Origin of the sequence: Glycomyces paridis, from assembly GCF_004912155.1 — a bacterium.
GTDB lineage: Bacteria > Actinomycetota > Actinomycetes > Mycobacteriales > Micromonosporaceae > Glycomyces > Glycomyces paridis.
This window is the reverse complement of the sequence record NZ_STGX01000017.1, coordinates 72997-128416: the sequence shown is the minus strand read 5'-3', so window position 1 is coordinate 128416 and position 55420 is coordinate 72997. Positions and strand designations below refer to the sequence as shown.

At 72.0% G+C, this 55420-nt stretch carries 35 protein-coding genes and 1 tRNA gene (1 of these 36 cut by a window edge); 23 read left to right on the top strand and 13 right to left on the bottom strand.

Features of this window, described 5'->3' with window-relative positions; genetic code table 11:
* The first annotated feature begins 11 nt into the window (after window positions 1-11).
* Both E9998_RS20725 and E9998_RS20720 read left to right on the top strand, forming a co-directional pair.
* Entirely contained in the window at window positions 12-920 is a 909-nt protein-coding gene (locus tag E9998_RS20725; RefSeq protein WP_136531606.1) for a carbohydrate ABC transporter permease, read from the top strand.
* Entirely contained in the window at window positions 910-1767 is an 858-nt protein-coding gene (locus E9998_RS20720) for a carbohydrate ABC transporter permease (protein WP_136531594.1), read from the top strand. Before E9998_RS20725 ends, E9998_RS20720 begins: the two co-directional genes overlap by 11 nt.
* Window positions 1768-1771: 4 nt before the next feature.
* Here the strand turns inward: E9998_RS20720 and E9998_RS20715 are convergent, their stop codons facing one another.
* Complete coding sequence (locus E9998_RS20715; protein WP_136531593.1) at window positions 1772-2059, bottom strand: LuxR C-terminal-related transcriptional regulator; 288 nt, start codon at window positions 2057-2059, stop codon at window positions 1772-1774.
* Between the two features lie 525 nt (window positions 2060-2584).
* Between E9998_RS20715 and E9998_RS20710 the strand changes: the two genes are divergently transcribed.
* The 16 genes from E9998_RS20710 to E9998_RS20630 all read left to right on the top strand — a co-directional run bounded on the left by E9998_RS20710 (window position 2585) and on the right by E9998_RS20630 (window position 36998).
* Entirely contained in the window at window positions 2585-5881 is a 3297-nt protein-coding gene (locus E9998_RS20710; RefSeq protein WP_158299911.1) for an AfsR/SARP family transcriptional regulator, read from the top strand.
* Window positions 5882-6365: 484 nt separating this feature from the next.
* Window positions 6366-22115 (top strand): non-ribosomal peptide synthetase/type I polyketide synthase, encoded by a 15750-nt coding sequence (locus E9998_RS20705; RefSeq protein WP_136531591.1) that lies wholly within the window; start codon window positions 6366-6368, stop codon window positions 22113-22115.
* On the top strand, window positions 22112-23953 hold the full coding sequence (locus E9998_RS20700) for a polyketide synthase (protein WP_158299910.1): 1842 nt from the start codon (window positions 22112-22114) through the stop codon (window positions 23951-23953). Before E9998_RS20705 ends, E9998_RS20700 begins: the two co-directional genes overlap by 4 nt.
* Window positions 23954-23965: 12 nt before the next feature.
* Window positions 23966-24205, top strand: coding sequence for an acyl carrier protein (locus tag E9998_RS20695; RefSeq protein WP_136531589.1), 240 nt, complete (start codon window positions 23966-23968; stop codon window positions 24203-24205).
* A gap of 201 nt (window positions 24206-24406) precedes the next feature.
* On the top strand, window positions 24407-25738 hold the full coding sequence (locus tag E9998_RS20690) for an aspartate aminotransferase family protein (RefSeq protein WP_136531588.1): 1332 nt from the start codon (window positions 24407-24409) through the stop codon (window positions 25736-25738).
* Window positions 25739-25755: 17 nt separating this feature from the next.
* Window positions 25756-26742, top strand: a complete 987-nt coding sequence (locus E9998_RS25535) for a hypothetical protein (RefSeq protein ID WP_158299909.1) — start codon at window positions 25756-25758, stop codon at window positions 26740-26742.
* Complete coding sequence (locus E9998_RS20675; RefSeq protein WP_204745573.1) at window positions 26739-27494, top strand: thioesterase II family protein; 756 nt, start codon at window positions 26739-26741, stop codon at window positions 27492-27494. The genes E9998_RS25535 and E9998_RS20675 overlap by 4 nt, the downstream gene beginning before the upstream one ends.
* Window positions 27482-28840, top strand: coding sequence for an MFS transporter (locus E9998_RS20670; protein WP_136531587.1), 1359 nt, complete (start codon window positions 27482-27484; stop codon window positions 28838-28840). Before E9998_RS20675 ends, E9998_RS20670 begins: the two co-directional genes overlap by 13 nt.
* Window positions 28841-29329, top strand: a complete 489-nt coding sequence (locus E9998_RS20665) for a DUF6790 family protein (protein ID WP_136531586.1) — start codon at window positions 28841-28843, stop codon at window positions 29327-29329.
* A 162-nt stretch (window positions 29330-29491) separates the two neighbouring features.
* Window positions 29492-31888 carry an ABC transporter permease gene (locus tag E9998_RS20660; protein WP_136531603.1) on the top strand — a complete coding sequence of 799 codons (2397 nt, stop codon included), beginning with the start codon at window positions 29492-29494 and terminating at the stop codon, window positions 31886-31888.
* Between the two features lie 14 nt (window positions 31889-31902).
* Window positions 31903-32670, top strand: coding sequence for an ABC transporter ATP-binding protein (locus E9998_RS20655; protein WP_136531585.1), 768 nt, complete (start codon window positions 31903-31905; stop codon window positions 32668-32670).
* Between the two features lie 22 nt (window positions 32671-32692).
* Entirely contained in the window at window positions 32693-32929 is a 237-nt protein-coding gene (locus E9998_RS20650) for an acyl carrier protein (RefSeq protein ID WP_136531584.1), read from the top strand.
* Window positions 32930-33071: 142 nt separating this feature from the next.
* A complete protein-coding gene (locus E9998_RS20645; protein ID WP_136531583.1) occupies window positions 33072-34286 on the top strand; it encodes a beta-ketoacyl-[acyl-carrier-protein] synthase family protein in 1215 nt (404 codons plus the stop codon).
* Window positions 34283-34984, top strand: coding sequence for a 4'-phosphopantetheinyl transferase family protein (locus tag E9998_RS20640; RefSeq protein WP_136531582.1), 702 nt, complete (start codon window positions 34283-34285; stop codon window positions 34982-34984). Before E9998_RS20645 ends, E9998_RS20640 begins: the two co-directional genes overlap by 4 nt.
* A 210-nt stretch (window positions 34985-35194) precedes the next feature.
* Window positions 35195-35548, top strand: a complete 354-nt coding sequence (locus tag E9998_RS20635) for a histone-like nucleoid-structuring protein Lsr2 (RefSeq protein ID WP_136531581.1) — start codon at window positions 35195-35197, stop codon at window positions 35546-35548.
* A 202-nt stretch (window positions 35549-35750) separates the two neighbouring features.
* A complete protein-coding gene (locus tag E9998_RS20630; RefSeq protein ID WP_136531580.1) occupies window positions 35751-36998 on the top strand; it encodes a M20 metallopeptidase family protein in 1248 nt (415 codons plus the stop codon).
* Window positions 36999-37064: 66 nt separating this feature from the next.
* On the opposite strand, the gene E9998_RS20625 is transcribed toward E9998_RS20630, so the two are convergent.
* On the bottom strand, window positions 37065-37706 hold the full coding sequence (locus E9998_RS20625) for a response regulator transcription factor (RefSeq protein WP_136531579.1): 642 nt from the start codon (window positions 37704-37706) through the stop codon (window positions 37065-37067).
* Window positions 37703-38872 (bottom strand): sensor histidine kinase, encoded by a 1170-nt coding sequence (locus E9998_RS20620; RefSeq protein WP_158299908.1) that lies wholly within the window; start codon window positions 38870-38872, stop codon window positions 37703-37705. Before E9998_RS20620 ends, E9998_RS20625 begins: the two co-directional genes overlap by 4 nt.
* A 127-nt stretch (window positions 38873-38999) precedes the next feature.
* Here E9998_RS20620 and E9998_RS20615 point away from each other — a divergent pair, with 127 nt between their 5' ends.
* Entirely contained in the window at window positions 39000-40070 is a 1071-nt protein-coding gene (locus E9998_RS20615) for a hypothetical protein (RefSeq protein ID WP_136531577.1), read from the top strand.
* A 117-nt stretch (window positions 40071-40187) separates the two neighbouring features.
* On the opposite strand, the gene E9998_RS20610 is transcribed toward E9998_RS20615, so the two are convergent.
* Window positions 40188-40264: transfer RNA gene (locus E9998_RS20610), tRNA-Pro, on the bottom strand.
* A 402-nt stretch (window positions 40265-40666) separates the two neighbouring features.
* Here E9998_RS20610 and E9998_RS20605 point away from each other — a divergent pair.
* Together E9998_RS20605 and E9998_RS20600 are read left to right on the top strand one after the other, a co-directional pair.
* Window positions 40667-41317, top strand: coding sequence for a TetR/AcrR family transcriptional regulator C-terminal domain-containing protein (locus E9998_RS20605; protein ID WP_136531576.1), 651 nt, complete (start codon window positions 40667-40669; stop codon window positions 41315-41317).
* Between the two features lie 97 nt (window positions 41318-41414).
* The gene (locus E9998_RS20600) at window positions 41415-42407 is read left to right on the top strand and encodes an NAD(P)-dependent alcohol dehydrogenase (protein WP_136531575.1); all 993 of its coding nucleotides are present in this window, start codon (window positions 41415-41417) and stop codon (window positions 42405-42407) included.
* A gap of 6 nt (window positions 42408-42413) precedes the next feature.
* Here E9998_RS20600 and E9998_RS26865 read toward each other — a convergent pair whose 3' ends face one another.
* A complete protein-coding gene (locus tag E9998_RS26865) occupies window positions 42414-43304 on the bottom strand; it encodes a LysR family transcriptional regulator (RefSeq protein ID WP_136531574.1) in 891 nt (296 codons plus the stop codon).
* Between the two features lie 95 nt (window positions 43305-43399).
* Between E9998_RS26865 and E9998_RS20590 the strand changes: the two genes are divergently transcribed.
* Window positions 43400-43747 carry a DoxX family protein gene (locus E9998_RS20590; protein ID WP_136531573.1) on the top strand — a complete coding sequence of 116 codons (348 nt, stop codon included), beginning with the start codon at window positions 43400-43402 and terminating at the stop codon, window positions 43745-43747.
* Window positions 43748-43815: 68 nt separating this feature from the next.
* Here E9998_RS20590 and E9998_RS20585 read toward each other — a convergent pair whose 3' ends face one another.
* The 5 genes from E9998_RS20585 to glnA form a co-directional block, all read right to left on the bottom strand.
* Window positions 43816-45273 carry a glycosyl hydrolase family 18 protein gene (locus tag E9998_RS20585; protein WP_136531572.1) on the bottom strand — a complete coding sequence of 486 codons (1458 nt, stop codon included), beginning with the start codon at window positions 45271-45273 and terminating at the stop codon, window positions 43816-43818.
* Between the two features lie 303 nt (window positions 45274-45576).
* Window positions 45577-46545 (bottom strand): magnesium and cobalt transport protein CorA, encoded by a 969-nt coding sequence (locus E9998_RS20580; protein ID WP_136531571.1) that lies wholly within the window; start codon window positions 46543-46545, stop codon window positions 45577-45579.
* Between the two features lie 61 nt (window positions 46546-46606).
* Window positions 46607-49216, bottom strand: coding sequence for a bifunctional [glutamine synthetase] adenylyltransferase/[glutamine synthetase]-adenylyl-L-tyrosine phosphorylase (locus E9998_RS20575; protein WP_136531570.1), 2610 nt, complete (start codon window positions 49214-49216; stop codon window positions 46607-46609).
* Window positions 49217-49921, bottom strand: a complete 705-nt coding sequence (locus E9998_RS20570; RefSeq protein WP_136531569.1) for a type 1 glutamine amidotransferase — start codon at window positions 49919-49921, stop codon at window positions 49217-49219.
* 17 nt (window positions 49922-49938) lie between these two features.
* A complete protein-coding gene (gene glnA / locus E9998_RS20565; RefSeq protein ID WP_136531568.1) occupies window positions 49939-51291 on the bottom strand; it encodes a type I glutamate--ammonia ligase in 1353 nt (450 codons plus the stop codon).
* Window positions 51292-51396: 105 nt separating this feature from the next.
* On the opposite strand from glnA, the gene E9998_RS20560 reads away from it, so the two are divergent.
* Window positions 51397-52101, top strand: a complete 705-nt coding sequence (locus E9998_RS20560; RefSeq protein ID WP_136531567.1) for an MOSC domain-containing protein — start codon at window positions 51397-51399, stop codon at window positions 52099-52101.
* 133 nt (window positions 52102-52234) lie between these two features.
* Here the strand turns inward: E9998_RS20560 and E9998_RS20555 are convergent, their stop codons facing one another.
* The 3 genes from E9998_RS20555 to E9998_RS20545 all read right to left on the bottom strand — a co-directional run.
* Window positions 52235-52915, bottom strand: coding sequence for an HAD family hydrolase (locus E9998_RS20555; protein ID WP_158299906.1), 681 nt, complete (start codon window positions 52913-52915; stop codon window positions 52235-52237).
* Window positions 52916-53022: 107 nt separating this feature from the next.
* The gene (panB, locus tag E9998_RS20550; RefSeq protein ID WP_136531565.1) at window positions 53023-53949 is read right to left on the bottom strand and encodes a 3-methyl-2-oxobutanoate hydroxymethyltransferase; all 927 of its coding nucleotides are present in this window, start codon (window positions 53947-53949) and stop codon (window positions 53023-53025) included.
* A 191-nt stretch (window positions 53950-54140) separates the two neighbouring features.
* Window positions 54141-55420, bottom strand: the 3' portion of a protein-coding gene (locus E9998_RS20545; RefSeq protein WP_136531564.1) for an NAD+ synthase. It continues 472 nt past the right edge of the window; 1280 of the gene's 1752 nt are visible here — the last part of the coding sequence; its start codon lies beyond the right edge, outside the window — the gene reads right to left on this strand; the stop codon is at window positions 54141-54143.

Sequence of the window (55420 nt, the reverse complement as noted above, 5' to 3'; positions counted from 1 at the left end):
CTGCAGCCCCTCTGACAAGTCAAAGACCGGGCCGAAGCAGCGCACCCAGTCCGGCGCGAGGCGATCTTTCTTGCTGCTCGGGGCTGAGGCCGCCCGGTCGCAAACGCGGTCTGGCACCATCCACTCAGCTCGCTGTCGCTGCCTCGCTCTACCTGTCGTTCACCGACTACAACCTCTTTCAGCCACCGCAGTGGATCGGTCTGGAGAACTTCGCGGCGATGTTCGGCGACGCCCGGTTCTGGAACTCCTTCCGCGTCACCGCCGTCTACGTGCTCGTCGGCGTCCCCCTCCAGCTCGCCCTCGCGCTCGCGCTGGCCCTGCTGCTGGACAAGGGGATGCGGGGCCTGCCGCTGTACCGCTCGGTGTTCTACCTGCCGAGCCTCCTTGGCGGATCGGTCGCGATCGCGATCCTGTGGCGCCAGGTCTTCGGCAAGGACGGTTTGGTGAACGGCGCGCTCGCATGGTTCGGTGTGGACGGTCCCGGATGGATCGGCTACCCCGACTTGGCGCTCGGCACGCTCGTGGTCCTCAACGTGTGGACCTTCGGCTCCCCCATGGTGATCTTCCTGGCCGGGCTCCGGCAGGTCCCGGAGATGTTCTACGAGGCCGCCGCCATCGACGGCGCGGGCAGGGCGCGGCGGTACTTCTCGATCACGCTGCCGCTGCTGACGCCGATCGTGTTCTTCAACCTGGTCCTCCAGGTCATCTTCGCGTTCCAGGCGTTCACGCAGGCCTATGTGGTCTGCGGCGGCCCCGGCGACGCGACCATGTTCTACACGCTCCTGCTCTACAAGGAGGCGTTCACCGAGCTCGACATGGGCTACGCCTCGGCGATGGCCTGGTTCCTCGTGCTCGTGGTCGCCGCCTTCACCGCCGTCAACTTCTGGCTCTCGAAGTACTGGGTGTTCTATGACGACTGAGACCCGAACGGTCCCCCTGGCGCGGCGGCTCCGCTCGATCGCCAAGCACGCCATGCTCATCGCGCTGTGCGCCGTGATGGTGTACCCGCTCGTGCGGCTGCTGGTGTCGAGCTTCAAGCCCAACGCCGACATCTTCCGCGACCTCAGCGTCTTCACCGCCGACCTCACCACCGAGAACTGCGAACACGGCTGGAGCGACCTCCAGTCGCCGTTCGAGGTGTACCTGGTCAACTCCGCGGTCATCGCCTTCGGCGCGATCGTCGGGAACCTCGTCTCGTGCTCCCTGGCGGCCTATGCGTTCGCGCGGCTGCGCTTCCGCGGGCGCAACCTCGCCTTCGCCGTCATGCTCGGCTCGATCATGCTGCCGTTCCAGGTGCTCATGGTGCCGCAGTTCGTGATCTTCAAGGAGCTGGGCTGGCTCAACACCTTCCTGCCCCTCATCGCCCCGAAGTTCCTCGCCACCGAGGCCTTCTTCGTGTTCCTCATGGTCCAGTTCATCCGAGGACTGCCCAAGGAGATCTTCGAGGCGGCCCGCATCGACGGCGCGGGGCACTTCCGGTGCTACCTCAACATCACCTTCCCGCTCATCGTCCCGGCGCTGGCGACGACGGCGATCTTCACCTTCATCTGGACCTGGGGCGACTTCTTCGGGCCCCTGGTGTACCTGCGGCTGCCCGAGTTCTGGCCGGTGTCGCTGGCGCTCAGGGGCTTCCTGGACGCGCAGTCGAGTTCGGACTACGGGTCCATGTTCGCCATGAGCGTCGTCTCGCTCCTGCCGATGTTCCTCGTCTTCCTGCTCGGCCAGCGCTACCTCATCAAGGGGATCTCGACGACCGGCATGAAGTGAGCGTTCAGGCGGCCCTCAGACTCGTCGCCGGGTGGTGGCGGCGCGAGCCTCCGAAGTGCTCGTCGCCGAGGAAGCCCGCGCGGTAGGCGAGGGCGCCGAGGGCCTCCGGAGAGGAGGCGCCGAGGACGTCCGTCATCTCCTTGATGTCGCGGTTGACGGTGCTGCGCGAGAGGTAGAGGTCCTTGGCGATGACCTCGCGGGTCTTGCCGCGTATGAGGTGTATGAGGATCTGGCGCTGCCTCGGGGTGATGTGGTCGATCGGTTCTAGGTCGGGGTAACGGCTGCCAGGCATTCGGGTCGCTCTCCTCACCGCGCGGCCCGCGGGCGGGCGGCCTGAGGGCCGCGGCGGGCGGGCGCGCGTGTCGACGGTGCGGCGCGGGGGTCGCCGCGGGCCGGCCGAGGGCTCGGCCGGGCGCGCGGACGCGCCGGGGATCACTTCGAGACCAGGATGCCGAGCGGCGCTTACAGATGGATTACTCGACACTTACACGGCGAGTAACGGCGAATGCACGATCGCGTGCGGCCGGGGAGGCGTCGAATGGGCCTTGTCCGTAATTGTCGGGGGCGATTCGCCCGACAACAAGTGATCTTACTGGTTTGGCCGAGAAGTTCACAGGGTGCGTCGATGGCTCATTTGATGGCGTATCGGTGCGTCTGGCGCGGCGCAGGTCGCGCGGGGGCCACTGCGGCGGGCGGTGCCCCGGGGCCGCAGTGGGGTCTGAGTGCATTGGGGTGCAAGCGGATTCATTGCAAAAACAGGTGTCGCGCTGCATTATCCTGTGCGGAGAGAAGTACTCCACTTGCGAGACCGGTGACGATGCAAGGCAAATCTGGCACGCTCGATTTCAAAGTACTCGGCCCCATTGAAGTGATCCGCGACGGCGAACCGCTGCCGCTGCGTTCGATCGTGCAGCGGCGGCTGCTCGCGGCGCTGCTGGCCGGCTCCGACCAGCCGGTGCCCGTCGACGTCCTCGAAGAGGCGGTGTGGGAGGGGTCGGCGCCCGAGCAGTCGCGGAAGTCGCTGCTGGTCTACCTGCACCGGCTGCGCCGCTCACTAGCGGAGGAGCGGCGGATCGTCAGGGAGTCCTCGGGCTACCGCATCCGCGTGGGCGAGGAGGACTTCGACGCGAAGGCCTTCGACGTGCTCGCGTCCCGGGCGCGGGAGGCGCGGGGCCGGGGCAGGGTCGAGGAGTCGGCCACGGGCTTCGCGAACGCCATGCGGCTGTGGCGGGGCGAGCCGTACGAGGACGTGCCGTCGGTGGGCCCGATCGCCGCCGAGGCGCACCGGCTCGGGGAGGACCGGCTGCTCGCGCAGCAGGAGCTGCTGGAGGTCAACCTCGACATGGGGATGCACGCGTCCCTCATCGGGGACCTGGAGGCGCTCGTGCGCGCCCACCCGTTCCGCGAGCGGCTGACGGCGCTGCGGATGCTCGCGCTGTACCGGGCCGGGCGCCAGGCCGAGGCGCTCCAGGCGTTCCGCGAGTCGCGCAAGGTCCTCGGGGAGGAGCTGGGCATCGATCCGGGGCCGCTGCTCCAGCGGGTGCACCATGCAATACTCCACCGCGACGAGCGGCTGGAGTCGGTGGCGACCGAGAGCATCGAGGGCACGTGGATCGCGCTGCCCGGCCCGCCGGTGGAGCTGGGCGAGCGGCGCTCGGCGACGCCGCGCGAGCTGCCCGCGGACGTGGCCGGGTTCGCAGGGCGGGACGGGGAGCTGCGGTTCCTGGAGGGCGCCAGGCTCGGCGACGCGGACGACGGCATCCCGCCCGCGCCGATCGTGGTCATCTCCGGCATGGCCGGGGTCGGCAAGACCGCCTCGGCGGTCCACTGGGCGCACCTGGTCGCGGGCGACTACCCGGACGGGCAGCTCTTCCTGAACCTGCGCGGGTTCTCGGCCGTCCCGGCGCTGCGCCCGATCGAGGCGCTGACGGCGATGCTGCGGTCGCTGGGCCTCGCCGAGGAGCAGGTGCCCGCCGAGACCGACCAGGCCGCGGCCCTGCTGCGCACCGAGACCGCCGGGAAGCGGCTCCTGCTGCTGCTGGACAACGCCGCCTCGGCCGAGCAGGTCGCGCCGCTGCTGCCGGGCAGCCCCGGCTCGCTGGTGATCGTCACGAGCCGCAACCAGCTCGGGGACCTCCTCGCCCGGCGCGGGGGGTACCTGCTCAACCAGGCGCCGCTGGCCCACGACGAGGCCGTGGAGCTGCTCAAGGCGCTGCTGCGGGTGGCGCGGTCCTCGCAGGACCCCGAGATCGACGAGCTGGCGCGGCGCTGCGGTTACCTGCCGCTGGCGCTGCGGATCGCGGCGGCGAACCTCGCCGACCGCGCGGACCTGGGCATCGGCGGGTTCACCGAGCGGCTCTCCAGCGGCGGGCAGGTGGAGGCGCTGCGCATCGGCGACAGCCCGCACACGGCCATGCGGGCGACGTTCGACGGCTCGTACATGGCGCTGCCCGAGGAGGCCCGGCACGTGTTCCGGTTCCTGGGGATCGCGCCGGTGCGGACGCTCACCGTGGACTCGGTGGCGGTCCTCGCCGACACCTCGCGGGCCGTGGCCGAACGCGCGGTCGAGCAGCTCGTCAACGCGCACATGGTGATCCGCGGCGGGCGGGGGCGCCTGCATCTGCACGACCTGCTGCGCGACTACGCGAACGACCTCCTCGAACCGACCGACCGGGCGCGGACGGCGGCGATGGGGCGCCTGCTGGAGTGGTACCTGGCGACCGCCGACGCCGCGTGCCGCAGCCGCTACCCCGGTTCGGCCCGGCTGCTGGAGACCACGGCGGTCTCGGCGCTCGACGACCCCGAGGAGGCGCTGCGGTGGCTGGAGGACGAACGCGAGAACCTCATCGCCCTCGCCCGCCACTCCGGGGACCGCCGCGAGGACTCGGTGGCGTGGCGCCTCGCCGACATCCTCCGCAGCCACGCCTGGGCGCAGCTCTCGTGCGCCGACTTCCTCGCACTCGCGCTCGCGGCCCTGCGCAGCGCGCGGTCGGTCGGCAGCGCCCGCGGCGAGGCCGTCGCCGAGCTGTGCCTGTCCACGGTGTACCTCAAGGCGCGCGACTTCCGGAAGGTCGTGCCGCACGCCGAGCGGGCGATCACGCTCTCGCGGCGCATCGGCTGGGACGCCGGCCGGGCCTCGGCGCACCACAACATGATGTTCGCCTGCTGGCAGATCGGGCGCCTGCGCACCTCAGTGGAGCACGGCGAGGCCGCGCTGACGATGAACCTCGCCAACGGCAGGCGGCGCGCGCAGAGCGTCAACCTCGCCGCGCTCGGCGTCGTCCACGGCGCGCTCGGCGACCTCCACAAAGAACTCCTGCTGCACACCGAGGCGCTCGGGATCGCCGAGGAGATCGGCAACGCGCGCCTCCAGACCGCGCACCTCAACGACCTCGCGCAGACCTCCATCGACCTCGGCTCGCTCGCGGCGGCCGAGGACTACGCGGTGCGCGCCATGAAGCTGGAGGCCGACCGCGGCGAAGGCGAGCTGGGGGCGCCGACCGCGGAGTCGATGACGGCGCTGTGCTCGGCCCTCGGCGAGTACGACAACGCGCTCGCCTACGCCGAGGCCGTGGTCCGCCAGGGCCGCGAGCAGGGCGACCGCAAGCGCACCGCGGACGGGCTCATCTGGCTCGCGCTGGCGCTCAACCGGCTCGAACGCCACGAGGAGGCCGTGGACACCGCCACGCACGGCCTGCGCGTCGCCGAGGAGGACCTCGCGGCGACCACGATCAAGGCCCTCGTCGAGCGCGCCGCCGGTCGGATCGGCCTGGGCGCCTTCAACGCCGCCCGCGCCGACGCCCGCCGCGCCCTCGCGCTCGCCCGGGAGGGCGGCTACCGGATCGCCGAGGGATCGGCCCTCAACCTCATGGCGGAGGTGCACCTGCGCCGCGGCCGGACCCGGCGCGCGGGCGAGATCGCCAGGCGCGCACTGGACCTCCTGCGGCCCACCGGGCACCGCGCGGCGGTCTCGTGCTCGCTGTGGATCCTCGGCGCCGCTGCGTTCGAACGAGGGGACGCCGCCGCCGCGAAAGGCCATTGGCGACAGGCGCGGCAGTTGTACGAGGCGATGGGCGCGCCCATGCCAAAGAAATACACAATGGACCTTTACTGAAAAAGGTTCCGCGGCACCGGGACGGTGGCCGCGTCGGCGGCCTCCGGTGAAACGCGAGGATGCGGCCGTGTTACCAGCCGGTTGCGGGGACGCGTCGGCGCGCCGTGACCGCATCGCATCGTCGCCGTTCCCTTCGGTACACGGGCCGTTCAGCGTCCGATCACGTCTGGTTTGGACGCGTCGCGCGCCATTCGGTTGCCGCCGAGGCGCAACCTGACACCGGATGGTCATCGCGTGGTCCCATCGGTTCATGTTTCACCCGAATGCGTGTACTCGGCCCCGGCTTGGGCCATGATCGGTCCGTGACCCAGCACCGGCCCCCCACCGCCGCCCCGACGCCGACGTCGTTCCGGCACCCCTCCCCTGTGTGAGCGCCACACCGCCTGCGGCGGAACGCGACCGCGTCCCTCCCGGCGGCACCCCCAACTTCGAACCCCCGCGCAGTCTCCGTCCTCAACGGACTGCGGGAAGGAACAGCGGAACCATGACCGAATCGGCCGTGCCCATGTCCCCGTCCCAGCAGGGCATGTACTTCGACAGCCAACTGCGGGACGCGTCCGAGTACCACGTGGCGCTCCACCTGCGGATCGAACCGGTCCCCGCCGAGCGCCTCGAACGCGCCGTGCGGACGGTCGCGGCCGAGCAGCCCGCGCTGCGCAGCGCCGTCAGGAACGGCCGCAACGGGGTCGCGTACGTCGTCGCCGAGTCGGTGGCGCCCCCGTTCGCCTCCCACGACCTGCGCGGCAGGGAGTCCGAGGCCGACGCGATCGCCGCCGAGGCGACCCGCGCGCCCTTCGACCTCGCGCAGGCGCCCCTCCTGCGCGTCGTCCACTGCGCGCTCGGCGACGAGGACCGCCTCGTCCTCGTCTGCCACCACCTCATCGCCGACGGCCTCTCGGTGAGCCTCCTCGCCGAGCGCCTCGTCTCCCTCGCCCGCGGCACCGCCGCCGAGGAGGTCGCGCCCGACACCGGTTTCCTGGCGTACCAGGAGAAGCAGGCCGCCGCGCTCCCCGCCGCGAAGGCCGAGCGGCTGCGCGAGTACTGGCGGGAGAACCTCGCCCGCCAGGAGGCCCCCGACCTCGCGCACTGGCTCGACGCCGGCACCGGCGACGAGGTCGGCCGCGAGATCCGCCTGCCGCTGGACGCCGAACTGCGAAGCGCGTTGGGCGCCACCGCGAGAGAGGCCGAGGTCTCGGAGTACACGCTGTTCCTCGCCGCGTTCGGGCTCCTCGTGGCCCAGTACGCCGGGACCGAGCAGGCCTCCGTCGCCACCCCGTTCGCCGACCGGCCCGGCATCGAGATGGAGCAGAGCGTCGGGTGCTTCATCAAGACCCTCCCGGTGCACGTCGACGCCGCGCCGCGCCAGAGCGTCCGCGAGATGCTCGAACGCCTGAGCGCCGAGGTCGTCGGCTCCTGGAAGCACCTGAGCCACTCCATCGCGAACGTCCTCGGCGAGTACCCGTCGCTGGGCCGCGTCTACGACGTCACCTTCATCCACGACTCGTACCCGGCTTACCCCGCGGGCGTGCTCGGCACGGTCCGCGCCGACCGAGTCGAGTTCCCCGGCAAGCTCACCGTCCTGGTCGAACGCGTCGGCGACGAGGCCGCGATCGTGCTCCAGTACAAGGAGTCGGCGCTCTCGGCCGACAAGGCCGAGCGCTTCGCCCGCCGCTACCTGGCGCTGCTCGAACGCGTCCCCGGCTCCCTCGACGCGCCGGTCGCCTCGCTGCGCCCGCTCCTCGAACCCGAGTCCGAGCGCCTCATCGCCGCCCTCGACCGCACCCACTACTTCGACTGGGAGCCCGCGCACCTCGGCGACCTGTTCCTGGCGAAGACCGCCGCCGACCCCGCCCGCACCGCCTGGTCCGAAGGCACCCGCGACTACACGAACGCGTGGGCGCACGACGCCTCGGTCCTCGTGCAGCGCAAGGTCATCGAAGCGATCGGGCGCCGCGGCGGGCCCGTCGCGGTCCTGCTGCCGCGCGGCGCGCACCTGCTCGCCGGGGTCTTCGGGACCGCGCTCGCCGGCAGCGCCTACGTCCCGCTTTCCCCCGACATGCCCGCCGAGCGCGTCGCGCAGATCCTCGACGACGCCTCGGCCGCCGCCGTCCTCACCGTCGGCACCGCCGACCTCGCGCTCCCCGCAGGGGTCGCGCGCCTGAACATCGACGAATGGGAGGACCTCGCCGCGCTCCAGAGCGAACGCGAGGTGCACGAGCGACCCGCCGAGGTCGAGCGCGGCCCCGGCGACGTCCTGTACATCGAGTACACCTCCGGCTCCACCGGCGTGCCCAAGGGCGTCGTGGTCACCCACGCCAACGTCCAGAACACCGCCATGGACCTCGAACGGCGCTTCCCGCTGCGCGAGGACGACGTCTACCTGCTCAAGACCGCGTTCACCTTCGACATCTTCGGCACCGAGGTCTACGGCTGGCTCTTCGGCCAGGGCCGCCTCGCGATCCTGCCGGTCGGCCACGAGGGCGACGCCCTGTCGGTCCTCGGCGCCGTCCGCGAGCGCCGCGTCACCCACGTCAACTTCTCCCCCACGATGCTCCGCGTCGTCCTCGACGCCGCCCGCGCCAACGACCACTGGGCCGACCTCTCCTCGCTGCGGTACGTCTTCAGCGGCGGCGAGGCCCTGACCGGGGACGTCGTGGAGCGGTTCTTCGCCCTCTCGCCCGGGTGCACGCTGGAGAACGTCTACGGCCCCACCGAGGCCACGATGTGGGCGACCCACGGCACCGTGACCGCCGAGGACACCGGGCCGATCGCCCCGATCGGCAAGCCGCTCAACGACTACCGCGTCCTCGTCCTCGACTGCGAGGGCGGGCGCTGCGGCGTGGACCTGCCCGGCGAGGTGTGCGTGGCGGGCGCCGGGGTGGCCGTGGGCTACCTCAACCGCGACGAGCTCAACGCCGCGCACTTCGTCGAGAACCCCTACTACGACCCCGAGGCCGACCCCGACCACATGCGGCGCATGTACCGCACCGGCGACCTCGGGCACCTGCGCGCCGACGGGCGCTTCGCGTTCATCCGCCGCATCGACCGGCAGGTCAAAGTGGGCGGGGTCCGCATGGAGCTCGGCGAGATCGAGCAGGCGCTCCTTCGCGTCGAGGGCGTGGTCGAGGCCGCCGTCCTCGTCGACGACTCGGCCGTGCCGGTCCGCCTGGCGGGCTGCTACACCGGCGCGGCCGAGCCCGCGCAGGTGAGGGAGGCGCTCTCGCGGCACCTCATGCCGCACCTGGTGCCCTCGGCGCTCGTGCGGCTCGAAGGGCTGCCGACCTCGGCGGCGGGCAAGCTCGACCGCCGGGCGCTCAAGGCACTGCTGCCCGCGCGCGTCGCGGCGGCGCCGGTCGCGGCGGCCTCGCCGGTCCAGGAACGCGTCGCCGGGCTGTGGCGGCGCGTCCTCGGCACCGCCGAGGTCGACGCCGAGGCCTCGTTCTTCGCGCAGGGCGGCAACTCGCTCAGCCTCATGACGCTGCAACTGGAGCTGCGTGAGGAGTTCGGGCGCGAGATCCGGATCACCGAACTGCTCAAGCACCACAGCGTCGCGGCGCAGGCGCGCCTGCTCGGCGAGGACGCGCCGCAGGAGACCGCGACGCGCTCGCACGCGCGCCGGGACGGGGACGTGGCGATCATCGGCATCGGGCTCCAGGTGCCCGGGGCGGGCGACGCGCGGGCGTTCTGGGAGAACCTGCGGCGCGGCGACGAGTCGATCACGTTCTACGACGACGCGGCGCTGCGCGCCCTCGGCGTCCCCGAGTCCGACCTGCGCGACCCGGCCTACGTCAAGGCCAAGGGCCGCGTCGAGGGCGTCGACGTCTTCGACGACGCGCTCTTCGGGATCGCCCCGGCCGAGGTCGACGCGACCTCGCCGCAGCTGCGGCTGCTGTACAAGTGCTTCTGGCAGGCCTGCGAGGACGCCGGGTACGACCCGCGCTCGCTGCCGGGCCGCATCGGCGTGTTCGCGGGCGGGAACGACGACTTCGCCTGGTACGAGCGGGCGTTGACGGGCGCTGAGGGGTTCGGGGACGCCTACCAGAACTTCACCCTCGCCACCAACCACTTCCTGTCGACGCGCCTGTCGTACCACTTCGACCTCAAGGGACCGTCCATGTCGTCCCTCTCGGGCTGCTCGACGTCGCTGCTCACCGTGCACCAGGCCGTGCAGTCGCTCCGCGCGGGCGAGTGCGACATGGCCGTCGCGGGCGGCGTGACGCTGGAGCTGCCGAACTCGGGCGGCTACCGGTACGTCGACGGCATGATGCTCTCGCCGGACGGCCACTGCCGCCCCTTCGACGCCGAGGCCGCGGGCACCGTGTTCGCCAACGGCGCGGCGCTGCTCGTGCTCAAACCCGTCGAAGCGGCGCTGCGCGACGGCGACCCGGTGTACGCGGTCGTCAAGGGCTCGGCCGTGGGCAACGACGGCGGCGCGAAGCCCTCCTTCACCGCCCCGAGCGAGGACGGCCAGTACGAGACGATCCGCGCCGCCTACGACGCCTCCGGCGTCGACCCCGCGACGGTCTCCTATGTGGAGGCGCACGGCACCGGGACGCTCCTGGGCGACCCGATCGAGGTCGCCTCGCTCTCACGGGTCTTCGCGGCGCACGAGAACGGCGCGATCGCACTGGGGTCGGTCAAGGGGAACGTCGGCCACACCGACTCCGCGGCCGGAGCCGTGGGCCTGAGCAAGGTCGCGCTGTCCCTGCGCCACCGGTACCTGCCGGGGACTCGCAACTACGCCGTCCCGAACCCGGCCGCCGACTTCGACGCGACCCCGTTCGCGGTCTCGGCGGAGGGAAGGCCGTGGCGCGGCGAACGACTGCGGGCGGGCGTCAACTCCTTCGGCGTGGGCGGCACCAACGTCCACATGATCGTCGAGGAGGCCCCCGCGAGGGAGGCGACCCGCGACAACCCGCACGAGCTGCTCCAGTTCGCCGCCGCGAGCCCGGAGGCGCTGCGGCGCACTGCCGAACGCGTCGTTCGTGACCTCGCGGGCGACGCCGACGCGTCCCTCAGCGACGCCGCTTTGACGCTGCGGTCGGGGCGCGCCGCGCTCCCCTACCGCACCGCCATCGCCGTTTCCGGCGGCGAGGACCGCGACGCGTGGGCGGCGCGGCTCGCCGCCGCCCCGGTCGCCCGCGCCGCCGCAGGCGGCCGGACCGCCCTGCTGTTCTCCGGCCAGGGCAACCAGCACCACCGGATGGGCATGGGGCTCTATGAGAGCGACAGCGCCGCCGGGGAGGTCTACCGGCGCTGGAGCGACGAGCTCGTCGGGTACCTGCCGCCCGCGGAGGCCGCCGAGTTCCGCGCCGTCCTGTCCGAGGACGACGGGCGCGTGCACCGCACCGAGTGGTCCCAGTTCGCGCTCTTCAGCGCCCAGTACGCCACGGCGAAGGTCCTGGAGTCCTTCGGCGTGGTCCCCGACGTCCTCATCGGACACAGTATCGGGGAGCTCACCGCCGCCGCCCTCGCGGGCGTGTGGCGCCTGGAGGACGCCGCGCGCCTCGTGCGCGAGCGCGGCCGCCTCATGCAGGCCCAAGCCCCCGGCGTCATGCTCGCCGCCACCGCGCCCGTCGAGCGTGTCCGGCGCGCGATCGAGGGCTTGCCCGACGTGTGGGTCTCGCTCGACAACTCGGCCGAGCGGTGCGTGCTCGGCATGGCCGAGGGCGCCTTCGGCGCCGTCGTGGACCGCCTCGAAGCCGAAGGCGTCCAAGGCGTCCGGCTCCACACCTCGCACGCCTTCCACACCCCGATGATGGCCGGGGCCGCCGAGGCCTTCGCCGCGGCGCTCGCGGGCGTCCCGGCGCAGGACCCGTCGATCCCCATCGTCGGCAACGGGACCGGGCGCCTCGTGCGGCCCGGCGAGATGACCGACCCGGCCTACTGGGCCGATCACGTCACCGAGCCCGTGCGCTTCACCGAGAGCCTGCGGACCCTCTTGTCGGACGGGCCGCTGTTCGGGATCGAGCTGGGCCCCGGGCGCAGCCTCACCACCTTCGCCTCCCACGACCCGCAGCGCGGCGACGAGCACGTGTTCGTCAACGCGCTGCGTCACGCGATGGACCCGGCCGCCGACGAGGCGCACCTGCTCGGCGCGCTCGGCGGGCTCTGGAGCGCCGGGCTCGCGATCGACTGGCGCCGCCACGACCGCGGCCGCCGGATCTCGCTGCCCGGCTATGTCTTCGACGAGACGCCCCACCCCCAGGACGGTCTCGCCGAGGCGTCGCCGGCGGCCCCGAAGGCGACCGAGGCGCGGACCGCCGGTCCGACCGGCGCGCTCGAAGGCGTCGTCGACGCCTTCCGGCACGTGCTCGGCCACCGGGAGGTGGCCGCCGGCGACGACTTCTTCGCGCTCGGCGGGGACTCCCTCAAGGCCACGGGTCTGGCGGCGCGCCTGCGCCGCGAGGCGGGCATCGAGGTGACCGTGGCCGAGATCTTCGCGTCCCCCACGCCCGCCGCGCTCGCGGCCCGGTTCCGGGACGAGGGCCCTGCGGCGGGCATCGCGAAGGCGCCGGCGCTGGAGGACTACCCGCTCAGCGCGGCCCAGACCCGCATGTACCTCGCGGCGAAGCTCGCGCCGGAGGGCCTGGTGTACAACATGCCCTCGGCGACGCTGCTGCGCGGCACGCTCGACCCCGAACGCGTCCGCGACGCGCTCCGGCTCCTCGTGGAGCGGCACGAGCCGCTGCGCACGGTGTTCGCCCTGCGCGACGGCGAGGTCCGGCAGCGGGTGCTCGACGCCGCGGACTTCGGCGAGCCGCCGGTGGCGTTCTCGCGGGGCGAGGTCGGCGAGGGCGAGAGGGCGGAGTCGCTCCTGGCGGACTTCGTGCGGCCCTTCGACCTCGAACGCGGACCGCTGTTCCGGATGGCGGTCGTGGACGGCGGCGCCGGGGAGAGCCTGCTGCTGTTCGACGTGCACCACATCATCGCCGACGCGACCTCCGCGGAGGTCCTCAGCCGCGACTTCAGCCTCCTGTACGCCGGAAAGGCGCTCCGGGCGCTCCCGTTGCAGTACACGGACTTCGTCATGCACGCGCAGGACACGGCCGCGGCCGAGGCCGCGCTCCTCGCCGAGTTCGCCGACGCCCCGTCGCAGGACCTCCTCGCGCCCGACCGCGAGCGCGGTTCGCGGGCGCCCGAGGCCGACCGGGTGGAGCTCTACTTCGGACCGGACCGGGCCGCGGCGGTGAAGGCCCTCGCCGAGGCGCACGGCGCGACGCCGTTCATGGTCATGCTCGCGGCCTGGGGCGCGCTGTTCGCCCGCTACGGCGACTGCGAGGACCTCGTGATCGGCGCGCCGGTCACCGGGCGCACCGCGAGCGAGACCCGCGAGATGGTCGGCATGTTCGTCAACATGATGCCGATCCGGCTGCGGCCGAACGCGACGGAGGGGTTCGGAACGTACCTCGACGGCGTTCGCGCCTCCGTCCTGGAGGGACTGGCGCGTCAGGACGTGCCGTTCGACCGGCTCGTGGAGGGCCTGGGGCGGCCGCGGACGCTCGGGCGGCACCCGCTGTTCGACGTCTCGTTCGACTACCACAACATGGAGCGCCACGAGGTCGCGATCGACGGCGTGGGGGCGCGCCAGCTGGACCTGCGCCCGCACGCGGTCGGCATGGACCTGGTGGCGACGTGCACCGAGTCGGCCGGGGAGCTGGCGCTCCACATCGACTTCGCGGCCGACCTGTACGACCGGGCCACCGTCGAGCGCCTCGCCGGGCACTACGACGAGCTGCTGCGGCGCGCGTGCGCCGACGACTCGACGCCGGTGGGGACCGTGCCGCTCCACGCGGCCGCGGTGCTCCGGGCGTTCGCGCCGCGCCCGGTCGCGGAGGCGTTCACGCCCGTCCACGAGATGATCGCCGCGGTCGCCTCGTCCTCCCCGGAGGCGACCGCGGTCATCGACGGCGACGGCACCCGCTACAGCTACGCGCAGCTCGACGGCCTGGCGAACGTGCAGGCCGCGCGGCTCTTGGAGGACGGCCTGGAGGCGGGCGAGCCGGTCGCGCTGTTCGCGGCCCGCAACGTCAACCTGCTCATCGCGCAACTGGCGATCCTCAAGGCGGGCGGCGCGTACGTGCCGCTGGACCCGGCGCACCCGGCCGAGCGCCACGAGCGCATCCTCGCCGACGTGCGCCCGCGCTTCGGGTTCGCCCCTGCGGGTTTGGCGGCCACGTCGCGGATCGCGACGGTCGTCGACATCGACACGTGCCAGAACGAGTCCCCTGTGGAGTTCACGGGGCCGGAAGTGGGCCCGGACGACCCGATCTACTTCGTGTACACCTCGGGTTCGACCGGGAATCCGAAGGGCATCGCGGTCAAGCACCGCGGCGTGGCGAACCTGCTGCGCGACCACCGCGAGCGGGGCCTGTTCGGGCCCGGGGACGTCATCATCGGCCTCGCCGACCCGACCTTCGACATCTTCGCCTTCGAGAGCCTCATCCCGCTCGCCTCCGGTGCGGGCGTGCACATGTGCCCCGAGGACGACCGGAAGGACGCGACGGCGATCGCGGCCCGCATCGCCGACCACGGCGTCACCCACATCCAGACGCCGGTCTCGAAGATGACGGCGCTGTGCGGCAACCGCCGCTTCCGGGCGCAGCTGCACCGCCTGCGCCTGGTGGTGTGCGGCGGCGAGCACTTCCCCGAGAGCCTGCTGGCGCTGCTCCAGGAGGAGACGACCGCCCGCGTGTTCAACATGTACGGCCCCACCGAGACCACGGTGACGGCGACGGTGAAGGAGTTCGGCTCCGGCGACGCGGTCACGATCGGCTCCCCGGTCTCGGGGACCTCGGTCCTCGTGGTCTCCCCGCACGGCATGGTCCAGCCCGACGGCGTGCCCGGCGAGCTTTGCATCGCCGGGGAGGGTCTGGCGGTGGGCTACACGAACAACCCGGAGGAGCAGCGGCGGGCGTTCACCGCGATCGCGGCCCTGCCGGGGGTCTCGGTGTACCGCACCAGGGACGTGGGGGTGCGGCTGCCGAACGGCGAGTTCGTCCTCAGGGGACGGCTCGACCACCAGGTGAAGGTCCACGGCAACCGGATCGAGCTCGGCGAGGTCGAGAAGACCGCGATGCGCGCCCCCGGCGTGTCCTACGCGGTGGCCGCCGTCGAGGACGGCGACCTGGTGCTCTACTACACGGCCGCTTCGTCGCAGGACCCCGCGCCGGCGATCCGCGAGGCCGTCGCGGCGGCGCTGCCGGACTACATGCGCCCCGACGCGCTGCACCTGCTCGACGCGATGCCGAAGCTGCCGAACAACAAGGTCGACCGGAAGGCGCTCAAGCGTCCGGCGGCACCTGCCGAGTCCCCTTCGAGTGTGCCTTCGGCCGCTCCTTCCGCTGCTCCTTCAACCGTGCTCGACGTGGTCCTGGCCGCATGGGCCGCCGTGCTCGGCAGGGCCGTGGGCGCGGGCGACAACTTCTTCGACGTGGGCGGCAACTCCTACAAGCTCATGCTCGTCGCCAACCGCCTCGAAGAGGCGCTCGGGACGGACGTGCCGCTGGTGCGCCTGTTCGAGAACCCGACCCCGCTGGGCCTGGCCGAGTCGCTCGGCGAGTCGCCGAACCTCGAAGCGGGCCGGAACCTCGAAGCGGCACAGGACGAGCCGGTCTCGATGGCCGACCTCGCCGGGATCTGGGGCGCGGAGGACAAGGCCGAGCGGCGCATCGCCGTGATCGGCATGGCCGGGGTGCTCCCGGGCGCCGAAGGCGTGGCCGAGCACTGGGACAACCGGGCCCGCGGCACGGTCAGCATCGCCCGCTTCACCCGCGAGGAGCTGCTGGACGCGGGCATCGCGCCCGAGGAGGCCGACGACCCGAGGTACGTGGGCGCGCGCGGCTACGTCGCCGCCGACACCTTCGACGCCGACTTCTTCGAGTACTCCGAAAGGGACGCCGCGGCGATGGACCCGCAGGCGCGCCTGCTCCACGAGACCGCCTGGCACGCCCTCGAAGACGCCGGGTACACGCCCGGCCCCGACACGGGCGACATCGGCGTGTTCGTCGGCTCCGGCACGAACTTCCCGTGGACGGCCGGATTCCTCGACCGCAAGGACGACCCGGTCGGCGCGTTCGAGGCGATGACGCTCAACGAGAAGGACTTCCTCGCCACCCGCATCGCCTACAAGCTCGGGCTCACCGGCCCGGCCGTCAACGTCCAGACCGCCTGCTCCACGTCGCTGGTGGCGATCCACCAGGCCGTGCGGAGCCTCCGCGAGGGCGAGTCGGACCTGGCGATCGCCGGCGGCGTGGCCCTCAACTTCCCCAGGCGCGAGGGCTACCGCTGGCAGGAGGGCATGATCTTCAGCCGCGACGGCGTGTGCCGCCCGTTCTCCTCCGACGCCGACGGCACGGTCGCGGGCCAGGGCTGCGGCGTCGTGGTCCTCAAGCCGCTGGACCGGGCGCTCGCCGACGGCGACCACGTGTACGCCGTCATCGCCGGGACCGCCGCGAACAACGACGGGCGCCGCAAGGTCGGGTACACCGCCCCGAGCGTCCAGGGCCAGAAGGAGGTCATCCGGGCCGCCCTCGCCGACGCCGGTGCGAGCCCCGACGACGTCGGCTACATCGAGACGCACGGCACCGGGACGGCGCTGGGCGACCCGATCGAGTACGAGGCGCTCGCCTCGGTCTACGGCGGCGGCGGCCCGTGCGCGCTCGGCGCCGTCAAGGGCAACATCGGGCACCTCGACGCGGCCGCGGGCGTGGCCGGGTTCATCGGCGCCGTGGGCGTCCTGCACCGCGGCGAGATCCCGCCGATGGCGAACTTCCGCTCCATGAACCAGGCCGTCGACCAGTCCGGCGCCCTCTTCGTGCCCTCCGCGCGGATCACCGCCGGGCCCGGCGCGCTGCGCATGGCCGCGGTGAGCTCCTTCGGGATCGGCGGGACGAACGCGCACGTGGTCCTCGAAGCCGCACCGCCGCGCGCGACCGCTGCAACGGTCGAAGGCGAGCACTGCCTGCCCGTCTCGGCCCGCACCGAGCGCTCGCGGCGGCGGAGCCGTGAAGCGCTGGAGAGCGCCATGGTCGACGGTCCGTCCCTTGCGGACGTGTCGTTCACGCTCGCCAAGGGACGCGCGGTGTTCGACTCGCGCGCCGTCGCGTTCGCCGCCGCCGGGCGACCGGTGGAGTGGATCGAACCGCAGGACGCGCCGCTGGCGGTCGACGCCTCCGACGACGCGGCCTTCACCCTCGCGGGCGGGCTCCTGCGGGACGGCACCGCCGCGGGCGCGGCCCTCCGCGATGCCGTCGAGCGGGAACTGGGCCGCTTCGACGCGGGCCTGCGCGACGCGCTCCGCACGGCCGTCTTCGAAGGGACCGCGCCGAACCCGGGCGCGGCCCGGATCGCCCGGTTCACGCTCGCCGCCGCGCTCCTGCGCCTCACCGGGCCCGAGCACCTCCACGCCCCCGCCGGATCGGACCTGGTACTGCGGACCGCGCTCGCGTTCACGCGCGGCGAACTCGGCGCCGCCGAAGCCGTGCGCGCGCTCGGCGCGGGGTCGGGACCGAAGGGCGGCACCGTGACCGGCAATCCGTCGATCATGGACGGACCGGTGGACGCCCGCGTCCTGCGGCGCCTCCTCGCCTCCCGCTGGGTGCGCGGCGGCGAGGTCGAGCGGACCCTGTTCTGCTCCGAAGGCGCGCGTGTCCCGCTGCCGGGCTACGACTTCGAGCCGCGGCCCTTCGTCGCCGACATCAAGTGGAGCGACCTCGGCCGCGCACACGAGCCGGCCGCACCGGTCGCCGCGGGCGCCGCGGAGGCGCTGCGCGAGGCGTGGACCGAAGTCCTCGGCGGCGACCCCGCCGCGGAGGACGACTTCCTCCGCTCCGGCGGTGACTCCCTGACCGCCGTGCACCTGTGCGCGCTCGTCGAGCGCCGCACCGGACTGCGGCTCTCGGTGGCCGAGGTCTTCGCCGACCCGCGGTTCGCCGCGATCGGCGACCTGCTCGCCGCCAAGGCGATCCCGAACGCCGTCGGCACCGACGCCTCGGCGCCGGCCTCGCCCGCCCAGCGGCGCATGTACGCCGTCTGCGCGCTCCAAGGCGACACCACCGCCTACAACCTCGCCATCGCCTACCGGGTCCGCGGCGCGCTCGACCCCGAACGGCTCCGCGCGGTCCTGAAGGGACTCGCCGAGCGGCACGAGCAGCTGCGCGCCTCCTTCCACCTCGAAGGCGGCGCCCTCGTCCAGAGGATCGCGGCCGAGGCCCCCGACCTCCTCCAGGTCGTGGACGCCACCGAGGCCGAGGCCGACGCCAGGCTCACCGCCGAACCGCGGCCCTTCGACCTCGCGACCGCCCCGCTCATGCGGGTCGAGGCCCTGGCCGTGGACGGCGAGATCCGTCATCTCCTGGTCGACATGCACCACATCATCGGCGACCAGCAGTCCCTCGGCGTCCTCGCCGACGACCTCGCCGCCGCCCTCCGCGGCGACGCCCAGGGCGAACCGGGCCTCGCGTACACCGAGTACGCGCGGACCCTCGCGGCGGCCGAGGCCGCCGGGGATTTCCAGGCGGACGTCGCGTTCTTCGCCGACCTCCTCGGCGACGGCGCCCCGCGCCTGGAACTGCCCGCCGACCGCACCCCCGCCGAACCGGCCACGTTCGACGGCGACCGGCACGCCCTCACCTGCACCGTCGACCGGGCCGCACTCACCGACCTCGCGAAGCACTGCGGCGCAACGCCGTACATGGTGTTCCTGGCCGCGCTGACCAGGCTCCTGGGCCTCTACAGCGGCCAGCGCGAGTTCGTGCTCGGCACGGCCGTCTCCGGGCGCACGCTCCCGGGCACGGAGCGCACGGTCGGGATGTTCGCGAACACGCTGCCGCTGCGGGTCGCCGACGACGCGCGGCGGACCGTCCGCGAGGCGGTCGGCGGCGCGAGGGAGGCGGCGCTGGCGGTGCTGGGCCACCAGAACGCCCCGTTCGAGGCGGTGCTGTCCGCTTTGGACCTGCATCCGGGCGGGGACGTGCATCCGCTGTTCGACGTCCTGTTCAACTACGTGAACACCGGGACGGAGGAGCTGTCGCTGGACGGGGTGCGCCTGGACGCGCTGCCGCCGGGGCGGTTGAAGAGCCGTTACGCGCTGTCGTTCAGCGTCGCGGAGCGGGCCGGGGACTTCACGGTGGACGTGGAGTACCGGACGGAGCTGTTCGACCGGTCCACGGTGGCGCGCATGGCCTCGCAGCTCGACGAGCTGCTGAAGTCGATGGCGGCCGATCCTGAGGGGATCGTGGCGGACCTGCGGCTGGAGTCGGAGGCGGAGCACCGGAGCCGCCGGGCGGCGCTGACGGCGGCCGGTCCGGCGATCGACGCCTCGCTGCTGGAGCGAGTTCAGGCCTCGTTCGCGGCCCACGCGGGGCTCCCTGCGTTGCGTTGGGACCGTTCGGAGTGGAGTTACGCGGAGGTCGACCGGATCACCGACGATCTCGCGGGCGGGCTCCAGGCCGCCGGGGTCGGCGAGGGCGACTTCGTCCTGTGCCTGCTCGAACGCGGTCCCTGGCAGGTGTTCTCGCGGCTGGCGCTCATGAAGTGCGGTGCGGTGGAGATCCCGCTGGACGCGCAGACGCCGACGGAGAGGATCGCGGGGACCATTGAGGACAGCGGCGCGAAGGCGGTGCTGTGCAGCGATCTCCGGGTGCACGAGTGGCCCGAGGGGGTCGCGGCGCACCGGCCGGAGCGGCTGAACGGTCCGTACCGGGCGCCGGAGTCGATCACGGCCGCGAGCCCGCTGGTGATGATCTACACGTCGGGGACGACGGGTCGCCCGAAGGGCACGCTGGTGACGCACGGCGGCATCTTGAGCACGTGCGCCGACAACGGGTACACGGACTACGGTCCGGGCGAGCGCGTCCTGCACTTGACGGGCTACACGTTCGACCCGTCGCTGCTGGACCTGTACAGCGCGCTGCTGGCGGGTGCGACGCTGGTGATGGGCGGGCACGACCTCAACATGGACGTGAAGCTCCTCGCGGGGTTCCTGCGGGACGAGCGGATCGACAAGGGCATCCTCATCACTGCGGTGTTCCACCTGCTCATGGCGGAGCAGCCGGAGGCGATCGCGGGCATGTCGGCGCTGTACGTCGGCGGGGAGGCCATGCAGCCGTGGGCGGCGCGGCTCGCGTTCGAGGTGCTCGGCCCGGGCGGGCTGTACAACCTGTACGGGCCCACCGAGGCGTCGGTGTGCACCACGTACTTCCGGGTGGACGAGGTGCCGGACCTGCCGCGGATGCCGATCGGCGTCCCGGCCCGCAACCGGGGGCTGTACATCGTGCACCCGGACGGGACGGACGTGCCGCGCGGCGTGCCCGGGGAGCTGTGCGTGGCCGGGCCGAGCCTGGCGATCGGCTACCACCGGCGCCCTGAGCTGTCGGCGGAGAAGTTCACGGGCGCGGTCGGTTCGATCGGGGAGCGGCTGTACCGCACCGGGGACCGGGTGGTGCTCGACGGCGCGGGCCGGATCGTCTACATCGACCGGATCGACCAGCAGGTGAAGCACGCGGGCTACCGGATCGAGCTGTCCGAGATCGAGCTGGTGCTCCAGGACTGCCCCGGGGTGACGGAGGCGGTGGTGGTGCACACCAAGGACCGCAACGACAGTCGGCTGACGGCGTTCTACACCGGGGAGTCGGCGCCCGGCGAGGCGGGCCTGCGGGAGTTCCTGGCGGCGAAGCTGCCGCGGTACATGGTGCCGCAGCGGCTGGTCCGCAAGACTGCGCTGCCGCTGACCTCGCACGGCAAGGTCGACAGGAAGCTGCTGGCGGCGGAGGTGGACGCGGCGCCGGAGCCGGTGGCCGCGCCGGTCCCGGCGGCGCCCGAGGGCGCCGACGCGGCGGTCCTGGCGGCGTTCCGGGAGGTGCTCGGCGCGCCGGACCTGGCGGCGACGGACGACTTCTTCATGGCCGGGGCCCAGTCGCTCCAGGCGATCGCGGTGGTCAGGGGCCTACGCGAGTCCGGTGTGGACCTCGAGGTCGGTGACGTGTACCGCCACCCGACGGCCGCGCGGCTCTCGGCGGCGCTGCGTCCGGCCGCCGAGGCGCCGACGGTCCGCGAGGCGCGGACGCTGGCGCCGGGGCAGTTGCGGCGCAGGGTCGAGTGGGCCGTGGAGGACGCCCGCAGGGCCGCCGCCGCGTTCGCCTCCGAGGCCGCCGCCTACCGCTTCGACATCGGCGCGGCGGCCCGGCTCCACCGCGCCACGGGCGCCGAGTCCGGCGCGTTCATGCACACGCTCACCGGCGTCGACCCCGCCGACGCGCAGGAGGCCCTGGCGGCGCTCGCCGTCCGGCACGAGGCGCTGCGGGCCCGCATGGACGGCGACGACTTCGCCGTCATCGGCACCGAGGCGTTCGGGCTGCTGCCGGGCCTGGTCCCGGTGCAGGACGTGCGGCGCCTCGACGCGGCCCAGGCCGCCGAGTTCACCGCCTCCGTCGCCCGGGAGCTGGGGGCGGCGCCGTTCACCGAGGGCCTGCTGTGGCGCTGCGTCCTCGTCCGCGAGGGCGACGAGTCGCTGCGCCTGGTGTGGGCGTTCCACCACGGGGTCTTCGACGGCTTCAGCGCGGACGTGCTCCGCTCTGAGCTGCCGCGCCTGGCGCGCGGCGAGGACCTCGGCGAGGCGAAGCGCTACAGCGACTTCCTCGACGCGGTCGCCGGCGCCGAGACGGAATCCCTCATGGACGGTCTGGAAACCTGGACGGCCGCGAGCCGGGCACAGGTCGCCGCGCTCGGGGACTCGGATCTCGAACGGCGCGTGAGCGTTCCGCTCGACGGTGCCAATCCGCTGGAGGCGGCCCTGCGGGAGGTGCACGGGCGGCTCTCGGCCCTGACGGGCGAACGGAACGTGGCGATCGGGCTCGTGTCCGACTGCCGCCGCTGGCGGGGCGAGGACTACGCCGACTGCGTCGGCGAGTTCCTCGACGTGGTCCCGGTGCTCCTGCGCGGCGAGGGCGACCAGCCCGCCGTCTCGGCGCGCCTCGCCGAAGTCCAGGCCCGCGGCGTCCACCACCTGCACGCCCTCACCGGCGACGTCCAAGCGCCCCTGCGGGAGCTGGCCGAGGCGTACCGGGGACCGCTGGACCTGGTGCTGGTGAACTTCCAAGGCCGCATCGACGACGCCGACATGGCGGAGGCGGGCGAGGACGGTCCGGCGATCGCGTCGGCGCACCTCAACGTGTGGCACGACGACGCGTCGCTGCACCTCGAATGGGTCGCCACGGCGGGGGCGGGCGCATGAGCGAGGTCCCCATCGTCGTCACGGGCCTGGCCCTGCGCCTGCCCGGGGCGGCCGACCAGGGCGAGTTCTGGCGCCTCCTCGCCGAGGGCGTCGACCGCACCGACACCGTCAGCGAGGAGCGGCGCCGCCTCGTCGGCGCTCCCCAGTGGAGCGACGTGATCGGCGAGATCGACGGCATCGACGAGTTCGACGCGGCGTTCTTCGGCATCGAGGACGACGAGGCGCGGTTCATGGACCCGCAGCACCGCAAGACGATGGAGGTCGCCTACGACGCCGTGTGCGACGCGGGACTGCTGGAGGCCGGGAAGACCGCCGACCGGCGCTACTCGGTGTTCACCGCGATCTGCACGAACTCGTACTACCCGCTGGTGTGCCGGTACATGGAGGAGCAGGGCATCGCGGCCACGCACCCCCGGACCATCATGAACAGCATCAACAGCGCCCTGGCCGCGCGGATCTCCCACCAGTACAACCTCACCGGGCCGGTCATGGCCGTCGACACCGCGTGCTCCTCGTTCCTGACCGGGCTCTCCCAGGCCGTCGAGTCGATCCGAGGCCAAGGCTGCCTCGGCGCCGTCGTCGCGGGCGTCAACATGCTCAGCGCCCCCTACAGCACCATGCTGTGCGACTGCGGCGGCATCACCACCGCGCACCCCTACACGCGCGTGTTCGACGAGGAGGCCGACGGCACGCTCATCGGCGAGGGCGCCGTGGTCTGCGTCCTCGAACGCGAGGACGTGGCGCTACGCCGCAACCGCCGGATCTACGCGCGACTGCTCGGCCACGCGGTCAACAACGACGGCTCGTCGCTGAACATCATGGCGCCCAACCCCAGGGGCCAGGCCGACGTCGTCCGCGACTGCTACGCGACCGGCGTCGACCACACCAGGGTCGGGTACATCGAGACCCACGGGACCGGCACCAGGATCGGCGACCCGATCGAACTGAACGCGCTCGGGAAGGTCTACCGCAAGGCCGACTTCGGGGACCGGACCATCGGCATCGGCTCCGTGAAGTCGAACATCGGGCACCTCCTCGCCGCCGCGGGCGGCGCCGGACTCGCCAAGCTGCTCTTGAGCATCCGCAACGGCGCGATGGCCCCGAACCTGCACCTGAAAACCCTCAACCCGCTTTTGGACCTGGAGTCCACGCCCTTCGAGGTGGTCACCGAGACCCGGCCGTGGCCGCGCGAGGACGGGCGGCCGCGCGTCGGCGCCATCACCTCGCTCGGCCTGGGCGGCACCAACGTCCACGTCGTCGTCGAGGAGGGCCCGCCCGAGCGGACCGGGACGCCCCTGGCCGAACCGCTCCTGTGCCTGTCCGCGGCCGACCCGGAGGCGCTGCGGCGCATGATCGCCGACCTGGAGCGGTACACGGCCGCGGGCGGCGTCGACCCGTACAACCTCGCGATGACGCTCGCGCGGTTCCGGCCCTCGCACGCCTGGCGCGCCACCGCCCGCCTCGACCGGGCCACCGGCGCCCTCACCGTGCTGCGCACCACCGCGCGCGAGCGGACCGTCCGGCGGCTCCTGCTGCGCCCCAACGAGGCCACGCTCGCCCGCGAGGCGTTCTTCCAGGAGGTGTTCGCCGGCCGCGTGCGCACCTCCGACGCCGAACCGGGGCGCACCGAACTCGCGGTCGCAGTGGACGACGGCACCGCCTTCGACGCCGAGACCTCGGTCCTCGACTCCCGGCTCTCGGAGACCGAGATCGCCGCCGAGCTGTTCATGCGCGGCTGCCTCGTCGACTGGGGACGGTTCTTCCCCGACGGCACCGGCACCGTGCTCACCCTCCCCCGCTACCCGTTCGCACCGCAGCCGCACTGGCTGACGTTCTGAAAGGACACCCATATGGACGAAGAGCAGATCAAGGCCGTGCTCACCAAGCTCATCGCCGACGAGATCGGGACGGCCCCCGGCGAGATCGACGAGCAGGCGAGCTTCATGCGCCTGGGCGTCTCCTCGGTGCAGGCCCTCAAGATCGTCAACCGGCTCCGCAAGGAGCTCGACATGGACATCAACCCCGTGGCGCTCTTCGAGTTCAAGACCATCGAGGACATCTCCGGCTACCTCGCCGAAGCCTTCGACTAGGGCCTGTCCTGTGAATCAGGGGGCGGCGATATCCGAGTCCGTTCGTTCGCTCGCAAGGCGGAAGGCCCTGCCGATACCGGGGTTGTATCGGCAGGGCCGACAACGAAGCGAGCGGGCGAACGGGCCGGATAGCGACCGGCCTGATTCACAGGACAGGCCCTGAACACCGCCCGCCCCTCCCCCGCGACTTTAAGGACCACCGTGACGCTCACAGCGCAGACCGCGAACCTCCGCTACCACGAGAGGCTCAAGCGCGTCCTCCCCGGAGGCGTGCACTACAACTTCAACATGCCGTGGGAGGAGGTCCCGCTCCACTTCGTCGACGGCAAGGGCAGCCGCCTGACCGACATGGACGGCAACGAGTACCTCGACCTGTACGCCCGCTTCGGCGCCATGATCCTCGGCCACGCGCACGAGGAGTACCTCGACGCGCTCCAGGAGGCGATGGGCCGGGTGCTGTGCGTCAGCCACTGCGACTTCGACGCCGACCCGCTCGAACTCATGAACGCGCACATCCCCTCCGCCGAGATGATCCGCTTCGGACTCTCCGGCACCGAGATCCTCCAGACCGCCCTGCGGCTGGCGCGCGCCCACACCAAGCGCAACCGCTTCCTGCGCTTCGAGAACCACTACCACGGCAACGCCGACAACATCATGGGCGGACGCGTCACCGACCGGCGCCACCCCGTCCCGGTCGACTTCCGCGGCGACTACAAGGGCACCGCGGGCCGCGCCGCGAACGTCATGGCCGACCAGTCGTACATGCTGCCGTGGAACGACGTCGAGCGCCTGGAGGACTTCTTCCGCGAGCACGGCGAGACGCTCGCGTGCGCCGTCACCGAGCCCGTGTGCGTCAACGGCGGCTCCATCGAGGCGGCCCCCGGGTACCTGGAGCGGCTGCGCGAGCTGTGCACCGAGTACGGGACCGTCCTCATCTTCGACGAGATGATCACCGGCGTGCGCATGGGCGTCGGCGGCGCGCAGAAGCGCCTCGGCGTCACCCCCGACCTGACGACCTTCGGCAAGGCGATCGGCGGCGGCGGCGTGCCCGTCTCGGCCCTCGTCGGCAAGCGGGAGATCATGGCGCTCCTGGAGAGCAAGAAGGTCGTGCACGCCGGGACGTACAACGGCTACCCCCTCGGCAGCGCCGCAGTCAAGGCCACCTTCGAGATCCTCTCGCGCGACGACGAGGCCGTGCTCCACGCGATGCACCGCCGCGCCGCCGAGCTCCAGTCGATCCTCGTCGCCGAGGCCGCCGCCGCCGGCCTCCCGCTCATCGTCCAGGGCCCGCCCGGCGTCGCCTCGTTCCACTGCACCGACACCCCGCTGGAGCACCCCGGCCAGTACGACTTCGACCTCATGAGCAAGGACATCATCGTCGCCACCGCGCTCCAGCGCCACGGCGTGCTCATCTCCAGCATCTCCCGCATCTACCCCAACGCGCAGCTGTCCGACCTGGACCTGGAGTACTTCCAGGTCCACGCCCGCAAGGCGCTCGGCGAGGCCGAGCGGTCCATCGCCGAGATCTTCTGAAAAAGGAGCACCCTTCCGTGTCCGAGACCACCCCCGCCGCGAAACGGCCCCTGAAGCCGTACGCGAAGTACCTCTACCTCTACCTCTCCCTGACGATCGGCTCCGTGTGGGGCCTGACGATCTTCTACCTGGCGGCCTACGACTTCGCCGTCGCGACCCTCGGCGAACTGCACCTGCGCAACCCGATCGTGGTGGTGATCCTCCACAGTCCCCTCATCGCCGCCGTCGTCGTCCTGTGCATGTACGACGGCCTGCGCGGCCTCGCGAACTTCGGCCGATCCCTGGTGCCGCGCAGGAAGGACCTCGTCTGGATCCCGATCCTGCTCGCGCTCATGTTCGGGTACATCTTCGCGATCCGCTACCTGTGCATCCTGCTCGGCATCGAAGTGCCCGCCGAGACCGAGACGCCCGTCGAGATGGTCCTGACCTTCCTCGAACTGTTCTACATGGAAGTCGGCATGGTGGCCATCGCCATCGGCTGGTTCGGGTTCTTCCTGCCGCTCATGCACCGCGTCACGGGTTCGCACGTCAAGTCCGGCGTCCTAACCGCCCTGGGCATCGGCGTGTTCGTCGCGCCCGGCAACGTGTTCGCGTCCTTCGACCTCGCCATCGCCTGGCCGCTGTACGTCACGCAGCTCAGCGTCCTGTGCGTCGGCATGAGCTTCCTGCTCAGCCGCATGAAGGGCAACGTGCTGTTCTTCCTGCTGCCGTTCTGGGCCTCGGCCTCCGGCAGCGCCATGAAGCTCTACCTGTTCGCCATCCCCACCCAGCTCGTGCAGATGACCGTCTTCGCGATCCTGACGGTGGTCCTCGTCCTCGTCCTCAAGCGACAGGCCCCCGGCGGGGTTCTCGACGAGCCGTTCGCGTTCCCCGACTACCTCGAACGCGAGTACACCGTCCGCAAGGGAGCGGTGTTCCCCGGGGCGGGCGACCGCAGCCGCGAGACCCCCGAGGGCGTCGAGCCCCCCGAGCTCGCCGCCGCCGGGCGGACGGAGGCCGCGTGAGCACCCCGATCCTGTGGAACCTCCGGCCCTCCGAGACCGGCCGCCAGATCGTCATGTTCCCGTTCCTGGGCGGTTTCGGGGCCTCCTTCAACGGCCTCGTGCGCGGCCTCGGCGGCGACTGGGACGTGTGGACGGTCAACCCGCCCGGGCACGGCCCCTCCACCGAGCCGCCGTACCGGTACCTGGCCGCGCTCGTCGAGCGCTACCTCACGGCCCTGAGGGACGTGCTGCGACCCGACGCGGTCCTCTTCGGACACAGCATGGGCGGCGTCGTGGCGTACCACGTTCTCCAGGCGATGGCCGCGCGTCCCTCGTTCGCGCGGCGGCTCCCCGCCGACCTCGTGCTCTCGGCGGCCCGCGCCCCCGAGCGCCTGGAGATCGGCGGGCGGGCCCAGCTCCCCGAGGACGAGCTGCTCGCGCACCTGCTCGCCTTCGGCGCCATCCCGGCCGAGGTCGCGGGCGACCGCTCGCTCATCGAGCTGTTCCTGCCGGCCTTCCGCGCCGACTACCAGGTGCTGGAGGACGCGAAGCGGCTGCCGCCCGCGAAGCTCGACGTCAGGGCGCACCTCGTCCTGGGCGGGCGCGACCCGCAGACGCCCGAGGGCTCGGCGGCCGAGTGGCAGGCCTACTTCACCGAACCGGTCCGCACCCACGTGCTCGGGGACCAGGAGCACATGTTCGTGCTCCACGACACCGAGCGCCTCGACCGCATCCTCAACGACCTGGAGCGCGTCGCCGCATGGCAACGGTGACGCCGGCCGAGCGCCGCCCGGAGGACTGGACCGACGCGGAGGTCGCCAAGGGCCTGCGCGCGTTCATGCTCATCTGGGCGGCGCAGCTGACCGCCCGGATCGGCAACGGGCTCACGGCGTTCGGCCTCGGCGTCCACGTCTACCGCGAGACGGGTCAGAGCACGGCGGTCGCACTGGTGACGATGGCGGCGTTCCTGCCGGGGGTGCTGCTCGCCCCGCTCGGGGGCGTCCTCGCCGACCGGTTCGACCGCCGCCTGCTCATGATCCTCGGCGACGGCCTCTCGGCCGTCGGACTCGTCGCGCTGCTGGTGCTGCTGCACAACGGCATCGGCAGCGTCGCGGTCATCTGCGCGTGCGTCGCGTTCGGCTCGCTCTTCACCTCGGTCATGGACCCGGCCTACCGCGCCACCGTGAGCGACCTGCTGACGCCCGAGCAGTACGCGAGGGCGGGCGGACTCGTGCAGTTCACCTCCGCGGCCCAGTACCTCGTCTCCCCGGCGATCGCCGGGGTCCTCATGGGCTGGTTCGGCATCCGGCTCGTGCTCATGGTCGACATCGCGACGATGGCGGTCACGGTGGCCTGCATGGCCCTGGTGTGGCGCACGGTGAAGTCCCCGCGGAGGACGGCGCCGACGGGCTTCTGGGAGGACTTCCGCTCCGGCGTGTCCTTCCTGGCCGCCCACCGCGGCATCACCGTCCTCATGCTGCTGGTCACGCTCGTGACCTTCTGCATGGGATTCCTCCAGACCCTGTTGACCCCCATGGTCATCGACCTGTCGAGCGAGGAGGTGCTCGGCGCCGTGCGCTCGGTGGCGGCCGTGGGCATGGTCGTGGCGAGCCTCGCCATCGGCGTGTTCAACATGGGCTCGCGCCACCTGACGTACATCGCCGTGGCGCTCGCCGCCGCGGGCGTCACCGTCGCCGCGATGGGCGTCGCGGTGAACGTGCTCCTCATCGGCGCCTTCGCCTTCCTCTTCTTCATGACGCTGCCGCCGCTGAACACCAGCGTCGAAGTGCTCGCGCGCGCCTCGATCCCCAACGAGACGCAGGGGAAGGTCTGGGGGCTCATGGGCCTGATCTCCCAGCTCGGCTACATCGGCGCCTACGCCGTGTCGGGCCCGCTCGCCGACGGCCTGTTCAACCCGCTGCTGGTGTCGGACGGCGCCCTCGCCGCGAGCCTGGGCCCGGTCTTCGGCACCGGCCCCTCGCGGGGCATCGGGCTGCTGCTCGTCCTCGTCGGCGCGCTCCTGGTCGGCACGGCGCTGCTCATCCCCCGCGTGAAGAGCATCAGAACGATCGAAGAACAACTCGTACGACAAACACTGCGAACCAAGGAGAAAGTCTAGATGTGGATTCTCGCCATCATCGGCATCGGCGTGGTCACGGCCGTCGTCCAGCTTGCGATACAAGGGTTCTCGGCTGATTCGGCCGAGACGATGAAGGTGTTCCTGCTCCACCAGTTCGCCGTCTCGCATGGGATCATCGCGGTGGGCGGTTTCATCATGAACGTGCTCTATCCGAAGAAGACGGCCGACCAGCTCGGCTGGGCCACCAGCCCCTTCCAGGTCAAATACGGGTTCGCGCAGGTGGGTCTGGGCGTCATGGGCGTCCTGTCCATCTGGTTCCAGGGCAACTTCTGGGTGGGCACCCTCGTGACGCTCTACATCTACGGCCTCAGCGGACTGTGGACGCACACGCAGGAGATCATGCGCAAGCGTAAAGAGGACGGGAAGACCGATTGGGTCGAAACGAGCAACATCGTCCTCGACGTCGTCTACCACCTCGTGCTCACCTGGATGTCCCTCCAGATCCCCGGGATCTGGGCCCTCCAGTAGTAGTACCCCGGTACCGCCCGCCGCGCCGGTTTCGCTCCGCGAGCGGACGACCGGGCGGCAGGCGGGCCGTAGCGTCAATCACATGAACGACCCCTCCACCCCGCCCTCCACCCCGACGTGGACGTCCTTGCAGATCCCAGGAATTCGGAGCTTCGCGTGACCATGAGGGATTCCATACGTTTCCGGTACACCTACAACGACCTGACCAAGAACAAGGGCGTCAACCTGGCGCTCATCGTGATCCTCGTGCTCAGCGCCTTCCTGATGGCCACCGGGTCCATGGTCATCGAACGCACCCTCAGCTCGATGGGCGAGTTCTTCGACGAGGCCGCGCCCCCGCACTTCCTCCAGATGCACAAGGGGGAGTACGACCCAGCCGAACTCGAACGCTTCGCGTCCGAGCACCCCGAGGTCGAGGAGTGGCTGATCGAGGAGATGCTCGGCTACGACAGCGCCGCGATCGCCTGGGAGCGACCCTCCACCGGCGAGGGCGGCGACCTCTCCGAGAGCCTCATCGACAACCTGTTCGTCACGCAGAACCAGGACTTCGACTTCCTCCTGGACGAGGACGGCGCGAAACCCGAACCCGGCGCGGGCGAGGTCTATCCGCCGGTGGCCTACGAGCATCAGTTCGGCCTCGAGTCCGGCGACCTGCTGCGCGTGCAGACCGCCGAGGGCCTGCAGGAGCTGCGCGTCGCGGGCTTCGTGCGGGACTCGCAGATGGCCTCTTCACTCTCGCAGTCGACCCGCTTCCTCATCTCCGAAGAGGACTTCGCGGCGATGTCCGCGGCCGGAGGCGCCATTCCCGAGATCATCGTGGAGTACCGGCTGACCGACACCTCCCTGGCGCAGTCCCTCCAGACCGCCTACGAGTCCGACGAGGCCATGCCGAAGAACGGCGAATCGGTCACCTACGACCTGCTGCTCATCATCAACGCCATCAGCAACGGGCTCGTCGCCGCGGCGCTCATGTTCGCCAGCCTCCTGCTCGTGGCCATCGCACTTCTCAACGCCCGCTTCGTCATCCGAGGAACGCTCGAGGACGAGGTCCGCCAGATCGGTGCGATGAAGGCGATCGGCCTGCCGAACCGCGCCATCAGCGGCCTGTACCTCGCGAAGTACCGGGCGATGACCCTCATCGCGTGCGTCGTCGGCGGGGCCCTGTCCATCGCCGCCGTGCAGGTGCTCACCCGCACCCTCCAGGCCGACTACGGCACCGCCGACATCGACCTGCTCACCGTGCTCGTCCCCGTCGCCGCGCTGGTGCTGGTCTACGTGTTCGTCCTGTCCATCTGCCGCAGGATCTTCGGGAAGATCCGCAAGATCGAGGTCGTCAACGCCCTCGTCCACGGCAGCACCCTCGACGACCGGCAGACTGCGCGCCGCGCCAAGCGCGAGGCGAAGCGGGTGCGGCGCACCAGCCTCGCCTCCTACCGCGGCGCGAACCTCAACCGTCGCCTGGCCATGCTCGACCTGCGGGCCGAAGCGCGGCAGTGGGTGCTCATCCCCATCGTCATGTTCCTCGCCGCGGTGCTCATGACGCTCCCCGTGAACCTCCTCAGCACCTTCTCCGACCCCGCGTTCGTCACGTTCATGGGCTCGCCGGAGAGCGACCTGCGAGCCGACCTCGGATTCGCCGAAGACGTGGACGCCGTCCACGCGGACCTCCTCGCCGCCATGGACGCCGACGAGCGCCTGGAGAACGTCCGCGCCTACGCGAGCGTCCTGTACGAGACCGAGGGCGAGGAAGGCTGGGAGGTCCTTCGCGTCGACGTGGGCGACTACTCCGACGCAGGCATGCCCTACACCGAAGGCGGCCCGCCCGAGACCGGCGAGATCGCCCTCTCGGTGCTCAACGCCGCGAAGTACGACCTGGCGGCCGGCGACGAGATCAGGGTGCGCCAGGACGGGGAGACGACGAACCTCACCGTCAGCGGCGTGTACCAGGACATCACCGGCGGCGGCCTCTCGGCCAAACTGCAGGGCGAGGTCGACTCCGACGCCTCCAGTTACACCGTCTTCGCCGACGCCGCCGAAGGCACCGACACCGCCGACCTCGTCGCGGAGTACACCGAGGCGTTCCCTTCGGCCAAGGTGACCCCGATGCGCGAGTTCATGGAGCAGACGCTCTCGTACCTCACCGAGGCGATCCGCAGCGCCGCCGCCGTCACCTTCGTGTTCGGGCTCGGCGTGGCACTGGTCATCACGAGCCTGTTCCTGAAGCTGCGGCTCGCGAGGGACCGACAGAAGATGGGCATGCTCTCGGCCGTGGGCTTCTCCACGAACGAGCTCATCACCCAGGTGCGGGGCAAGGCCCTCGTCGCCGTCGTCGCGGGCACCGTCCTCGGGTCCGTGTTCGCCGCCACCGGCGGCGAGGGCCTGGCCGGGTCCCTCCTCTCCATGGCGGGGCTGGGCCTCGTCGACCTCGAGTTCCTCCCGAACCCGTGGATCTCCTACATCGCCTACCCGGCGCTGCTCATCACCGCCGGATACCTCGGCGCCGTTTTCCTGACCGCCCGCCTCCGCGGCGCCGACAAGAGCTCGTGGCTCAGAGGATGAAAGAAGAAGCGAACATGTCAAGCGACCGCGTCACCCTGGAGTGCAAGGCGCTCACCAAGACCTACTTCTCGACCGAACCGCCCAGCCAGGTCCTGCACGGCATCGACCTCCAGGTCCGCACCGGCGAGTTCCTCGTCGTGATGGGCGCCTCGGGCTCGGGCAAGTCCACACTGCTCTACAGCATCAGCGGCATGGACCGGCCCACGAGCGGGAACGTCCTCCTCGAAGGCCGGGAACTCACCTCGCTCGACGACACCGAGGTGAGCCGCGTGCGCCTCACGAAGATGGGCTTCATCTTCCAGCAGGCCTACTTCCTGTCGAATCTCAACCTCCAGGACAACATCCTGCTCCCGGCCCTCAAGGCCTCCCCGAACGACAAGGACGGCGTCGTCAAGCGCGTCGACGCCCTCATGGAGCGCTTCGGGATCGACCACGTCAAGCGCCACGGCATCACCCAGGTCTCCGGCGGGCAGCTCCAGCGCGCCTCCATCTGCCGCGCGCTGGCGGGCGAGCCGGCGGTCCTGTTCGCCGACGAGCCCACCGGCGCGCTCAACAGCAGCATGTCGACCGAGGTCATGAACGCCCTCACTGACGTGCACTCCGACGGGACGACCATCGTCATGGTCACCCACGACCCCGCCTGCGCCGCAAGGGCCGACCGCGTGGTCTACCTCCGCGACGGCCTCCTGGTCGACACCCGAGACCAGGGCAAGTGGACCGAGGCCGCCGCCAAGCAGCGCGAGGACGACCTGTTCTCGTGGCTCAGCGACAACGGATTCTGAACCCCCTCAGGAGGGAACGCACATGACCGAGACCGAGTTCAAGCAGGCGCTCGCCGAGTTCGCCACCAAGACCGCCGACGAGCTGGCGATGACCGACGACCTCGCCGAAGTGGGCGTCGACTCCATCGCCGTCTACGAGTTCCTCATGACCGTCGAGGACCGCACCGGCGCCAAGAGCGCCGAGGTCGACGACAAGGTCGCGAGCGTCCAGGACCTCTTCGACGCCGTCCTGGAGGCGTCCGAGCGCCAGAACGCCTGACCGCCCGGGGCGGGGCCGCGAGGCCCCGCCCCTCAACCCCCCTCAACCCCTCAACTCTCAAGTTCGCCTCGAACCGATTCCGCCACAACGCGACCGGTCCCGAACCCGGGACCGGGAGTTCCGCACACCCTGAAGGAGGGTCATGGAGAAGGCAGTCATCACCGGCATGGGCGCGATCACCCCGATCGGCAACGACCTCGACGCGTTCGAGGAGCGCCTCTTCGCCGGCGTCCACGGCGTCGTCCCGATCGACCACTTCGACGCCGCCGACATGGCCGCGCGGGTCTACGCCCCCGTCAAGGACTTCGACGCCACCGCCCACCTCACCCCCAGGGAGCTGCGGCGGCTCGACGGCTTCACCCTGTACGGCCTCATCGCCGCCCGAGAGGCCGTGCGCCGCTCAGGCATTCTCGGCGAGGTCGACCCCCACCGCCTCGGCGTCTTCATGTCCACCGGCCTCGGCGGCATCGGCACCGTCCTCGAAGAGCACGGCAACCTCGAACGCCAAGGGCCCCGGCGCGTCTCGCCGATGCTCGTCCCCAAGTGGGCCACCAACATGATGGCCGGGGTCGTCGCGATCGAGATGGGCGCCAAGGGCCCCTCGATGGCCCACACCGCCGCCTGCGCCGCGAGCTCGGTGAGCATCGGCGAGGCCGTCCGCGCGATCAGGCACGGCTACCTCGACGCGGTCGTCTGCGGCGGCGGCGAGGCCGCCACGCAGAAGCTCGTGGCCGCCGGGTTCCAGAGCCTCCGCGCGCTGTCCACTTCGGAGGACCCGGACCGGGCGAGCATCCCCTTCGACCGCGACCGCACCGGATTCGTGCTCGGCGAGGGCGGCGGCGCCGTCGTGGTCGAGAGCGAGACGCACGCGCGGGCGCGCGGCGCCCGCATCCTCGCCGAGGTGTCCGGCTACGGCCTCACCAGCGACGCCTCGCACATCACCGCGCCCGCCGAGGACGGCGAGTCCATCGACCGCGCCATCGCCGACGCGCTCGCCGAGGCCGGTCCGCGCGACGAGACGGTCTACGTCAACGCCCACGGCACCGGCACCGTCCTCAACGACCGGGTCGAGGCCGCCGCGATCGGCCGGGTCTTCGGCGGGAAGGCGCTCGTGTCCTCCACGAAGTCGATGACCGGGCACCTCCTCGGCGCGGCGGGCGTGGTCGAGGCGATCGCCTCGGTCCTGGCGCTCCACCGCGGGGCCGCCCCGGCGACGGTCGGTACCGCCGACCTCGACGAGGACGTCCAGATCGACGTGGTCCGCGGCGGCGCCCGCCCGGCCGCGCTGACCCGCGCGGTCTCGCTGTCGCTGGGCTTCGGCGGGCACAACGCCTGCCTCGTGATCGACCGCGCATGATCGAGCTGGCGATCGCGCGCTCGGACCTGCTGGACGGCTACGCGTTCGGGCAGTTCCGGGCGCGCGTGCCGCTCGACCGGCGGCGCAAGGGCGACGGCTACCACCGCGCCGAGGACCGGTACGCGAGCGTCGTCGCGTTCTCCCTCCTCCAGCACCTGTGGGGGCGCCGCACGGCCGAGGCGATGCCGCCGGTCGTCCCCGGCGCGTTCGGCAAGCCCCGCTTCCAGGGCGGGCGCGGGCACTTCAACCTCTCGCACGACGCCTCGGTGTGCGTGTGCGTCCTCTCCCCCGTCCCCGTGGGCGTCGACGTGCAGTCGCGGGTGCCGTACAGCGAGGGCCTGTTCGACCGCATGGCCGCCCCCGGCGAGCGGCGCCTGCGCGGCCGCCTGGTCCGCGCCGACGACCTCAGCGCCCTGTGGACCCGCAAGGAGGCCGTTGTCAAGCGCACCGGCCGCGGGCTCTCGACGCCGCTGGAGGACGTCGACACCGTCGCGGCCCCCGACGTCCTCACCCTCGCCTCCGAGGACCCGCCGTTCCGCCTCAGCGTCAGCGCCGAGGGCCTCTCGGAGGCCGATCTCCTGCCGCGGCTGCGCATCGAGTGGATGCGCCCGGGCCCCGCGCCCGGCACCTGGACGACCGTCCAGCGCGGCGCCCTCCGGCAGATCCCGCGGTTCCTCCCCGAACCGGCGGGAGCCTGACGCCGGTCGGTGCCGACTCGTTCCCGCGGTAGGCTTCACCGCGAACCGGTTCTCCATATCCGGGACCGCGGCGAATGGCGTCGCCCGACGGATTCGCTACTATGTGCGCGAACATCGCAATTGCATATGGCGTCCGATGCAAGCTCGTGTTCAGTCGACAGCATCGTGTCACCGCACCGGTACCCGAGAATCCTGTTAGGAAGACATATCGTGGCGAAGCAGACCGTGATCACGTTGACCGACGACATCGACGGGAGCGAGGCCGCAGAGTCGGTCGAGTTCGGCATCGACGGCCAGCTCTACACCATCGACCTCTCGTCGGCCAACGCCGAGGAGCTCCGCGACCGCCTCACCGCCTACCAGGAGTTCGGCACCCGCCTCGGCGCCTACTCCACCCGCACCGCACCCGCCCCGGCCGCCGCCCCGAAGCGCTCGGTCACCCAGGGCGACCGCGACCGCAACGCCTCCATCCGCCGCTGGGCCGAGGCCCAGGGCCTCCCGATCAAGGCCCGCGGCAAGATCTCCGACACGGTCATCTCCGAGTACAACGCCGCGCACGCCTGACACGGCGACCCACGGGCGCTCTGGAACGCGACGCGCCAGAGCGCCTTCGTCATGCCCGTGATTCATCCTCTATGGACGGTCCGGTGTGGGCGACCGGGGGCTGGCTTCACCTCCGAAAGGGGTGAAGACCTTACTGACTCGAAGCGGCCCGCCGCCGCACACTGACATGGTCTCCGAACGCACCGCTCTCCTTGGAGGAGCCATGAACCGCTTCGAACCCCTCTCCCGCCGCGCCGTCATCGGCGCCACCGCGGCCGCCGCGGTCGCCGTCGCGGTCCCCTCGTCGGCGCAGGCCGCGTGCGGCATCGACCAGTCGGCGATCGACACGGCCACCGCCCGCGTCGAGGACGCCCTCATCGCGCTCCGCCGCGACCTCCACGCCCACCCCGAGGGCTCCGGCGACGAGGAGCGGACCGCCTCGCTCGTGGCCGAACTGCTCACCGACGCCGGACTCCGGGCGACCACCGGCGTCGGCGGCCACGGCGTCGTCGGCGTCCTCAAGGGACGCAGGCCCGGGCGCACGGTCGCCTACCGCGCCGACATGGACGCCGTCCCCGCCGAGGAGCAGGGCGGCGCCGGGCCCGAGCACCTGTGCGGCCACGACCTCCACACCGCGATCGGCGTCGGCGTCGCCCAGGTCCTCGCGGGCCTGCGCCACCGCCTCAGCGGCACCGTCGTCTTCTTCTTCCAGCCCGCCGAGGAGTCGCTGGAGGGCGCCGCGGCCATGATCGCGGACGGCGTCCTCGAACGGTACGACCCCGAGGAGATCCATGCGATCCACTGCGGACCGTTCCCTCTCGGCGTCCTCGCCGTCATGCCCGGCTCGGGCCTCCCGGGCCTCGACCGCGGCACCGTGAACCTCACGGGGCCGGACGCGCCCGCGCGCGCCGAGGCGCTCGCCGCCGACATCGCCGCGCTGAACACGGTGGCGTTCCCCGAGACCCCCGCCGACATCGACCGGCTCATGGCCGACGTCCAGACCCCCGACGGACCCCTGTCGGAGTTCGTCGTCATGCGGGCCTTCCCGACCGAGAGCGCCGTGGAGTTGTCCTACCGCTGCTGGCCCGAGGACCGGTACACCGAGGTCCGTGAAGCCGTCGCCGCGCTCGCCGCGGACCACGGCGCGACGGCGGACTTCCCGGCCGACCCGTTCCCCGCGTTGGTCTGCCCCGAACGCGAGGCCCGCGAACTGGAACGCCACCTGCGGAAGGCGACCGGCAGGACGTCGACGGCGGTCATGCACGCGCCCTTCCCGTTCAACGGCGAGGACTACGCGCTCTTCATGGACGAGCTCCCCGGCACCTTCAGTTTCCTTGGCGTCCTCGCCCCGGGCGCCGACATCGCCACCGCCGCACCGCACTTCCCCACCTTCGACCCCGACGAGCGGGCCATCGCCCACGGCGTCCGCGCCATGTCGGGCTGGCTCGCCCGGCGCACCGCGGGACGCTGAGCGCCGCGCCCGCCGCGGTCCGGCTCACCGCGGCGGGTGCGCAAGGCGCCCAGAGGAACCGCGGACCTAAGGCATCCGTCCGGTCGACCAGGCCCAGGCAGCGACGCCGACCCGATTGGGGGCGCCGGTCTTGCGCTGGATGCTCGCGAGGTGGTTCTTCACGGTGCCGGGGCTGATGAACAGCTCGGCGGCGACCTCGGCGTTGGTGCGGCCGTGGGCGACCGCGCGAGCGACCTCCAGCTCCCGCTCCGTGAGCGCCTCGCCGTCCTCGGACGGCTCGGGCGGCATCATCCTGCGCAGCAGGCGGACCGTGATCTGCGGGCTGATGAGGGTGTCGCCGGACATCGCGGCCCGCACCGCCTCCACGAGCAGGGCCGGGCCCGAACGTTTGAGCAGGTACCCGCAGGCGCCGCCGCGCAGCGCCGCGTACACGTACTCGTCCAGGTCGAACGTGGTCACCACGATCACACGCACGGGATCGGCCGCGCCGGGCCCCGCGAGGGCCCGGGTGAGTTCGATGCCGTCCATCCCGGGCATGCGCACGTCGGCGAGCACCACGTCCGGCCGCAGGTGCCGGGCCTGGTCGAGCGCGGACCTGCCGTCAGCGGCCTCGGCGACGACCGACATGTCGGGCTGGGCGTCGAGGACCATGCGGAAGGCGTCGCGGATGCCCTCCTGGTCGTCGGCGATGAGCACTCTGATCGTCATGCGGGCGTTCCCTTCGAGCGGCGGACGGTCCGGGTCGCGGGCATGGGCAGGCGCAGCGCCACACGCCAGCCGCCTTCGGGGCGCGGCCCGGCCTCCAGGCCGCCGCCGAGTCGCTCGGCGCGCTCGGCGAGGCCCGGGAGCCCGAGCCCGGAGTCGCGCGGGCCGGGACGCGGTGCCCCGCGGCCGTCGTCGGCGACCTCGACGCGCAGCGAGCCGTCCCGCTCGTACACGTCGATGCTGACGTGTGCGACCGAGACGCCGTGGCGCCGTACGTTGGTGAGCGCCTCCACGACCGCCCGGTGGGCGACCGACCCGTTCTCCCTGCCCGCGTCCGCGTTCAGCCGCCACTCGAAGGCGACGGCGATCCCGCTGGAGGCGGCGAAGCGGTCGGCGAGGGCCTCGATGTCGTCCAGCCCGCCGACCGGGGCCAGCGGCGCCTCGGTCCGGAGCATGTGGACGGTGCGGTCCATCGACTCCAGAGCGCGGACCCCGGCGTGCTCGATCTGCTCCAGCAGCTTCGCCACCGCCGGGTCGCCCGCGGCCAGGACCATCCTTCCGGACTGGGCGCGCGCGACGATCTCGCTGACGTCGTGGGCGACGAAGTCGTGCAGGTCGCCCGCCAGGCTCATCCGCTGCTCCTGGCGCGCCGACCGCAGCGCCCGCTCGCGTTCGGCGGCGGACCAGCGCAGGTACCAGGCCGTGGCGGCGGCCGCCAGCGCGGGCACGAGCCACAGCGCGCTCGCGCCGACGCGTGCGATGAGGCCTTCGCCGGGGAGGGCGCGCTGGACGATGAGTGCGGTGGCCGCGGCGGCGGTCGCGGTGGACAGGAGGGCGGCGCGCGGCGGCGACCAGCGCGCGGGCGTGTAGACGAGGAGGAGGAGCATCGCGGGTTCGAGGAGGATCCAGAGCCCGGTGAGGCCCGAGGGGTCGTCGGTGCCGTCGGCCGTGCTCAGTGCGGCGGTGAGGGCGATGGAGACCGCGCCGGTGGCGGCGGCGATGGCGGGGACGAGGCGGGGGCTGCCGGGCGGTGCGGCGAGGACGGCGGCGGCGCCGATGCCCGCGGCGAGTGGCCCGGCCATGAGCACGAGGGGGTCGGCGGGCAGCAGCACGGCTCCGGCGAGGAGGGCGAGCGCGCCCGCGGCCGCGAAGAGGCGCCGTCCGGTCACGTCTTCGAGCCTATCGGCGCGTGTCGGGCGGCGCATGTGCCGTTCGGCCTATCGGCGGCGCGTGCGGGGCCGATGCTTCGCCGTTCGGCACCTGTCGGGTCGGTCCGGTCGGGCGAAGACTCGAAGCATGAGACGAAATTGGCAATCATGGATCGGATACGCCACGGCCGCATGGACCTTGGCGTACGCACTGCTCGGTCTCCATTGGACGTTCGGCGGCGCCGGCTTCCCCTTCGGCGCGGGTGATCCGGAGCTCGTCGCCGAGCCGGACATGGCGCTCAAGGTGTCGCTGCTGGGCCGGGCGACGCACGAGGTCGCCGGGCCGCTCATCGCCGCGCTCGGTGTCGCGGGGGCCGTCGCGGCGGTCCTCATGGCTCGCGGGGTCGCGCGGGGGCCGCTGCGGTGGCTGCTGCCTGCGTTCGCGTGGGTTCTCGCGATCGGGCTCACGGTCGGCGTCCAGGACTACCGCAGTCTGATCGTCGTGGCCTACACGCCGATCACGCTCCTGGTGAAACCCTTCACCTCGTGGGGCGAGGCGTACCATTGGGGCGACCTCTACCCGTGGCCCCGCCTCAATCTCCTGCTGTGCCTGCTGGCGGGCGTGGCGTGGGCGCTCACCGCGGTCGCTTACCGGCGCAAGGTCACCGGGAGCTGCGTCTCGTGCGGCCGCGGCGACCGCGAGGGCCCTTCGTTCCTCGACCGCTGGGGGAAGACGGCGACCTGGACCGCCGTCGCCGCGCCGCTCGCGTACTGCCTGACCCGCTGGGCGTGGGCCCTGGGCTTCAGCCTCGGCATCGACCCCGAGTTCTTCCGCGAGGGCCAGGAGAGCGGCCTCTGGATCGCGGGCGCCCTCCTTGCGACCCTCGGCGCCCTCGGCGCCGTCCTCACCATGGGTCTCGTCCAACGCTGGGGCGAAGTCTTCCCCCGCTGGATGATCGGCCTCCGCGGCAAACGCGTCCCCCCGATGCTCGCCGTCGTCCCCGCCGTCCTCGTATCAGCCCTCGTCACCGCCGCCGCCGGCATGTACGTCCGCCTCGTCGCCATCGACGGCGTCACCGCCAGCACCTGGCCCCTCACCCTCCCCGAAGTAGGATGGGTCCTCTGGGGCATCCCCCTCTTCATAGCCGCCCTCGCCTACCACCGCCGCCGCCGAGGCCCCTGCCCCACCTGCCACCGAGGCACCCTCACCACCCCCTGACGATCAATCGGATTCGCAGCGAATCTCCATATCGTCGCCAAACCCGACTCCCGTCCGGTCGGGATTCCGGCAGACAGCACCGCAGGCCAGGAGCCAATGCTCCTGGCCTGCGAATTCTGGTCGGGACGACAGGATTTGAACCTGCGCCCCCCCCGTCCCAAACGGGGTGCGCTACCAAGCTGCGCCACGTCCCGAGCGCTCTGCCGCTAAGCGGCCTCAGCCAGAGTACAGCACTGGTGCCTCAAAACGCTGTCAGGTATTCGCTCGGGGCGGCGGTGGGAGGGGGTTGGAATCCGGATGTGACCTGCGCAAACCCGGGTGGGGGTCGGGGGGCGTTGGGTGGGGTGGCGGGCGGGGGCGTTGGAGGGTGCGGTTGTCGGCCGCGGGGCTCGGGCGGCGGGTGGCTTTTGGAGGGGGGGCGCGGGACGTGGCGGGGGGCGGGGGGCGTTGGGGGGGGTGGCGGGCGCGGGCGTTGGAGGGTGCGGTTGTCGGCCGAGGGGCTCGGGCGGCGGGTCGCTTTTGGAGGGTGGGCGCGGGACGTGGCGGGGGGCGGTGGGCGGGTTGTACGGTACGTTCCGGGAGAGGGGTGGGGGCGAATGGCCGGTTCGGGGTTGAGCCGTGAGCTGGTGCTGCGTGCTGCGGTGGGGGTCGCCGATGAGGGCGGGGTGGGGGCGTTGACGATGCGGGGTCTCGCGGAGTCGCTTGGGGTGGAGGCGATGTCGCTGTACCACCATGTGGCGAACAAGGAGGCGGTGCTCGACGGGCTGGTCGAGGTGGTCATGGCCGAGATCGAGGCGGCGGTGGCGGGGCTCGACGGCAGTGGCGGGTGGAAGGCCGCGATGCGGCGGCGGGTGCTGGCGGCGCGGGAGGTGCTGCTGCGCCATCCGTGGGCGCCGGGGGTGTTCGAGACGCGGACGGGGACGAGCCTGGCGGTCGCGAAGTACTACGACGGTGTGCTGGCGCTGATGCGCGAGGGCGGGTTCGACTACGAGCTGGGGCACCGGGCGCTGCACGCGCTGGGCAGCCGGGCGCTGGGGTTCTCGCAGGAGCTGTTCGCGCCCGACGGGGTGGAGGTGCCCGAGGATGCGGTGGCGGCGATGGCCGAGCACGTGCCGCACCTGGTGGCGATGATCGCCGACGCCTCGCACGGCGGGGCGGTGCTGGGGTGGTGCGATTCCCAGGCCGAGTTCGAGTTCGGGCTCGACCTCATCCTGGACGGCCTCGAACGGCTGCGCGCCGCCTCCTGAAGGAAGGTTCCGAAGGTTCGGCACCGTCGTGCCCTTGACAGCCTTACGTTGTAAGTCCACACTTGGACTTACAACGTAAGGACACGGAGGTGCCGCCATGAAGGCCGTCGTTCAGAACCGCTACGGACCGCCCGCATCAGTGCTCGCGGTCAAGGACCTCGCACGCCCCGAGCCCGGCCCCGGCCAGGTGCTCGTGCGCGTCCGGGCCACGAGCGTCAACACCCCCGACTGGATCGCCGTCACCGGCGTGCCGTACGTGCTCAGGCTCCAATCGGGACTCAAGGCGCCCGCGGACGCCGTGCGCGGCACCGATGTCGCAGGGATCGTCGCCGTGATCGGCGAAGGGGTCGAGGACCTGCGCGTCGGCGACGAGGTCTTCGGTTCACTGTGGACGAGTTCGCTCACGACGCCCGGCGCGTTCGCCGAGTACGCGGTCGCTCCGGCCGCCCAGCTCGCGGTCAAGCCCGCCGGGATCGACTTCGCGACGGCCGCCGCCGCCGTCATGTCCGGCATCACCGCCCTGTGCGCCGTGCGCGACACCGCACCCGTCCGCGAAGGCGACCGCGTCCTGGTCAACGGCGCCTCCGGCGGCGTCGGGACCTTCGCCGTGCAGCTCACGGTCCACTACGGCGCCGAGGTCACCGGCGTGTGCGGCCCCACCGGCGCCGACCTCGTCCGCGGCCTCGGCGCGCGCGTGGTCGACTACACCGCGGCCGACTTCACCGCCGCGCCCGAACGCTACGACCTCATCCTCGACAACGTCCTCAACCACCGCCCGAGCCGCACCGCCCGCGCCCTCGCACCCGGCGGCGTCCTCATCCCCAACAGCGTCGGCAACTCCGGGGGCCTCACCGCCGGGCTCGGCCGCATGGCCGGCGCCAAGCTCCTCGGCCTCACCGGCCGCGCCGACGTCAGGTTCTCCCCCTGCACCGTCGACCGCGCGAACCTCACCGCCATCGGCGAACTCCTCGACACCGGCGCGATCAAGGCCGTCATCGACCGCGCCTACACCCTCGACGAGACGCCGGAGGCGGTGGCGCACATGCTCGGGCACCACGCCAAGGGCAACGTCGTCATCACCATCCCTTAGCGACGGTCACTCGGCCGAGGCCATCGCGGCCGAGATGAAGTCCACGAGCGCATCACTCGTCGGCGCCGTCCGCGACCACGCCAGCGCCACCGTGCTCGGCGCGACGCCTTCCAGCGGAAGGTAGACGACGCCGGGACGCGCGTAGTACCGCGCCGCCGACTCCGGCGCCAGCGCGATCCCGGCGCCGGAGGCGATGGCGCTCAGCCACTCGTCGGGCTGGCCGGTGACCGCCCCGATCCGGGCCGGTCGCCCGCCGCGGGCCTCGGTCGCCAGCCAGTGGTCGCGGAAGGCGCCGGTCTCGGGCGGCGCGGCCACGAACGGCTCGTCGAGGAGGTCCGCGAAGCGCAGCGCCGCCCGTCCGGCGAGCGGGTGGGTCGAGGCGAGGGCGAGGCAGCGGGGCTCGGTGAGCAGGTCGGCGAGGTGGTAGTGCTCCTGGCCGGGGAAGGGCAGGCGCATGAAGGCCGCCTCGACGTCGCCGGATTCGAGTTCCCGGGCGGGGTCGGCCCAGCTGGCCTGGCGCAGGTCGACGCGCCAGTCGGGGCGGCGGCGGGCGAAGTCGGCGAGGATCGCCTGGGTGCGTTCGTTGGCGGCGCTGGCGAGGAAGCCGATCCGGAGGGTGCGGGAGGCGGTGGCGGCGGCGTCGCGGACGTCGCGTTCGGCCCGGTCCCAGGCGTCGAGGACGGCCGGGAGGGCGGCGGCGAAGGCGTCGCCGGCGGCGGTGGGGGTCATGCCGGCCCTGGTGCGGTGGAAGAGGACGGCGCCGAGGTCGGCCTCCAGGCGGGCGATGCGCTTGGTCAGGGCGGGCTGGGAGAGGTGGAGGCGGGCGGCGGCGCGGGTGAGGCCGCCTTCGCGGACCACGGCGGCGAAGGCGCGGAGGGTTCGCAGGTCGGCATCCATAACCGGAGGTTATAGGCACTGGTATTGGACGTGCGGGCGGGGAGGTCCGAGACTTGGTGGTCGAGGCGGCGGGGCCGCCGGGGAGAGGGGGCCGCATGTCGGTGGTGTTCACGGTGGTGGTGGGGGTGACGATCGCGCTCAACGCGGTCGAGTCGGTCGCGAACTTCATGCGGGCGGAGTGGGTGCGGCGTAATTCGCGGGCGGTCGGCGTGCCGGACTCGTGGCTGCCGTTCCTGGGGTTCGTGAAGGGGGCGGCGGCGCTGGGGCTCGCGGCGGGGTTCGCGTGGCGGCCGGTCGGGGTCGCGGCGGCGGCGGGGCTGGTGGTGTTCTTCGTGTGCGCCACGGTGCTGCACGTGCGCAGGCGGGTCTTCCACAATTTCGCGGGGCCGCTGCTGTTCCTGGGTCTCAGCGTCGCGGCGCTGTGGCTCATGCTCGTCGCGTGAAGGACGGCGGGTCCTGCTTCCCCGGGGAAGCAGGACCCGCCGGTTTCAGGGGGTCAGCCCTTCCGGTGTCAGCTCAGTCCGGCGGCGATGGCGCCCAGGAGGGTGCCGTTGCTGGTGTCGCCGGAGAGTTCCCAGGAGAACGCGCCGCCGAGGCCCTGCGAGTTGAGCCAGTCGACCTTGCCCGCGATGGTCGCGGGGGTGTCGTAGCTCCACCATTCGCTGCCGCACTTGGCGTAAGCGGTGCCGGCCACGGTTCCCGTTGCGGGGCATTCGTTCACGAGGACCTTGTAGTCCTCGATGCCTGCCTCGTAGGTGCCTGGTGCGGCTCCGGTGGCCGAGCCTCCCGGCGTCGACTGCGTGACGCCGGTCCAGCCGCGGCCGTAGAAGCCGAAGCCGAGCAGGAGCTTGGCGGCCGGGACGCCGAGGCCCTTGAGCTTGGCGATGGCGGTGGCGCCGTCGAAGCCGGCGATCGGCTGGCCGCTCCAGCTGTTGAGCGGGGAGTGCGGCGCGGTGGGTCCGTCGGCGTCCCAGGCGCCGAAGTAGTCGTAGGTCATGACCTGGTAGTAGTCGACGTACTGCGCGGCGGCGGCGTAGCCGCCGACGTCGATCTTGCCGCCGGAGGTGCCGTCGGCGGTGATCGCGGCGGTGACGAGCTCGTCGTTGCCGAACTTGGTGCGCAGGGCGCTCATCAGGGTCGGGAACGCGTTGGTGCCGCTGGTGTCGCAGGTGAGGCCGCAGGCGTTGGGGTACTCCCAGTCGATGTCGATGCCGTCGAACAGGCCGTCCCAGCGCGGGTCGTGCAGGAGGTTGTAGCAGGAGTTCGCGAAGGCGGTCGGGTTCTGCGCGGCCTGGCCGAAGCCGCCGGAGTAGGTCCAGCCGCCGAAGGACCACACGACCTTGATGTGCGGGTACATCTCCTTGAGCTTGAGCAGCTGGTTGAAGTTGCCGCGCAGGGGCTGGTCCCAGGTGTCGGCGACGCCGTCGACGGACTGGTCGGCGGTGTAGGCCTTGTCGAGGGCGGCATAAGAGTCGTCCAGTGTGCACTGTCCGTTCTTGACGTTGCCGAACGCGTAGTTGATGGTGGTGAGGTCCTCGGCGGAGCCGGAGGAGACGATGTTCTTGACGTGGTAGTTGCGGCCGTAGACGCCCCACTCGGTGAAGTAGGCGGCGTTGACCTGCTCGCTCGGGGGGTCGACCGGCGGGTCGGTCGGCGGGTCGGTCGGGTCCTCGGTGGTGGGCGGCTCGGAGGGTCCGTCGCCGCAGGCGCCCTTGGACTCCCAGACACCCCATTCGCCGGTGGTGCCGGGGGTCTCACCGGTGGTCCACCACTTGGCGCGGTACTCCACGCCGTTGTGGCTGACCTGGTCGCCGCCGACGTAGACCTCTGTGGAGGACCACGCCGGTGAGCAGACGGTCTGGGCGGAGGCACTGAAGGGATTCGCGACGGTGTAGAGCGCTGCGCTCGCGACGACGGCCAGGGCCGCGGTGAGCGAGACGATCAACCGTCGGGTGTTCAGTCGTCTCAATGTTCCTCCCGAAAAGTAAAGAGACTTAACTGATAGGTATCTTTATTTTTACGACCGGGACCGGGGGAAGTCAAGCATTGCCATCGAAAAATTTCAATACGGCAGGATTTCAGTCGGATTTCCGGACGGTCCCCGCGAATGGGAGCGCGCCTCGCGCATCACGCACAGTGAACGAATGCTCGACGCATTCGGTTTGCGCGGCAACGCTATGGTGGAGAGCGAAGGCAGGCAGGGCCGGAGGGGCGGGACCGAATCGGACCCGCCCCTCGTCCATCGCCACCGGGATATACGCCCGTCGATGCGTCAGAGCCAGCCGTTGCGCTTGAAGCCCCGGTACAGCGAGAAGCACACGACCGCCATCAGCAGCAGCACCAGCGGGTAGCCCGCCTTCCAGTGCAGCTCCGGCATGTACTTGAAGTTCATGCCGTAGATCCCCGCGATCGCCGTGGGCACCACCGCGATCGCCGCCCAGGCCGAGATCTTCTTCATGTCGTCGTTCTGCCAGGCGCCGATCTGCCCCTGATGGGCGGTCAGCACCGTCGTCAACAGGCTCATGCACGTCTCGATCGCCGCGTCGACGCGGATGAGGTGCCCGGCGAGCACGCCGAAGCGCTCGCGCTTGAACACCGGCGTGGTCGCCCGGCGCTGGCGCAGCAGGTGCGCGAACGGCACCAGGGGCTGCACCGCGTTCTGGAACTCCAGGGCCTCGCGGATGAGGAAGTAGATCTCCTCGTTCCGGTCGGTCCGGTCCCCCGAGAACACCGCACGCTCCACATCGGCCACGTCGTCGGCCAGGTCCTCCACGGCCCCGTCGTACTGGCCGATCACGGCGTCGAACAGGCCGTGGACGACCGCCACGACGCCGTCGGCGCGGAAGGAGGCGTCGGCGAGGCGGTCCCGCACGGCCGCAGCGGGGTCCACGATCCCCCGCCGCACCGTCACCAGCGAGGACCCGTCGGTGTAGATCACGAGGTCACCGGTCTCGACCTGCCGCGTCGCCTCGATGTACCAGACGGTCTTGATGAGCACCAGCGCCGCGTCGTCCACGGTCTCCACCTTGGGGCGCCGGTGGACCACGCGCACCGCGTCGGTCCCGAACCGGTCGAGCCCGAGCGCGCCGAGCGCGTCCTTGAGGACCTGCGGCTCGGGCGAGTCGAACTCGACCCACACGAACCCGTCCTCGCCGGTCGCCCCCGCGGCCTCCCGCAGTGCGTCGGCCCCGCCGCGCCGGCGCTCGGTCCCCTCGGGGGAGACCACCGTGAAGTCGATCATCCGCACCCCCGGTCCCGAGTGTAGGCGCGCGGCCGCCGCCGTGTCAGCGGTCCGGGCGCGGTCACGGGGTGTCGTAGACGATCCGGTGCGCCGCGTCGTGGGCGCGGCGCGTGAGGCGCCGGTAGTGGTTGAGAAAGCGCTCGGTGTCCTCGCCGAAGCCGAGGGTCTGGGCCAGCGCGGCGAGTTCGGGGCCCGAGCGCGGGAGGTCGTCGCGCGGGACGCCGCGCGCCAGCGTCATGTCGTTGCGCACGCGCGACACGAACTCCCAGGCCGAGCGCAGCGCCCGCAGGTCGCCGCGCGAGAGGTGCCCGGCCGCCGCGGCGGCCTCCAGTGCGGGGACGGTGCGCGTGGTGCGCATCGCCGGGTCCTCGCCGTGCTCCAGTTGGAGCAGTTGCGCGGTCCACTCGATGTCGACCAGGCCGCCGCGTCCGAGTTTGGTGTGGCCGTTGGGGTCGGCGCCGCGGGGCAGCCGCTCGGAGTCGACGCGGGCCTTGACGCGGCGGAACTCGATCCGCTCGGCCTCGGTGAGGCCGCCGGCCCGGTAGCGCACCGCGTCGGCGAACTCGGTCCAGGCCGCGCACAGCTCGGGGTCCCCGGCCACCGGTCGGGCGCGCAGCAGCGCCTGGCGCTCCCACAGCTTCGCGCGGTCGGCGTAGTAGCGCCGGTACGCCGCGAAGCTCGGCGCGATCGCACCGCCCTTGCCTTCGGGCCGCAGGTCGAGGTCGAGGTCCACCGGCGGGTCGGCGGTCGGGGCCGCGAGGAGCGTGCGCACCGACTCGACGATCCGAGAGGCGGCCCTGCGCTGCTCGTCCGTCGTTCCGGAGTGGAGGAACACGACGTCGGCGTCGGAGCCGAACCCGGTCTCGCGGCCGCCGAGGCGGCCCATGCCGATCACCGCGATCGGCGGGGCGTCGGCCACGCCGCGCGAGGCGATCGCAAGGGCCGCTTGGAGGACGGCGTCGGTGAGGTCGGAGAGCGCGAGGCCGACCCCTTGGTCGTCGAGGAGGCCGAGGAGGTCGGCGGCGGCGACGCGGATGAGTTCGCGGCGGCGGATCGCGCGCACGGCGCCGATCGCGGCGGTCGCGTCGGCGTGCCGGGCGGCGGCCTGGAGCATCCCGGCCGCGAGCTCCTCGCGCGGGCGGGGGGTGAGGTCGGCGTTGTCGGAGAGGTAGCGCAGCGACTGCGGGACGTGGAGCAGGAGGCCCGTGAAGTACCGAGAGGTGCCCAGCAGGCGGGCCAGGCGCACGGCCGCGGGGCCGCCGTCGCGCAGGAGCCGCAGGTACCAGGGGGTGGCGCCGAGCTTGTCGGAGACCTGGCGGTAGGCGAGCAGGCCGCGGTCGGGCTCGGGCGAGTCGGCGAGTTCGTGCAGGACGACCGGCAGGAGGGCGCGCTGGACGGTCGCGGTGCGCGAGACGCCCGCGGTGAGCTTCTTGATGTGGGTGAGCGCGCTCGCGGGGTCGGCGAAGCCGAGGACGGCCAGGCGCGAGGCGGCCTCGGTCTCGGTCATGCGCAGCTCCGCGGTGGAGACGCGGGTGACGGCGTCGAGCAGCGGCTTGTACAGGAGTTTCTCGTGGAGGCGCCGCGCGGTGGTGGCGTGGGCGCGCCAGGCCGCGAGGAAGCCCTCGTCGGTGGTGTACCCGAGGGTGCGGGCGAGGTGGTGGAGCGGTTCGCCGCCGTCGGGGACGCGGTGGGTGCGCAGCAGGCGCTGCAACTGGAGCCGGTGCTCGACGGTGCGCAGGAAGACGTAGGTGTCGGCGAGGTCCTCGCCGTCGCGGCGGGCGAGGTAGCCGCCCGCGACGAGCACATCGAGGGCCTCCAGTGTGGAGCGGACGCGGAGGGTGGGGTCGCCGCGGCCGTGCACGAGTTGCAGGAGCTGGACGGCGAACTCGATGTCGCGCAGGCCGCCGGGTCCGAGCTTGATCTCGTAGCGGCGCTCGGCGCTGGGCACCGAGTCGGCGACCTTGCGGCGCATGTCCCGGATGTCGGCGACGACGCCGGGGCGGTCGGCGGCGCCCCAGATGAACGGCTGCACGGCGGCGAGCCAGTCGAGACCGAGCCCGAGGTCCCCGGCGGCGGGCCGGGCCTTGAGGAGCGCCTGGAACTCCCAGGTGCGGGCCCAGTCCTTGAGGTAGGCGAGGTAGGACTCGACCGAGCGGACGAGGACACCGGCGCGCCCTTCGGGCCGCAGGCCCGCGTCGACGGGCCAGGTGGCGGGGCCGACGATCTGGATCATGCGGGCGGCCCGGCGGGCGGCGAGGTCGAGGTTCCCTTCGGCGACGAACACGACGTCCACATCGGAGACGTAGTTGAGCTCTTCGCCGCCGGTCTTGCCCATGGCGACGACGGCGAGGCGGGCCTCCTCGGCGCCGGAGGGGTCGATCTCGGCGGTGGCGAGCGCGAGGCCGCGGGCCAAGACGGCGTCGGCGAGGCGCGCCAGCGCGGCCGAGGTGGCGCGGAAGTCGACGGTCCCGGTGAGGTCGGCGGCGGCGATGCGCAGCAGGTTCGCCTTCCAGGCGGCGTTGAGTCCGGCGGCGTCGGCCTCGCGGACGCGGGCGTGCCCGGCGTCCTCGTCCTCGGTGAGCGCGGGCGCGACCTCGGGGTGGGCGCGCAGGTGGTCGGCCAGGGCGTTGCTGGCCTCGTCGACGGCGAGCCGGGCCCGGTCGGCGTCCATTCAGCGCCCGGCGTCGATGACGGGCAGCGCCTTGCGCTCGCCTGCGGCCACGCGGGCGAAGCGCTGGATGATCGGCCGCCAGGTGGCGACGATGTGCTCGTCGACGGCGGCGGCGCGGGCGAGCGCGGCCTCGTCGAAGCCGCCGAAGTCGGCGAGCTGGTCGGGGGTGAACTCGAAGTGGGACTGGACGCCCCAGGCGGCGTCGCGGAGGCGGAAGACCTCCAGGGCCCCTTGGGGCGAGGAGGCGAGGAGGGTGGCCTCCTCGGGGAGCTCGACGAGTTCCTGGCGGCGCCAGCGAATCACGTCAATGGTCATGGGCGCGGGGCCGAAGACGAGGTCGCGTCCGGCGGCGTCGCGCTTGGCGAGCATCCGGGGGCCGTTGGGGGCGTCGGAGTCCTCGACGCGCCCGCCGAAGGCGGCGGCGAGCATCCGGGAGGAGGAGCAGATCGCGAGGGTCGGGGTCGCGTCGGCGACGGCGGTCGCCATGAGGCCGGTGAGGTCCTCGCCCCAGTCCTTGCCGCGGCCGCCGCCGAGGGCGATGAGCGCCTCGTGCCCTCCGGCGCTGTTGGGCACGGCCTCACCGAGGTGGGGCCGCACCGTGTCGAGTTCCATGCCGGCCTCGGCGAGCCATGCGGCGGCCCTGCCGAGACCCTGCGCCGGGTCGTTCTCGATCACGAGTGCGGTACAGGCGAGTGCGGTGGTCACTCCCCCATGTTAACGGCTCACAGATGCATGTAGCGCTTGCGTTCGAAGGCCGTCACCTGGGTGCGGTAGTCCTCCCACTCCTGGCGCTTGTTCTTGAGGAAGTAGTCGAAGACGTGCTCGCCGAGGACCTCGGGGACGAGGTCGGAGGACTCCATGGCGTCGAGCGCCTCGGAGAGGTTCGCCGGGAGCGGCTGGTAGCCGGCGGCGACGCGTTCGGCGTTGGTGAGCGCCGAGACGTCGTCCTCGGTGCCGGGCGCGAGCTCGTAGCCCTCCTCGATGCCCTTGAGGCCCGCGCCGAGGAGGACGGCGTAGGCGAGGTAGGGGTTGGTGGCGGAGTCGAGGGAGCGGATCTCGACGCGGGCCGAGTTCGGCTTGCCGTAGGCGGGCACGCGCACGAGCGCGGACCGGTTGGCCTTGCCCCAGGAGACGTACGAGGGGGCCTCGGAGATCTGGCCGGGCTGGGCCGAGGTGAACAGGCGCTTGTAGGAGTTGACCCACTGGTTGGTGATGGCGGTGAACTCGGGCGCGTGGCGCAGCAGGCCCGCGATGAAGGCCTTGGCGGTCTTGGAGAGGCGCTGCTCGTCGCCGGGGTCGTGGAAGGCGTTGTCCTCGCCTTCGAAGAGGGAGAGGTGCGAGTGCATGCCCGAGCCCGGCTGGGCGGTGTAGGGCTTGGGCATGAAGGAGGCGGTGACGCCGGAGGTGAGCGCGACCTCCTTGACGATGTGCCGGAACGTCATGATGTTGTCGGCGGTGGTGAGGGCGTCGGCGTAGCGCAGGTCGATCTCCTGCTGGCCGGGGGCGACCTCGTGGTGGGAGAACTCGACGGAGATGCCCACGCGTTCGAGCGCGAGGATGGCCTGGCGGCGGAAGTCGCGCGCGGTCGAGTGCGTGGTGTGGTCGAAGTAGCCGCCGTCGTCGACCGGGGTGGGCTTGGTGCGGCCCTCGGGGTCGATGTCGGAGAGCAGGAAGAACTCGATCTCGGGGTGCACGTAGAAGGTGAACCCGCGGTCGGCGGCCTTGGAGAGGGCCCGGCGCAGGACGTGGCGCGGGTCGGCCCAGGAGGGGGCGCCCTCGGGGGTGAGGATGTCGCAGAACATGCGCGCGGACTCGCCGATGCCGCGGCCCTCGAAGGGGAAGACCTGGAACGTGGTCGGGTCGGGCATGGCGACCATGTCGGACTCGTACACGCGGGCGAAGCCCTCGATGGCGGAGCCGTCGAAGCCGATGCCCTCCTCGAAGGCCGATTCGAGCTCCGCGGGGGCCACGCTGACGGACTTCAGCGTGCCGAGGACGTCGGTGAACCACAGCCGGACGAACCGGATGTCGCGTTCTTCGAGCGTGCGAAGCACGAACTCCTTCTGTCGTTCCATGGTGTCCTCCTCGGTCCTGGGGCGGCAATTGTCTCACCAGTATGTGTCAGCGACGTTAACGCAGGCAGATCGCGTTCAAAACGTGAGCTGGGTACATTGTTGAGCATGTTCGCAGGCGAGATCAGACAGTTGTGGCGCTACCCGGTGAAGGGCCTTCGGGGCGAGTCGCTCCGCTCCGCCAAGGTCGACTTCGACGGGCTGGCCGGGGACCGGACGTTCGGGCTGTTCGAACCCGGCACCGACAAGTCGGTGTGGGGCGGCAGCCACCCGAGGATGATGGCGTGGGAGGCGGCGTGGCCGGCGCAGTGCGGCTGCGCCGACGCGGTCGCGGGCGAGCCGGTCCTGTACGAGGGCGGCGGCGCGGCCTGGGCCGCCGACGACGCGGCGCTGCCGGGGCGCCTCGCGGCGACGATCGGCGCCGACAAGGGCGTCGAGCTGCGCCCGGTCCGGCGCGACTACGGCCGGATGCTCGTCGTGTTCGAGTCCAGCGTGCGGGAGTTGGGGAGACAGTTGGGCCGGGAGGTCGAGGCCGCGCGGTTCCGGCCGAACGTGATCGTGGACACCGACCTGGAGCCGTTCGCCGAGACCGCGCTCGAACCGGGCACGAAGGTCCGCCTCGGCGGGCACGAGTTCACCCTCCAGAAGCCGTGCGAGCGGTGCGTGCTGCCCAGTTGGTCCCCCGACGGCTCGAACGAGCGCGACATGGAGCTGCACAAGCACGTCATCAAGGAGCTGGGCAACCACTTCGGGATCTACGTGCGCATCGACGAGACGGTGACGATCGCCGTCGGCGACACGGTCGTCTGCTGAGCCGACCGGGCGGTCCGGACCGTACGGGCACTGGCGCGCCCTGAGCCGGGGATCGGTCGGCTCAGGGCGCGAACCCAGCATAAGCCCCGCGGCCGACACGCTGGGTTCACGCGATCCGCCCGCCGCCGAACCGTCACCGAGTGGTGATCCAGCGGTGGATGAACGGGTACAGCTCGTCAAGGGTCGCGCCCGAGGCGGTGGCGCGCGGCCACGGCCGCCCGTAGTGGTCGATGTAGGCCGTCGCGCAGCCGCGGTCGGCGGCCGGGGCGAGGTCGTTGCGGGGGATGTCGCCGATGCTCAGCAGGGCGTCGGGCGCGCGCTCTTCGAGCAGTTCGTCGAGGATCGCGTCCATGCCCTCGGGCTTGCCCGCGTCCCCGATGACGTGGTCGAAGAGGCCGTCGAGTCCGAGGCGTTCGACCACCGGCTCCAGACTGGAGGCCGGGGCATTGGTGACCAGGGCCACCTCGATCGTGCGCGGCAGGCTCCACAGGAACTCCCGGAAGCCCTTCGGGGCCCACACCGCGAACTCGCCGTCGGCCATGCGCTTGCGGGTGGCGACGTAGGCGTCGTGGCGCACCGAGTCGGCCACGCCGAACTCGCCGGCGAGGCGCCGCACCGCGTTGTCGGCGTCGTAGGCGTCGAAGGTCGAGGCGGTGGTGGGCTTGCCGGCGAGGAAGGCGGCGTGGGCGGCCAGGAAGGCCCGTTCGTCGTCGGGGGCGAGTTCGGCGGCGACGAGGCGCGCGTAGTGCGAGGCGTGCTCGGTGCCGAGCCGCACGGTGCCGTCGTAGTCGAAGAGCAGGATGGCGTCGTTCACGTATTGAGACGCTACGCGACCCGCCGCCGCCCCCAAAGGGACTGCGCCCATTTGTGGCTCGCGAGCTTCACCACACGGGCGCAGCAGCCCGGCTCACCCCCGGCCGCTCACTCGAAGCTGTGCGCGCGGGTCGGGAACTCCCCGGCGCGCACCTCGTCGGCGTAGGCCTTCGCGGCGCCCTGGAGGACGTCGGCGAGTTCGGCGTAGCGCTTGACGAACCGCTGCGGGCGGCCCCGGCGCAGCCCGGCCATGTCCTGCCAGACGAGCACCTGCGCGTCGGTGTCCGGTCCCGCGCCGATGCCGATCGTGGGGATCGGGATCTGCTTGGTGATCTCGGCGGCGACCGCGGCGGTCACCATCTCAAGGACGACGGCGAAGGCGCCGGCCTCGGCCACGGCGTGCGCGTCGGCCTCGATCTCGGCGGCCTGGGCGTCCCGGCCCTGGACGCGGTAGCCGCCCACGGCGTGCTCGCTCTGCGGCGTGAACCCGATGTGGGCCATGACGGGGATGCCCGCCTCGGTGAGCGCCCGGATCTGGGCGGCCATGCGGCGCCCGCCTTCGAGCTTGACGGCGTGCGCGCCGGCCTTCATGAAGCGCACGGCCGTCTCCAGGGCCTGCGCCGGACCGGCCTCGTAGGAGCCGAACGGGAGGTCGGCGACGACCAGCGCCCGCTCGGTGGAGCGGGCCACGGCCGCCACCAGCGGTACGAGCTCGTCGACCGAGACCTGGAGGGTGGTCTCGTACCCGTAGACGTTGTTCGCGGCGGAGTCGCCGATGAGCAGCGCGGGGATGCCGGCCTCGTCGAAGAGGGCCGCCGTGTACATGTCGTATGAGGTGAGCATCGCCCACTTCTCGCCGCGCTCCTTGGCTTCCAGGAGGTGGCGGGTGCGGACGCGCTTGACGTGCCTGCCCGGCCCGTACAGGCTCGGGATCTCGTCGGAGCGCGCCTCGGGGGACGCCGGTGCGGCGCCGTGCGGTGCGGTCTCGTGCGAAGCGAAGGCTTCGGATGCGGTGTTCTCGGACGAAGACGTCATCGTCGTGACTCCAGAATCTCCTCGTGGCCGGCTGCGCCGGTCCCCGGGTGGTTACCGAACCAAACTAACGCTCATCAATGTCCCTGTCATCCGTCGAGCACCCCGATGTGACAAATCACCGCCCGAGATCCTATAGGAAATATCCTATGGGATCTCGGGCGGCGGTGGTCTTACGCGCCTGCCTGAGCGCCCTACTTCCCTCTGAAGCGGTTGGTGATCGGGAGCCTGCGGTCGCGGCCGAAGGACTTGACGGTGATCTTCGTGCCCGGCGCCGACTGGCGGCGCTTGTACTCGGCGCGGTCGACCAGCCCGGCCACCCGGTCGACCACGTCGGCGGGGTAGCCCTGGGCCACGAGGTCCTCGCGCCCGGCGTCGCCGTCGACGTAGCCGGTGAGGATGCCGTCGAGGATCTCGTAGTCGGGCAGCGAGTCGGAGTCCTTCTGGTCGGGCCGCAGCTCGGCGCTCGGGGGCTTGAGGATCGTGTTCTCGGGGATCGGCTCGGTCTCGCCGAGGCTGCGGGCCTTCGCGTTGCGCCAGGTCGCCAGCTCGTACACGAGGGTCTTGAGGACGTCCTTGATCGGCGCGAAGCCGCCGACCGCGTCGCCGTAGATCGTGGAGTAGCCCACCGCGTACTCGCTCTTGTTCCCCGGTGCGAGCACGAGGTGCCCGTGCTGGTTCGACAGGGCCATGAGCAGGGTGCCGCGCACGCGGGCCTGGAGGTTCTCGACCGCCAGCCCCGAGATCGCGATCTCGGACACGAAGCTGTCGACGATCGGCTGGATCGCCTCGACCGAGTAGTGCAGGCCGCAGCGTTCGGCCAGGTCCGCGGCGTCGTCGAGCGAATGCGAGGAGGAGTAGCGGCTCGGCATGGCGACGACGTGGACGTTGTCGGCGCCGATCGCGTCGCGCGCGAGCACCGCGGTCAGGGCCGAGTCGATGCCGCCGGAGAGCCCGAAGATGACCGAGGCGAAGCCGTTCTTGCGCACGTAGTCGCCCAGGCCCAGGCGCAGCGCCTCCCAGATCTCTTCGAGCCGGTCGAGGTCGGGCGCGTGCGAGGGCTCGATCCGCGTCTCCAGCGGCGCGGGCGCGTCCGACAGGCGGTGCAGGGCGGTGCTCATCGACCGCGAGGAGTGGTTGGCGACGTCCCCGCCGCGCGCGGCCTCCAGGTCGAGGTCGGCGATGAGCAGTTCGGGGCCGAAGCGCCGCGCCGAGGCGAGCATGCGGCCGTCCGGGGCGGCGATCATCGAGCCGCCGTCGAAGACCAGCTCGTCCTGCCCGCCGACGATGTTGAGGTAGGCGACCGGGGCGCCGACCTGCGCGGCCCGCTCCTTGACGATCGCGGTGCGCCGCTCCTGCTTGCCCTGCTCGTACGGCGAGGCATTGACGTTGACGACCAGTCCGGCCCCGGCCTCGGCCGCGACGGCGAACGGTTCGCCCTCCTGCCAGATGTCCTCGCAGATGGTGAAGGCCA

Bases quoted from the DNA above. Each gene is read 5' to 3' on its own strand.
- E9998_RS20670 (WP_136531587.1), top strand. From the start codon at position 27,482: ATGGCAACGGTGACGCCGGCCGAGCGCCGCCCGGAGGACTGGACCGAC.
- E9998_RS20645 (WP_136531583.1), top strand. From the start codon at position 33,072: ATGGAGAAGGCAGTCATCACCGGCATGGGCGCGATCACCCCGATCGGC.
- E9998_RS20650 (WP_136531584.1), top strand. From the start codon at position 32,693: ATGACCGAGACCGAGTTCAAGCAGGCGCTCGCCGAGTTCGCCACCAAG.
- E9998_RS20700 (WP_158299910.1), top strand. From the start codon at position 22,112: ATGAGCGAGGTCCCCATCGTCGTCACGGGCCTGGCCCTGCGCCTGCCC.
- E9998_RS20660 (WP_136531603.1), top strand. From the start codon at position 29,492: ATGAGGGATTCCATACGTTTCCGGTACACCTACAACGACCTGACCAAG.
- E9998_RS20590 (WP_136531573.1), top strand. From the start codon at position 43,400: ATGTCGGTGGTGTTCACGGTGGTGGTGGGGGTGACGATCGCGCTCAAC.
- E9998_RS20625 (WP_136531579.1), bottom strand. From the start codon at position 37,706: ATGACGATCAGAGTGCTCATCGCCGACGACCAGGAGGGCATCCGCGAC.
- E9998_RS20695 (WP_136531589.1), top strand. From the start codon at position 23,966: ATGGACGAAGAGCAGATCAAGGCCGTGCTCACCAAGCTCATCGCCGAC.
- E9998_RS20705 (WP_136531591.1), top strand. From the start codon at position 6,366: ATGACCGAATCGGCCGTGCCCATGTCCCCGTCCCAGCAGGGCATGTAC.
- E9998_RS20630 (WP_136531580.1), top strand. From the start codon at position 35,751: ATGAACCGCTTCGAACCCCTCTCCCGCCGCGCCGTCATCGGCGCCACC.
- E9998_RS20615 (WP_136531577.1), top strand. From the start codon at position 39,000: ATGAGACGAAATTGGCAATCATGGATCGGATACGCCACGGCCGCATGG.
- E9998_RS20720 (WP_136531594.1), top strand. From the start codon at position 910: ATGACGACTGAGACCCGAACGGTCCCCCTGGCGCGGCGGCTCCGCTCG.
- E9998_RS20605 (WP_136531576.1), top strand. From the start codon at position 40,667: ATGGCCGGTTCGGGGTTGAGCCGTGAGCTGGTGCTGCGTGCTGCGGTG.
- panB (WP_136531565.1), bottom strand. From the start codon at position 53,949: ATGACGTCTTCGTCCGAGAACACCGCATCCGAAGCCTTCGCTTCGCAC.
- E9998_RS20560 (WP_136531567.1), top strand. From the start codon at position 51,397: ATGTTCGCAGGCGAGATCAGACAGTTGTGGCGCTACCCGGTGAAGGGC.
- E9998_RS26865 (WP_136531574.1), bottom strand. From the start codon at position 43,304: ATGGATGCCGACCTGCGAACCCTCCGCGCCTTCGCCGCCGTGGTCCGC.
- E9998_RS20600 (WP_136531575.1), top strand. From the start codon at position 41,415: ATGAAGGCCGTCGTTCAGAACCGCTACGGACCGCCCGCATCAGTGCTC.
- E9998_RS20665 (WP_136531586.1), top strand. From the start codon at position 28,841: ATGTGGATTCTCGCCATCATCGGCATCGGCGTGGTCACGGCCGTCGTC.
- E9998_RS20580 (WP_136531571.1), bottom strand. From the start codon at position 46,545: ATGATCGACTTCACGGTGGTCTCCCCCGAGGGGACCGAGCGCCGGCGC.
- E9998_RS20715 (WP_136531593.1), bottom strand. From the start codon at position 2,059: ATGCCTGGCAGCCGTTACCCCGACCTAGAACCGATCGACCACATCACC.
- E9998_RS20710 (WP_158299911.1), top strand. From the start codon at position 2,585: ATGCAAGGCAAATCTGGCACGCTCGATTTCAAAGTACTCGGCCCCATT.
- E9998_RS20640 (WP_136531582.1), top strand. From the start codon at position 34,283: ATGATCGAGCTGGCGATCGCGCGCTCGGACCTGCTGGACGGCTACGCG.
- E9998_RS20575 (WP_136531570.1), bottom strand. From the start codon at position 49,216: ATGGACGCCGACCGGGCCCGGCTCGCCGTCGACGAGGCCAGCAACGCC.
- E9998_RS20655 (WP_136531585.1), top strand. From the start codon at position 31,903: ATGTCAAGCGACCGCGTCACCCTGGAGTGCAAGGCGCTCACCAAGACC.
- glnA (WP_136531568.1), bottom strand. From the start codon at position 51,291: ATGGAACGACAGAAGGAGTTCGTGCTTCGCACGCTCGAAGAACGCGAC.